Source organism: Planctomycetota bacterium (genome assembly GCA_033763975.1).
Taxonomy (GTDB): domain Bacteria; phylum Planctomycetota; class Phycisphaerae; order Phycisphaerales; family UBA1924; genus RI-211.
The window spans coordinates 1-57,039 of sequence record JANRJM010000019.1 but is presented as its reverse complement, the minus strand read 5'-3'; the positions used below and the strand labels follow the sequence as shown (position 1 = coordinate 57,039).

General features: G+C 71.0%; 52 protein-coding genes and 2 tRNA genes (1 of these 54 only partly in view). 22 read left to right on the top strand and 32 right to left on the bottom strand.

The genetic code is table 11. The annotated features are described in order from the left end of the window. The 5 genes in view from ribH to SFY69_13700 are tightly spaced (at most 57 nt apart) and all read right to left on the bottom strand, a layout consistent with a single transcriptional unit that may run on beyond the window. Positions 1-446, bottom strand: the 5' portion of a protein-coding gene (gene ribH / locus SFY69_13720; protein MDX2133099.1) for a 6,7-dimethyl-8-ribityllumazine synthase. 64 nt of this gene lie to the left of the window's left edge; the window shows 446 of its 510 coding nt (coding positions 1-446); it begins with the start codon at positions 444-446; the stop codon falls past the left edge of the window. Between the two features lie 57 nt (positions 447-503). After that, the gene (locus SFY69_13715; GenBank protein MDX2133098.1) at positions 504-1,358 is read right to left on the bottom strand and encodes an ABC transporter permease; all 855 of its coding nucleotides are present in this window, start codon (positions 1,356-1,358) and stop codon (positions 504-506) included. Between the two features lie 3 nt (positions 1,359-1,361). Then, complete coding sequence (locus tag SFY69_13710; protein ID MDX2133097.1) at positions 1,362-1,712, bottom strand: STAS domain-containing protein; 351 nt, start codon at positions 1,710-1,712, stop codon at positions 1,362-1,364. 7 nt (positions 1,713-1,719) lie between these two features. Next, positions 1,720-2,178, bottom strand: a complete 459-nt coding sequence (locus tag SFY69_13705; GenBank protein MDX2133096.1) for an ATP-binding protein — start codon at positions 2,176-2,178, stop codon at positions 1,720-1,722. Beyond that, the gene (locus SFY69_13700; protein ID MDX2133095.1) at positions 2,175-2,510 is read right to left on the bottom strand and encodes a HEAT repeat domain-containing protein; all 336 of its coding nucleotides are present in this window, start codon (positions 2,508-2,510) and stop codon (positions 2,175-2,177) included. The genes SFY69_13705 and SFY69_13700 overlap by 4 nt, the downstream gene beginning before the upstream one ends. 97 nt (positions 2,511-2,607) lie before the next feature. Here SFY69_13700 and guaA point away from each other — a divergent pair, with 97 nt between their 5' ends. Together guaA and SFY69_13690 are read left to right on the top strand one after the other, a co-directional pair. Then, positions 2,608-4,224, top strand: coding sequence for a glutamine-hydrolyzing GMP synthase (gene guaA, locus SFY69_13695; GenBank protein MDX2133094.1), 1,617 nt, complete (start codon positions 2,608-2,610; stop codon positions 4,222-4,224). A 13-nt stretch (positions 4,225-4,237) separates the two neighbouring features. Further along, positions 4,238-4,978, top strand: a complete 741-nt coding sequence (locus tag SFY69_13690; GenBank protein ID MDX2133093.1) for a GNAT family protein — start codon at positions 4,238-4,240, stop codon at positions 4,976-4,978. Here SFY69_13690 and SFY69_13685 read toward each other — a convergent pair. The 5 genes from SFY69_13685 to SFY69_13665 all read right to left on the bottom strand — a co-directional run bounded on the left by SFY69_13685 (position 4,872) and on the right by SFY69_13665 (position 11,196). Then, positions 4,872-6,707, bottom strand: a complete 1,836-nt coding sequence (locus SFY69_13685; GenBank protein ID MDX2133092.1) for an alpha-L-fucosidase — start codon at positions 6,705-6,707, stop codon at positions 4,872-4,874. The two genes, SFY69_13690 and SFY69_13685, sit on opposite strands and share 107 nt — an antisense overlap. A 36-nt stretch (positions 6,708-6,743) precedes the next feature. Beyond that, entirely contained in the window at positions 6,744-8,063 is a 1,320-nt protein-coding gene (locus SFY69_13680) for a Gfo/Idh/MocA family oxidoreductase (GenBank protein MDX2133091.1), read from the bottom strand. Between the two features lie 67 nt (positions 8,064-8,130). After that, complete coding sequence (locus tag SFY69_13675) at positions 8,131-9,264, bottom strand: SUMF1/EgtB/PvdO family nonheme iron enzyme (protein ID MDX2133090.1); 1,134 nt, start codon at positions 9,262-9,264, stop codon at positions 8,131-8,133. Positions 9,265-9,331: 67 nt separating this feature from the next. Further along, positions 9,332-10,336: a Gfo/Idh/MocA family oxidoreductase gene (locus tag SFY69_13670; protein ID MDX2133089.1), complete on the bottom strand. Its 1,005-nt coding sequence runs from the start codon at positions 10,334-10,336 to the stop codon at positions 9,332-9,334. Continuing rightward, the gene (locus SFY69_13665; protein ID MDX2133088.1) at positions 10,333-11,196 is read right to left on the bottom strand and encodes a sugar phosphate isomerase/epimerase family protein; all 864 of its coding nucleotides are present in this window, start codon (positions 11,194-11,196) and stop codon (positions 10,333-10,335) included. Before SFY69_13665 ends, SFY69_13670 begins: the two co-directional genes overlap by 4 nt. A 227-nt stretch (positions 11,197-11,423) precedes the next feature. Here SFY69_13665 and SFY69_13660 point away from each other — a divergent pair. Further along, positions 11,424-11,497, top strand: a tRNA-Met gene (locus SFY69_13660). A gap of 273 nt (positions 11,498-11,770) precedes the next feature. Here the strand turns inward: SFY69_13660 and SFY69_13655 are convergent. Continuing rightward, on the bottom strand, positions 11,771-12,880 hold the full coding sequence (locus SFY69_13655) for a DUF3466 family protein (protein MDX2133087.1): 1,110 nt from the start codon (positions 12,878-12,880) through the stop codon (positions 11,771-11,773). A 1,157-nt stretch (positions 12,881-14,037) separates the two neighbouring features. Between SFY69_13655 and SFY69_13650 the strand changes: the two genes are divergently transcribed. Next, complete coding sequence (locus SFY69_13650) at positions 14,038-14,898, top strand: SMI1/KNR4 family protein (protein ID MDX2133086.1); 861 nt, start codon at positions 14,038-14,040, stop codon at positions 14,896-14,898. A 172-nt stretch (positions 14,899-15,070) separates the two neighbouring features. Here SFY69_13650 and SFY69_13645 read toward each other — a convergent pair whose 3' ends face one another. From SFY69_13645 to SFY69_13610, 8 genes are all read right to left on the bottom strand, one after another. Further along, on the bottom strand, positions 15,071-15,562 hold the full coding sequence (locus tag SFY69_13645; GenBank protein ID MDX2133085.1) for a class I SAM-dependent methyltransferase: 492 nt from the start codon (positions 15,560-15,562) through the stop codon (positions 15,071-15,073). A gap of 217 nt (positions 15,563-15,779) precedes the next feature. Beyond that, the gene (locus SFY69_13640; protein ID MDX2133084.1) at positions 15,780-16,229 is read right to left on the bottom strand and encodes a hypothetical protein; all 450 of its coding nucleotides are present in this window, start codon (positions 16,227-16,229) and stop codon (positions 15,780-15,782) included. A 63-nt stretch (positions 16,230-16,292) separates the two neighbouring features. Further along, a complete protein-coding gene (locus SFY69_13635; protein ID MDX2133083.1) occupies positions 16,293-18,935 on the bottom strand; it encodes a PAS domain S-box protein in 2,643 nt (880 codons plus the stop codon). Between the two features lie 192 nt (positions 18,936-19,127). Next, positions 19,128-20,450 carry a metal ABC transporter permease gene (locus SFY69_13630; GenBank protein MDX2133082.1) on the bottom strand — a complete coding sequence of 441 codons (1,323 nt, stop codon included), beginning with the start codon at positions 20,448-20,450 and terminating at the stop codon, positions 19,128-19,130. Further along, positions 20,447-21,835: an iron chelate uptake ABC transporter family permease subunit gene (locus SFY69_13625; protein ID MDX2133081.1), complete on the bottom strand. Its 1,389-nt coding sequence runs from the start codon at positions 21,833-21,835 to the stop codon at positions 20,447-20,449. Before SFY69_13625 ends, SFY69_13630 begins: the two co-directional genes overlap by 4 nt. After that, the gene (locus SFY69_13620) at positions 21,835-22,665 is read right to left on the bottom strand and encodes a metal ABC transporter ATP-binding protein (protein MDX2133080.1); all 831 of its coding nucleotides are present in this window, start codon (positions 22,663-22,665) and stop codon (positions 21,835-21,837) included. Before SFY69_13620 ends, SFY69_13625 begins: the two co-directional genes overlap by 1 nt. A 14-nt stretch (positions 22,666-22,679) precedes the next feature. Continuing rightward, on the bottom strand, positions 22,680-23,660 hold the full coding sequence (locus SFY69_13615; GenBank protein MDX2133079.1) for a zinc ABC transporter substrate-binding protein: 981 nt from the start codon (positions 23,658-23,660) through the stop codon (positions 22,680-22,682). Between the two features lie 192 nt (positions 23,661-23,852). Further along, complete coding sequence (locus SFY69_13610) at positions 23,853-24,554, bottom strand: metal-dependent transcriptional regulator (GenBank protein MDX2133078.1); 702 nt, start codon at positions 24,552-24,554, stop codon at positions 23,853-23,855. A 45-nt stretch (positions 24,555-24,599) separates the two neighbouring features. Here SFY69_13610 and SFY69_13605 point away from each other — a divergent pair, with 45 nt between their 5' ends. Further along, a complete protein-coding gene (locus SFY69_13605; protein MDX2133077.1) occupies positions 24,600-25,676 on the top strand; it encodes a hypothetical protein in 1,077 nt (358 codons plus the stop codon). Positions 25,677-25,681: 5 nt separating this feature from the next. On the opposite strand, the gene ruvA is transcribed toward SFY69_13605, so the two are convergent. Beyond that, positions 25,682-26,341 (bottom strand): Holliday junction branch migration protein RuvA, encoded by a 660-nt coding sequence (gene ruvA / locus SFY69_13600; protein MDX2133076.1) that lies wholly within the window; start codon positions 26,339-26,341, stop codon positions 25,682-25,684. 134 nt (positions 26,342-26,475) lie between these two features. Here ruvA and SFY69_13595 point away from each other — a divergent pair, with 134 nt between their 5' ends. The 3 genes from SFY69_13595 to dut all read left to right on the top strand — a co-directional run bounded on the left by SFY69_13595 (position 26,476) and on the right by dut (position 28,945). Next, positions 26,476-28,089, top strand: a complete 1,614-nt coding sequence (locus SFY69_13595; protein MDX2133075.1) for a polysaccharide biosynthesis protein — start codon at positions 26,476-26,478, stop codon at positions 28,087-28,089. Between the two features lie 86 nt (positions 28,090-28,175). Further along, positions 28,176-28,496, top strand: a complete 321-nt coding sequence (locus tag SFY69_13590; GenBank protein MDX2133074.1) for a hypothetical protein — start codon at positions 28,176-28,178, stop codon at positions 28,494-28,496. Continuing rightward, positions 28,493-28,945 (top strand): dUTP diphosphatase, encoded by a 453-nt coding sequence (dut, locus tag SFY69_13585; GenBank protein ID MDX2133073.1) that lies wholly within the window; start codon positions 28,493-28,495, stop codon positions 28,943-28,945. The genes SFY69_13590 and dut overlap by 4 nt, the downstream gene beginning before the upstream one ends. A gap of 87 nt (positions 28,946-29,032) precedes the next feature. Here dut and SFY69_13580 read toward each other — a convergent pair whose 3' ends face one another. From SFY69_13580 to folP, 5 genes are all read right to left on the bottom strand, one after another. Further along, the gene (locus SFY69_13580) at positions 29,033-30,409 is read right to left on the bottom strand and encodes a S1 RNA-binding domain-containing protein (protein MDX2133072.1); all 1,377 of its coding nucleotides are present in this window, start codon (positions 30,407-30,409) and stop codon (positions 29,033-29,035) included. Between the two features lie 175 nt (positions 30,410-30,584). Beyond that, complete coding sequence (locus SFY69_13575; GenBank protein ID MDX2133071.1) at positions 30,585-31,331, bottom strand: hypothetical protein; 747 nt, start codon at positions 31,329-31,331, stop codon at positions 30,585-30,587. A gap of 187 nt (positions 31,332-31,518) precedes the next feature. Next, entirely contained in the window at positions 31,519-32,607 is a 1,089-nt protein-coding gene (locus SFY69_13570; protein MDX2133070.1) for a Gfo/Idh/MocA family oxidoreductase, read from the bottom strand. Positions 32,608-32,665: 58 nt separating this feature from the next. Then, entirely contained in the window at positions 32,666-33,001 is a 336-nt protein-coding gene (gene trxA / locus SFY69_13565; GenBank protein MDX2133069.1) for a thioredoxin, read from the bottom strand. 94 nt (positions 33,002-33,095) lie between these two features. Further along, entirely contained in the window at positions 33,096-34,016 is a 921-nt protein-coding gene (gene folP / locus SFY69_13560) for a dihydropteroate synthase (protein MDX2133068.1), read from the bottom strand. Between the two features lie 26 nt (positions 34,017-34,042). Between folP and SFY69_13555 the strand changes: the two genes are divergently transcribed. Further along, positions 34,043-35,173 carry a hypothetical protein gene (locus tag SFY69_13555; protein ID MDX2133067.1) on the top strand — a complete coding sequence of 377 codons (1,131 nt, stop codon included), beginning with the start codon at positions 34,043-34,045 and terminating at the stop codon, positions 35,171-35,173. Here the strand turns inward: SFY69_13555 and ribD are convergent. The 3 genes from ribD to SFY69_13540 all read right to left on the bottom strand — a co-directional run bounded on the left by ribD (position 35,125) and on the right by SFY69_13540 (position 37,545). After that, positions 35,125-36,318 carry a bifunctional diaminohydroxyphosphoribosylaminopyrimidine deaminase/5-amino-6-(5-phosphoribosylamino)uracil reductase RibD gene (gene ribD / locus SFY69_13550; protein MDX2133066.1) on the bottom strand — a complete coding sequence of 398 codons (1,194 nt, stop codon included), beginning with the start codon at positions 36,316-36,318 and terminating at the stop codon, positions 35,125-35,127. The two genes, SFY69_13555 and ribD, sit on opposite strands and share 49 nt — an antisense overlap. Then, positions 36,315-37,334 (bottom strand): hypothetical protein, encoded by a 1,020-nt coding sequence (locus SFY69_13545; protein MDX2133065.1) that lies wholly within the window; start codon positions 37,332-37,334, stop codon positions 36,315-36,317. The genes ribD and SFY69_13545 overlap by 4 nt, the downstream gene beginning before the upstream one ends. A 127-nt stretch (positions 37,335-37,461) precedes the next feature. After that, positions 37,462-37,545: transfer RNA gene (locus SFY69_13540), tRNA-Leu, on the bottom strand. A 140-nt stretch (positions 37,546-37,685) separates the two neighbouring features. Here SFY69_13540 and SFY69_13535 point away from each other — a divergent pair. From SFY69_13535 to SFY69_13505, 7 genes are all read left to right on the top strand, one after another. Next, positions 37,686-38,576 carry an enoyl-CoA hydratase-related protein gene (locus SFY69_13535; GenBank protein MDX2133064.1) on the top strand — a complete coding sequence of 297 codons (891 nt, stop codon included), beginning with the start codon at positions 37,686-37,688 and terminating at the stop codon, positions 38,574-38,576. A gap of 31 nt (positions 38,577-38,607) precedes the next feature. Beyond that, entirely contained in the window at positions 38,608-40,608 is a 2,001-nt protein-coding gene (locus SFY69_13530; protein MDX2133063.1) for an acyl-CoA dehydrogenase family protein, read from the top strand. An 8-nt stretch (positions 40,609-40,616) separates the two neighbouring features. After that, on the top strand, positions 40,617-41,492 hold the full coding sequence (locus SFY69_13525) for a PP2C family protein-serine/threonine phosphatase (GenBank protein MDX2133062.1): 876 nt from the start codon (positions 40,617-40,619) through the stop codon (positions 41,490-41,492). 47 nt (positions 41,493-41,539) lie between these two features. Further along, the gene (gene pdhA / locus SFY69_13520; protein MDX2133061.1) at positions 41,540-42,658 is read left to right on the top strand and encodes a pyruvate dehydrogenase (acetyl-transferring) E1 component subunit alpha; all 1,119 of its coding nucleotides are present in this window, start codon (positions 41,540-41,542) and stop codon (positions 42,656-42,658) included. 91 nt (positions 42,659-42,749) lie between these two features. Then, positions 42,750-43,118: a four helix bundle protein gene (locus SFY69_13515; protein MDX2133060.1), complete on the top strand. Its 369-nt coding sequence runs from the start codon at positions 42,750-42,752 to the stop codon at positions 43,116-43,118. 144 nt (positions 43,119-43,262) lie between these two features. Next, complete coding sequence (locus SFY69_13510) at positions 43,263-44,261, top strand: alpha-ketoacid dehydrogenase subunit beta (GenBank protein ID MDX2133059.1); 999 nt, start codon at positions 43,263-43,265, stop codon at positions 44,259-44,261. A gap of 10 nt (positions 44,262-44,271) precedes the next feature. Continuing rightward, the gene (locus SFY69_13505; protein MDX2133058.1) at positions 44,272-44,631 is read left to right on the top strand and encodes a hypothetical protein; all 360 of its coding nucleotides are present in this window, start codon (positions 44,272-44,274) and stop codon (positions 44,629-44,631) included. Here the strand turns inward: SFY69_13505 and SFY69_13500 are convergent. Further along, on the bottom strand, positions 44,628-45,446 hold the full coding sequence (locus SFY69_13500) for a GNAT family N-acetyltransferase (GenBank protein ID MDX2133057.1): 819 nt from the start codon (positions 45,444-45,446) through the stop codon (positions 44,628-44,630). The genes SFY69_13505 and SFY69_13500 overlap by 4 nt on opposite strands. Before the next feature lie 125 nt (positions 45,447-45,571). On the opposite strand from SFY69_13500, the gene SFY69_13495 reads away from it, so the two are divergent. Then, positions 45,572-46,981 (top strand): dihydrolipoamide acetyltransferase family protein, encoded by a 1,410-nt coding sequence (locus SFY69_13495; GenBank protein ID MDX2133056.1) that lies wholly within the window; start codon positions 45,572-45,574, stop codon positions 46,979-46,981. 54 nt (positions 46,982-47,035) lie between these two features. Here the strand turns inward: SFY69_13495 and SFY69_13490 are convergent, their stop codons facing one another. Both SFY69_13490 and SFY69_13485 read right to left on the bottom strand, forming a co-directional pair. Then, positions 47,036-47,761 (bottom strand): hypothetical protein, encoded by a 726-nt coding sequence (locus SFY69_13490; GenBank protein ID MDX2133055.1) that lies wholly within the window; start codon positions 47,759-47,761, stop codon positions 47,036-47,038. A 24-nt stretch (positions 47,762-47,785) separates the two neighbouring features. Beyond that, positions 47,786-48,754 (bottom strand): MBL fold metallo-hydrolase, encoded by a 969-nt coding sequence (locus SFY69_13485; protein MDX2133054.1) that lies wholly within the window; start codon positions 48,752-48,754, stop codon positions 47,786-47,788. A 27-nt stretch (positions 48,755-48,781) separates the two neighbouring features. On the opposite strand from SFY69_13485, the gene SFY69_13480 reads away from it, so the two are divergent. Genes SFY69_13480 through SFY69_13470 form a run of 3 tightly spaced genes read left to right on the top strand, consistent with a single transcriptional unit; the run spans position 48,782 to position 52,975 of the window. Then, positions 48,782-49,621 carry a glycosyltransferase family 2 protein gene (locus SFY69_13480; protein MDX2133053.1) on the top strand — a complete coding sequence of 280 codons (840 nt, stop codon included), beginning with the start codon at positions 48,782-48,784 and terminating at the stop codon, positions 49,619-49,621. A 10-nt stretch (positions 49,622-49,631) separates the two neighbouring features. After that, a complete protein-coding gene (locus SFY69_13475; protein MDX2133052.1) occupies positions 49,632-51,695 on the top strand; it encodes a tetratricopeptide repeat protein in 2,064 nt (687 codons plus the stop codon). Continuing rightward, positions 51,692-52,975 (top strand): hypothetical protein, encoded by a 1,284-nt coding sequence (locus SFY69_13470; protein ID MDX2133051.1) that lies wholly within the window; start codon positions 51,692-51,694, stop codon positions 52,973-52,975. Before SFY69_13475 ends, SFY69_13470 begins: the two co-directional genes overlap by 4 nt. Here the strand turns inward: SFY69_13470 and queG are convergent. Then, the gene (gene queG, locus SFY69_13465; GenBank protein ID MDX2133050.1) at positions 52,917-53,975 is read right to left on the bottom strand and encodes a tRNA epoxyqueuosine(34) reductase QueG; all 1,059 of its coding nucleotides are present in this window, start codon (positions 53,973-53,975) and stop codon (positions 52,917-52,919) included. The two genes, SFY69_13470 and queG, sit on opposite strands and share 59 nt — an antisense overlap. Positions 53,976-54,158: 183 nt before the next feature. On the opposite strand from queG, the gene rpsO reads away from it, so the two are divergent. Further along, positions 54,159-54,428, top strand: coding sequence for a 30S ribosomal protein S15 (rpsO, locus tag SFY69_13460; GenBank protein MDX2133049.1), 270 nt, complete (start codon positions 54,159-54,161; stop codon positions 54,426-54,428). 256 nt (positions 54,429-54,684) lie between these two features. After that, a complete protein-coding gene (gene pnp / locus SFY69_13455) occupies positions 54,685-56,880 on the top strand; it encodes a polyribonucleotide nucleotidyltransferase (protein MDX2133048.1) in 2,196 nt (731 codons plus the stop codon). Positions 56,881-57,039 lie beyond the last annotated feature (159 nt).

The following is a 57,039-nucleotide window of genomic DNA, read 5'->3' as shown; positions in this document are numbered from 1 at the left end:
AGCGCGCGCAGCGTGCGCATGGTGTCGAGGAGCGCCTCCATGGATTCGGCGCCCTTGTTGCCCAGGCGTCCGCCCGCGCGGGCGCGGGCCTGCGCGGCGGTGTTGACGGTGAGCACGCCCAGCGAGACGGGCACGCCCGTGCGGAGCATGATGTCCAGCAGCGCGCCGGTGACGGCGTCGGCCAGCACGCGGTCGTGGATCGTCTCGCCCTTGATGATGCAGCCCAGGGCCAGCACGCCCTCGGTGTGCTCGAGCGAGGCGGCGGCGAGGCAGAGCACGGGGATCTCAAAGGCGCCCGGCGCCTCGACGACGCGCAGCGCCCAGCGATCATCAGCGCGGGCGTCGAAGGCGGCCCGTGCGCCGTCGAGCAGGCGATCGGTCACCGCCGCGTTGTAGCGGCTGACCACGACCACGACCTCCGGAACTTGCGGCACGCGTTTCGCCATGCGAGGGCGATGGTAGCGAGACATCGGCGGGGTCAGGGGCGCGGGCCGGGCCCGGGCTCAGAAGAGTTTCAGGGCGTAGAAGACCGCGGTGAACGCCAGGTCGGCGATGACGATCGCGACGACGCACTGGACGACGGTGCCCGTGGTGGCACGCCCGACGCCGGCGGCCCCGCCCGTGACCCGCAGGCCGTTCGCGCAGGCGATGACGCCGATGAGGAGCCCGAAGACGGCGCCCTTGCTGGTGCCGGTCATGAAGTCCACGACCTTGGCCTGGGTGAGCATGTTGTTGATGAAGGTGGTGGCGGGGATCTCGAGGACGGCGACGGAGATCGCCAGGGCGGAGAGGATCGAGACCACGCTGGCCAGCACCGCGAGGACGGTCATGCTGAGCACAGAGGCGATGACGCGGGGCACCACGAGGAAGCGCACGGGGTCGAGGGCGTGGGCCTCTAGGGCTTCGACTTCCTCGCCGACGACCATGGTGCCGATCTCGGCGGCGATGGAGGCGCCCGCGAACCCGGTGAGCACGATCGCGCCGATGAGGGGCCCCAGCTCGCGCAGCACGGCGACGGCGATGATGTTCGCGACCAGTTCCTTCTGCCCGAACTGGTCGAGCGGAGGCGAGAGCTGGAAGGCGAGGATGAGCCCCACCGCCGACGACACGAGCGCGACGATGAAGACCGACCTCGCGCCGATGCGCACCATCTGCGTGATGATCGCCGGACGCCCGATGCGCACGCGGCGGCGGGTGACGGAGCGCACCGCCCAGAGCATGGCCTCGGCGAGCAGGAAGACGCACGCGCCGATCTGGTCGAGCGCGGTGAGGACGCGGGCGCCCAGGAAGGCCAGGGGCGCGAGGAACGGCTTTCGCCAGAAGGGCGCGGGCGCGGGGCTGGGCGGAGGCGTCGCCATGCGTCACCCCTGGAGCGCGGCGTCAACGTCGGACGCGATACGGAAGACGGTGTGCAGGCGCGCGATCTCGAAGATCGCGCGGACACGCTCGGTGAGCCCGCTCAGGACGAGGGGCGTGCCGGACTTCTTGGAGATCTGGAGGGCCTCGACGAGCGTGGCGAGGCCGGGGGTGGCCATGTAGGGCACGCCGGAGAGGTCGGCGACGACGCGGGTGGGCCGCTGGTCGAAGGCCTGGCGCAGGTAGGTGCGGTACTCGGGCGCTTCGTGGTAGGCGATGTCGCCTTTGGCGGACACGACCACGGCGCCGGTGGCGTGGCGAGAGAGGGAGACGGCGATGGTCGGTCGGTCGGACATGGGTCCCTCACGGGCAGGCGGCGCGGGCCGGTGCGCTCGGCTGACGGATCTTCACCAGGGTCAGCCGCATCCCCGCGGCGCCTCGACGCTCGTACGCGACGTCGTCCATCACTTCACGGATGATGTGCACGCCCAGCCCGCCGGGGCGGATGTCGGCGAGATCGCGCCCGCGGATGGTGCTGGGGTCGACCTGCCGGGCCTCGTCCTCGATGACGATGCGCACGCCCTCGCCCCGGGCGACGTCGCGGAAGGGCATCACCGCGACGACGATCGGGCGGTCGGTGCGCCCGGCGTACCCGTGGCGGATGATGTTCGTGACGGCCTCGTCGACCGCGAGGGCGATCTGCGAGCACTGCGTCTCGGTGAAGTCGAGCTGGCGCGACATCGAGATCATGAGTTCGCGCAGTGCGCACAGGTAGCGGGGGTTGCTCACCATCTCTACGCGCAGGTCGGGGCGTTCGCTCACGGTGCACTCATCCCGTCCGGGCGTCCCCCCGCGACGCGCTCGGCCCACGCACGGACGGCGGGCTCGCGCTCGAATGACGGGGCCGCGGGATCGTACCCGAGACGCGTCCCGGTCAGCGACTCGAGCGTGCGGATGGCCAGGAGGCGGGTGGCGGGGTCGTCGCTGTCGAGCATGCGGACCAGGTCGGGGATGGCCTTGTCGTCGCGGGCGGCGTAGGCCTCGATGATGGCGGCGTTGCGGGCCGCCGGGTCGGGCGAGTTGAAGTCGGGGCGCACGCTCGCGGCGCAGCCGGGCACCAGCACCCACAGAAGGACGGCACGCGGGATCGTCACGTCCTCAGTCTACGCGTGCGGCCGAACGCCGCCCTCAACCGACAGGCGGCGACGGACTATGGTTCCGGCTCGCCTTGGAGGATGCCGGTCGGCGCCCATGAGCAGCACCCCACAGCCCGCAGTCGTTCATCCGCCCTCACCCGCCCCGGGCCTCGCCGCGCGCGATGACACGCGCGAGATCGTGCCCGTCCTGGACTTTGGCGGTCAGACGGCCCAACTGATCGCCCGGCGCGTGCGCGAGGCGGGCGTCTTCTCGCTGCTGGTACGCCCGGACATCACGCCCGGCGAACTGCGCGCGCTGCGTCCCAAGGGCATCATCCTGTCGGGCGGGCCCGCCAGCGTCTACGACGCGGGCGCCCCGACGTGCGACGCGGCGATCTTCGATCTCGGCGTGCCGGTGCTGGGCGTGTGCTACGGGCTGCAGTTGGCGGCCAAGGCCTTCGGCGCGGACGTTGCGGCGTCGGACCGGCGCGAGTTCGGGCGCGCCCACCTCTCGCTGGGCACGCGCGATCCGCTGTTCAACGGCGTGCCGGACCGCACGACGGTGTGGATGTCGCACGGCGACCAGGTGCGCGACGACGTCGGCGCGTTCGTGGTGCTTGCCTCGACGCCCACGTGCCCCCTCGCCGCGGTGCGGAGCGCCGTCGGCGGGCGCTTGTTCTATGGCGTGCAGTTCCACCCGGAGGTGACGCACACGCCGCACGGCGTGGACCTGCTGCGGAACTTTCTCTACGAGGTGTGCGGGTGCACGGGCAGTTGGCGGATGAGCGACTTCGCGGAGCGGGCCGCGGCGCAGGTCCGCTCGAGCGTGGGCGACGCGCACGTCATCTGCGGGCTGTCGGGGGGCGTGGACTCGGCGGTGACGGCGGCGCTGCTGCACAAGGCGATCGGCGATCGCCTGCACTGCGTGTTCGTGGACACGGGGCTGCTGCGCAAGGGCGAGCGGGCGCTGGTGGAGACCACGTTCCGCGATCACTTCCGGATCGATCTGCGGGTGGCCGACGCGGGCGAGGCGTTCCTGGCGGACCTCGCGGGGGTGACAGACCCGCAGGAGAAGCGCCGTCGGATCGGGCACCGGTTCATCGAGGTCTTCAAGGCGCAGGCGACGCGGATCCCCGGGGCCACGTGCCTCGCGCAGGGCACGCTCTACCCGGACGTCATCGAGAGCGGGCACGGGCACGCCGGCACGGCCGCGGGCATCAAGCTGCACCATAACGTCGGCGGGCTGCCGGCGGAGCTTGGGTTCACGCTCGTGGAGCCCCTGCGGGAACTCTTCAAGGACGAGGTGCGCAAGCTCGGCAGCGTGCTGGGCCTGCCGGATCAGCTCGTGTGGCGCCACCCGTTCCCCGGCCCGGGGCTCGCGGTGCGCGTGCTGGGCGAGGTGACGCGTGAACGCCTCGAGGTGCTTCGGCCGGCGGACGAGATTTTGCTGGAAGAGATCGTCGCGGCGGACCTGTACCGCAAGACGAGCCAGGTCTTCGCGGTGCTGCTGCCCGTGCAGAGCGTGGGCGTGATGGGCGACGGGCGCACGTACGAGAACACCATCGCGGTGCGGGCGGTGGAGACCGAGGACTTCATGACCGCCGACTGGTCGCGCATCCCGTACGACGTGCTGGCGAGGATCAGCAGCCGCATCATCAACGAGGTGCGCGGGGTGAACCGGGTGGTGTACGACATCAGCAGCAAGCCCCCCGCGACGATCGAGTGGGAGTGATCCGGTGGCGCGCATGCCCCGTTCGACGCGCCCGGCTCGCGACGCCGCGCCCACGCGGCCGGCGCCCAAGGGGCCGGCCCCGGCGGTCCGTGGCCTCGCCCGTGCCGCGTGTGTCGGCGAACTCACGTTTCTCCGCCTGCCCACCGGCGCCGACCGAGACGAATGGGTCAAACTGCGCGAAATCAGCGAGCGGCACCTGCTGCCATGGGATCCGACGCCCCCGGGCATGGACGAGCCGCCCCCGGCCGACATTCTGTTCGGGAAACTGCTCTCCACGTGCGACACCGAGCACAGCCGGCGGTATCTCATCTGCGCGAAGGACAGCGGCGGCATCGTGGGGCAGGTGAGCCTGAACCAGGTCTTCCGGGGCCCGTTCCAGAACGCGGTCGCGGGGTACTGGATCGGCGCGCCGTTCACCCGGCGCGGGTACATGGCCGACGCGCTCCGGACGGTGCTGGCGCACGCGTTCCAGGACCTGCGCCTGCACCGCGTCGAGGCGAACATCATCCCGCAGAACGTCGCGTCGATCGCGCTGGTGCGGGCGGCGGGGTTCCGTCTCGAGGGGCTGTCGCTGCGGTACCTCCGCATCAACGGCGCGTGGCGCGACCACGAACGCTGGGCGATGACCATCGAGGACTGGAACGCGCTCAGCGCACCGGGAACGGCTCGTGCACCTCGCCGGGCGCCCACGTCAGGCGCACCGCGCGGAGGTTCATCAGCGCGCCGCGGAACTCGCCCCCCGGACGGACGGTGATCGTCGTCGGGCCGCCGTCCTCGAGCAGGATCGATTCGGTGCGCACGACGGTGAACGTGCCCCACGCGCCGGTGCTCGGCACGACGCCCGTGAACGAGGTGCCCCCGAGCTCGACGACGAACTCGGAGCCCGCGAACTCGGGCGTGCACGACACTTCGATCGAGACCCAGTACTGCCCGGGCTGGGCGTCGAACGTCCACGACGCGGCGTCCTCGGGGTTCGTCCAGAAGCCGAGCGACCCGCCGTACTTGCTCTCGTAGCGCAGGTGCGAGCCGGTGATGTCGGCGTCCTCGGGGCGCAGGTCGATCACGCCCTCGGCGTCGGCCCGGGGCAGCACGACCGTCACCTCGGGCTCGCCCGCGATGGGCAGGCGCACAACGCGGACGGGCATCGGCGCCGGCGCGTCGGGGGGCGTCGCGGGCAGTTCGATCACGAGGTCGTCATCCACCCGGCGCACGGGGAGGGCGGCCTCGCTGCCAAGAAGCGTCGCGTCGCCCGCGGGCGCGTTGCTGAGCCCGGGGACGCGGAGCAGGCCGCCTTCGGGCCAGTCGAAGACGTGCAGGTACAGCACGCCGGGCTTGGCGGTGCAGCGTCCCCACGAGAGTTTCTTGAACGGCCCCGCGCTCGTGGCGTAGATGGACTCGGCGTGCACGTCCATCCATCGCGCGATGTCGGCCATGCGCGAGAGGGATGCCTCGGGGATGAGCCCGTCGGCCGTGGGCCCGACGTTCAGCAGGTAGTTCCCGCCCTTGCTCGCGACGTCGACCAGCGTGCGGATGAGTTCGGCGGACGACTTCCAGTTCTGGTCGTCGCTGCGGTACCCCCACGTGTCGTTCATCGTCATGCACGATTCCCAGTCGACGCCCGGGAGCCCTGTCCGCGGCACCTCCTGCTCGGGCGTGCCGAAGTCACCCGCCCACTCGCCGGCCCGGTTGAGCCCGGCCATGTCGTTGCGACCCTTGTCGACGCGGTTGTTCACGAGTATCGAGGGCTGCAGCGATCGCACGAACGCGTCGAGGTCCTTGCCGCGCTCGCTGGTCCAGGTGCTCTCCCACTCGCCGTCGAACCAGAGCACGCCGACCTGCCCGTAGTTCGTCAGCAGTTCGCGGAGCTGGCCCTTCATGTAGCCGACGTAGCGGTCGAGGTCGGCGCCGTCGGCCGAGCGGGACTCCCACCCGCGCCGGGGGAGGTAGTCCGGGTGATGCCAGTCCATGATCGAGTAGTAGAACCCGAGGCGCACGCCCTCGCGTTCGCACGCGGCGGCGAGTTCCTTGAGCACGTCGCGCTTGAAGGGCGTCGCGCCGATGTCCCAGTCGGTGCCCGCGCTGTCGAAGAGCGCGAACCCGTCGTGGTGCTTGGTGGTGATGACGATGTACTTCATCCCCGCGCGCTTGGCCGCACGCACCCAGGCGTCGGCGTCGAAGAGCACCGGGTTGAAGCGGTCGCGCAGGGGCTCGTAGGCCTCGACGGGGATCTTCGCGTTGGTGAGGATCCACTCGCCCGTGCCGCCGGCGCGCGTGCCCCCCCACTGCCCGGCGGGGATCGCGTACAGCCCCCAGTGGATGAACATGCCGAAGCGCGCCTCGCGCCACCATTCCATCCGCGCATCGCGTGCGGCGGGGGACTCGGCGGGCGGGGACGCCTGCGCCCGCGCCGGCTCCGGGGGCGCGGCCAGCACGCTCAGCAGGCCCGCGACGACGCACGCACGCACGACTTCGGCTGACTTCATGGCCCAAGCGTACCGGCGCGCGGGCGGACGCGTGGGCTACACCAGACGCGTCCGGCCCGGGACGGGCACCTCGGGCGTGGGCCAGTCGCCCCACACGAGTTCCCGCGGCGTGAGGTCTTCCTTGGATTCCAGCGCCTGCTGCCACGACACCGTCTGCCCGGTGTAGGCGCTCATCCGCGCCATGATCGACATGAGCGTCGAGTAGGCCGAGCGTTCGGCGTCGTTGATGGGCGTGCCGGCGCGGATCGACGCGAAGAGTTCGTTGTGCTCAACCTGGTACATGTCGCGGTCGGTGGGCCCGGCGTACTTCCAGATCGTGCCGCCCGCGCGGTCGGTGAGGTGGTACGTCGGCGCCCAGCCGTTGACGACCGCCATGCCCTTGGTGCCCCAGACGTAGTCGGTGTTGTCGGACGGGCAGCGGTCGATCTGGCGGCAGTCGTGGTGCGTGCGCATGCCGCCCTCGTACTCGTAGGTCGCGGAGAAGTGGTCGAAGACGTTGCCGTGCTCCGGGCCGCTGCGGGCGGCGCGCCCGCCCAGGCAGATCACGCGCTGGGGCCAGCGGTCGCCGGTGGCCCAGGCGAGGCGGTCGATGCTGTGGCACGCCTGCTCGACGATGTGGTCGCCGCTGATCCACGTGAAGTGCCACCAGTTGCGGAACTGGAACTCCAGGTCGCTCCACTCGGGCTTGCGTGGGTTCTTGGAGAGCGTGCCGGTGTGATACGTGGTCTGCACGCTGACGAGGTCGCCCAGGGCGCCGGCGTTGATCTGCTCGAACGTCGCGCGCATGCCGTCGTTGTACCGCCAGCAGAACCCCACGACCAGCGACAGCCCCCGGCGCTTCGCTTCCGCGGCGCTCTCGAGCACCGATCGCACGCCGGGCGAATCGACGGCCATGGGCTTCTCGGCGAAGACGTGCTTTCCGGCCTTCACCGCCGCGGCGAGGTGCGCGGGGCGGAACACCGGGTGCGTGCACAGCAGCACGACGTCGACACCCGAGTCGATGACCTTCTGGTAGGCGTCGAAGCCGACAAACCGGCGTGCGTCGGGCACGTCGAGGCGCTCCGCCGGCACGCTCGAGCCGATGCCGCCCAGGCACGAGGCGATGCGATCCGGAAAGATGTCGCCCACGGCGTGGAGCACGCTGTCGCTGTCGGCGCGCAGGGCCTGCACCGCGGCGCCCGTGCCGCGCCCCCCGCAGCCGACCAGGCCGATCTTGAGCTTCGCGCGGGCGGGCGTGGGCGAGGCGTGCAGCAGCGCGGGCGAGAGCGCCACCGCGCCGGCGATCTTCATGACGTCGCGGCGTGACCATCCGGCCTCGCGCCCCGTGCCGTTCGACTGTGCTTCGTGGTGCCGCATGGTGATCTCGCTCCCTCGCGCCGCATGGCGTGCTGTGCCTCTGGCGTGACGCCGCATGCTACTTCACCTACGGGCGTTCCGCCCCGGGCTTCACAGGCACGGACGGCTTCGCAGGCAGGGCGGGCTTCGCGGGCAGGGCGGGCTTCGCGGGCAGGGCGGGCTTCGCGGGCAGGGCGGGCTTCGCGGGCAGGGCGGGCTTCGCGGGCAGGCCGGGCTTCGGGGGAAGGCCGGGCTTCGGGGGAAGGCCGGGCTTCGGGGGAAGGCCGGGAACCTCGGGGTTGTCGTTGGGCGGCGAGGCCGCGGGCATGTCGCAGACGATCCGGAACCCGACGAACGGCCCGTCCGAAAGCCACCACGCGCTCTTGGGGATCTGCGGGTCCGAGGCGTTCCAGGAGGGCTGCTGCGTCTGGCGGGCCGAGGGCGCGAGCGCCGGCGCCTCGTCGCGGTACGACCCGCCCTTGGTCACGGGCTGGCCGTCGCGCCCGACGACCCACTCCGCAACGTTGCCCTGCATGTCGAGCAGCCCCCAGGCGTTGGGCTTCTTGCCCGAGCGCGGGTGGGGCGTGCCGTCAGAGTTCGCCGCGAACCACGCGTGCTCGCCCAGTGTCGTCGGATCGGGAGGGCCCGACTCGACAACGCCCGCGCGGCAGGCGTGCTCCCACTCGGCTTCCGTGGGCAGCCGGTACGACTTGCCGGTCTTCTTCGACAGCCACACGCAGAACTCGCTCGCGTTCTTGTACGACATGCTGATCGCGGCGTAGCCCTCGTGCCCGAAACCCCGATCCGGCGGCAGGTACGGCTTGCTCGGGCGCGTGACCGCGTCGACCGTGCCCAGCCCGGCCTCTTCGTCGAGGCGGTACACGTACACGTCGAAGGCTTCCCAGCCGACCTCGGTGCGGCTCATCCAGAAGGCCTTGACCGTGCCGTCGGCCGACGCCGGGATCGGGACCATCTCGATGCGGAACGCCGCCGCCGGGACGGGCTCGAAAAAGGGCGACGGCCGCGGGGTGTTCTCGGACTGGGCGGGCGCCTGCGGGGCGGGAGGCTCGTGGATCGGTGCGGCCGCGCCGGGGACAGAGAAAAGCGAGGCGGCGACGAGCGTCACCCCGGCGCCCGTCCGCCCGCCTCGCCTACTCCCACGCCCGGTTGGGCTCGCTTCCCAGAACAGGTCGCGTACCCGTCGGTTCTGCTGCTGCCTCACGCCATCCTCCTCGACAGAATACCTCAATGTGCGATCGGGGGCAACGGAAATTCAACCGAGTCTGAACCTAGAGGGCAAACCCCGCCCCGCGGCGCAGGCTTTCCCGCTTCGCGTGGATCATCGTGGTGACCGCGACGGAGTCTTCCAGGGTCGGGTGCTCGGGCACGGGGCGCCCTTCGCGCCGTGCCTGCACGCAGGCCACGAAGTGGGCCATCTGCAGTTCGTACCCGGAGCCCGCGGGGAGGTCCGGGCTGGTGGTCTGGCCATCGGACGTGACGGCCACCGTCGGCGTTCGCGAGAGATCGAACTCGATGGTGGCGCGCTCGAACTCCGCCCCGTACCGCATGCGGAACCCGCGGCCGGACGAGGGCATCCACCCGCCCTCGGCGAGGACCACCATGGCCGTGTCGTCGTAGCGGTACATCGCGGCGACGTGGTCGTGCGTGCCGACGCACACGACCTCGCGCGGGCGACCGAGCAGGTGCAGCACGAAGTCGGCGTCGTGCACGTGCAGGTCGAAGATCGCCCCGCCGCAGCGGGATTCGTCGCGGTAAAAGTCCGACCATTCCGGGCGGCTTCCGAGTCGCGCCAGGCGCAACGCGCGCAGCGCGCCGAACCGCCCGTCGCGCACGACCTCGCGCAGCAGGGGCCAGCCGGGCCAGAATCGCATGCACATGGCCGGGATGGCCAGGCGCCGCGCGCGGTCACGCTCTTCGATCAGCGCCGCGATCTGCTCGGCGTGCAGCGCGACGGGCTTCTCGACCAGCACGTCCAGCCCGGCGCGCAGCGCCCGCGTCGCCAGGTCGACGTGCGTGTCGGTGGGCGTCGCGATTACCGCGGCGTCGACCAGCCCGGACGCGAACAGGTCGTCGGGCCGCTCGAACGCGACGGCCTCGCCCGCGTCGAACGCGCCCCCGGTGTTCAGGTTGCCCGCGACGCTCCCCGACCCGCGCCGGCGCTCGCCCTGGTGGTCGCACGTCGCGGCGAGACGAGCACCGGGCACGGTGCCGACCGCCCGCGCGTGCGTCTGCCCCATGAAGCCCATGCCGACGACGCCGATCCGGATGCTCACGAACCGCCCTCCGACGCCACGGCGCGGGCCGTCTGTCGCAGCACCTCGGCCGCGCGGCGCACGTCCTCGACGCGGGTCTCGCCGGCCTCGCGTTCGATGATGACCGACCCCTCGAATCCTCGCAGCACGTGCGCGAACTCACGCCAATCGACCTGCCCGGCGCCGACGGGCACCTCGGTCCCCCACTCCCCGGGCGTAGTCGCCACGGTCGCGTCCTTTGCGTGCACCTGGCGCGCGTGCGACCGGAGCATGCGCAGCGCGTCGATCGGATCGCCCATCCCGTACAGGATCATGTTCGCCGGATCAAAGTTGACCCCGACCTGCCAGCGCGTGGGCAGCGACGCGTTCACGGACTGCAGCACGTCGATCAGCGTTTCGGCCGTCTCCTGGCCCGTCTCGAGCGCCAGACGCACGCCGCGCGACGCGAAGAGCTGGGCGAGTTGGCGGACTCGGTCGACCATCGTGCGGCGTTCGGGGGTGAGATCGTGCGGGAGAAAGCCCGCGTGGAAGGTCACGAGCGAGAGCCCCAATCGCTGGGCCAGGGCGGCGTTGGCCTCGGTCGCGCGGAAGTTGTCGCCCCAGAGGGCGTCCTGGCGGACGCCGCCGGTGCGCCGGATGCTCTCGAGGGTTGAGTAGTCCTCGCCGTGCATGGCGATCATGCCCGAGACGACGATGATGCCGGCGTCGCGGAGCGCGCGGACGGTGGCGTCCTCGTCCCACTGCCCGGACCGGATCGGGTCAAGAGCGAGCTGCACGCGCGCAAGCCCGCAGGCCCGCACGGCCTCGCACAGGTCCGCCGGCGACCCCGGTCGCAGCGACCACGAGCACACGCCCAGACGCTCAGTGAACGCGGCGTTCATGTGCCGCGCCCCGGGCTCGTTCCGATGCGCGTCGGGCCGCCCGCCGCGCCGACCGACCTGCCTCCGCGTGCGTTCCGCATCCCGGCAGCCTAGCGGGATCACCCGCCCGCGGCCATACCGGGTGGATCGGGGCAAAGAGCAAAGCGGGCGGCGAACGCGGGACTTGCGTCGCTGTCGTGTGCGCCGCCTTGACTCCGCGTGGGGGAGCCGCTAGGGTCCGGCCAGACTGCGGGGTAGAGCAGCCTGGTAGCTCGTCGGGCTCATAACCCGGAGGTCGTAGGTTCAAATCCTACCCCCGCTATTCGCATAACCCCCGGGTCGCAAGACCTGGGGGTTGTCGTTTTGTTGACGTTGATCGTGGTCCGGTCGGCGCGAGGCGCGGTGCGAGTTCTCAGCGTCTTCGGAGAGCAGCGACCATGCCTCGCCAACTCGAACACAGGTACCGCGCCGGGGTTTGCGACGCGTTCTCCGGAGTTCGTGCCCGATGCGGCGCTCACCGAGTAGTTCCCGCTTCCCAGCATCGGGCCGCCCGAGACGGCCATCTGCGAGATGCCGCCGCACTCGGCGCGACCGCCTATTCGGTGGTCGCCTGCGTCTCGCGGACTGTCGCGGCTGCCGACCGACGCCGACGAACCGCGCCGCTCAGGCCCAGGACAGCCAGAAGAACCGATGATGAGGGCGCGGGAACCAGGGTACTGACGTCAAGCATGAACGCGTGCGCGTAGCCGTTCCCGCCGGGGCCGTTGTAGTAGCCCGTTCCAACGATCAGGCCGTTGTTGTTGATGTCGATGGTACGTGAGCTTGAGCTTCCGAGGACCCAATCGGCTCCCATCGCCGGATTGGTGGTGTTCAGCCAGGCAGCAAGATCGATGGCGGTGTGGGCGGCGTCATTGAGCCAGAGGGTTGGCCAGACCTCCGGGCCTGTGGAGCGTCTGGAATACCCGACAACAAACCCGGCATCGTTTATGCCGAACGCTTCGCTGTAGTCGCCGCCGAGAGTCCCAAGATCCACCATAGTACCGCCGGCGCCGGGCGTGCCGGAGTACAGGAAGGCGTGATACTCGGTGTCGCCGGTCAGGGCCGAGGTGCCCGCCGTTTGCCCCGCGTTGTTGATCGCGTAACCAACGCTGTTCATTCCTCCCAAGGTACCCAGGTCCGCCATCGAGCCTCCTGCGCCGGGTACTCCAGAGTACACAAACGCGCGACCGGCGGCGTCGCCGGTCAAGCCAGCCTGACCGACAATTTGCCCAGCATTGCTGATATCCCAAGCGACGCTGTATGTTCCGCCGAGGGTACCCAAGTCCGCCATCGAACCGCCCGAGCCGGGAACGCCGTTGTACAAGAAGGCGTGATTGAACAAATCGCCGGTGGTTTGAGAGGTGCCAACAACGCTTCCGGAATCGTTGATGCCATAGGCGCCACTGCTTGTTCCACCAAGCGTGCCCAAGTTGGCCAGCGATCCGCCCGAGCCGGGTACGCCGCTGTAGACGACTGCTTGGCCGAACGAAAGGCCCGCAACTTGCCCGCCATTGTTGATGGCTCGCGCATCAACACTCCCCAAGTTGACCATCACTCCGCCAGAACCGGGAACACCAGAGAAACGAAATGCACCGTCAGCAAAGCCGGTATCGGAAACGCCCGTGGCTTGGTTCGCGTCGTTGATCGCGCTGGCGTAGCTGTGCAAGCCCCCAAGCGTACCGAGGTTCCAGATGTCCCCACCATCGGCATGCGCAATGCCGGCCCCCACCCAAAGGGCCACAGCAGCAGCGGTCAGCGATTGGACGTCCAACCAGTCAAACCGCGCCGCGCACTTCCATTTCGCCCCCCCCCCGAGTCGAACACCGTGTCATCGCGCGGACAGGGAGAGTTTGAGAGCTCAAGTTCGACCCCTTCCTTCCCATTCCGCGAAGTTGCCCACACCGGGCAGGACCTGTCCTCACAACCACGGGCTTGACTGGTGCATCTGATCGGATGCGAGGCGAGCCGTCGGTCCGAGGGTGGGCGGCCCAGGGCACCCGGCTATGAGAGTTGGTATTCATCTGCGATTGGCCCTTCCAGACTGCGGTTTCCTGCGGTCAAGTCCGGTTTGGCTCGACAATCCCCAGAGGAGTTAGCCTGGCCCCATTACCGCGCTGTGCAGAGTGAGTATACACCGCCATCGCCTCAGGTGCACGCGCACTTCGGAGGCTTTGCGGGCCTCCGGGGTCGCGCGGGGTCGGTTCAATCCTGCAAAGTCCGGATGGAAGCGACAGCGGCCCCGTCTTCAACTCGGGGCGCAGGGAGGCTGGCCGCGGCCGGCCCATGGCACCTGTCGCGGACCGACGAGCCGTAGGTACGCCTCGTGGACCATGGCGGTGGCCGAGAGGTGTGGGCGTTTTGTTGCCCCGCCAAATGTGATTCGGCGGCGCGGCGGAGCTGGTCATAGGCCAGGGGAAGCCGGCGGCCGGACCCCCGGCATCGCACCGAGGCACGTGCGTGCAGGCGATCGCCCTTGGCGCAGCGTCAACGAAAGGGGCTCCCACGAGTAACCCGCGGCGGCCGATTGAACCTGCCGGGCGTCCGCGCCCTCGCTTCGTGTCTCCGGGGCTTTGGGAAGAGGTTCGTCACACCGCCTCTCGTCCTCTACTTTTGGAAATGACGAACCCCCGTGTCGCAAGACGCGGGGGTTGTCGTTTTCAGTCTCGCTCGGTCACCGGGTGACATCCGCACACGACGGCAGCATTCGTCGTCGCCGGAGACGCTTTGAAACTGGGTCGTGGGGAGATCAACATCCGGTGGCACTCTGCGCGCCGCGTGGCTGCAGAGTGAAACGGGAGGAATACCCCGCTAGAGTGATTGGCAATGGCGAAGTCCAGATCACCGGCCGAGGTTCTCGCGAAGCTTCGCCCCGAAGAGACGGATACCCCGGCGACGCAAGCCGCGATCAAGGACGCGGAACGCGTGCTCGGCGTGAGGCTGCCGGAGGAACTGAGATCGCTGCTGCTCGTCCGAAACGGCGCGAGGTTACGGCTCAACCGGTTCACGTTGAAGAAGAAACCACCGGCACAGTCCTTCGCGCGGAAGAGCTATCACATACGTTCGATCCCCGGCGTTGGTGGTGGCTCCGGCGATGATATCGTGGAGCTGCGGGGCGTCGCCGCTGACGAATGGGGGCTTGCGGAAAGGCTCGTGCCGCTCTTCGGCGACGGGCACTGGTGGTGCTGCCTGGACTACCGCGTAAGCGGCCCGAACGGGGAACCCTCGATTACCCACGTTGAGCCGGGCGAGACCTCCGCGGATGAACCGCTCGAGATTCCGATCGCGGGCTCGTTCGCCGATCTCGTGGCGGGACTGTCCAGGGATCCGGAGAGCCTGACACCCGCGCTGATAGCGCTGGACGAAGGGGCCCCGACTCGTCAACATCTCGAAGCGGTTCTCGATGGCCTGGGGTACAAGAAGTGGTCGTGGCCGGGCTCTTCGCAGCGCACGCCGCCTCCGGCGTGGGAAACCCAGAAGTATTCGAGTTTCGTGAATGGGTGCGACGCTCGAATCGAGCTGTGGACGAACCGCCTCTATGACATCTCTCAACTGCTCACCGTCGAACGCCCGGAGAAGCATCCGATGCTCCGCGTCTCCGTCTCGCCGAAGGATGAGGAGGCATGCCTGCGAGAGCTGCTCGACGCCCTGGGCACGGGCGCGGTGCTGCTCCACGGGCTTGAGTAGCGGCGTGCCCGGCGGCGTCGACGAAGGCCGCTTGAGCGAAGCGAAGGTCTCTGCGAAACGACGGCTTCGGCGGAGCGATGTCCGCCTCAGAAGTTTCACTGCAGCCCGACACTTCCGATCACCTCGGTGTAGTCGCCTCCGTTGAAGGCCTTTGTGTGCTCTCCGAGGAACATTACCGTACCCCTGCGTTGAGGATCCATGCGCCGGCACGGCCGAGTTCTCGCAGAGGGATCGATGCCCGTGCGCCGATCTGCGCGAAGCCGAACGTGGCGTCGGCGAACTCCAGCCGACGGCCGGCATCCTGGACCACGAACGTCGCATTCGATGCCAGGCTTCGCGCCGCCGCCTGGTGTCGCGCCGCCGCGATGCCGTCGGGGTGCACGTCGACGCCGGTCACCGCCGCGCCTGTCCGCTCGGCGATCCGGAGGGTGGGGCCGCCCGAGCCGCACGCGATGTCGAGCAGGTGGTGCTGCGCCCCGACCGCACACCACTGGATGAAGCGGTCCTGCTCGGCGGCGGTCATCCAACTGTTCTGCCCGATGTCCTCGCCCCACGTCGCCCGGCGGATCTCGCGGTACACGTCCTTGTCAAAGCGGGTGTAGGTCGCGTCGTAGAACGGGACCGCGGCCTGCTGGTTCGCGTCGGGGCTGCGTGGCGCGGACATGCGGAACCTCCGAAGCGGACTTCACGAGCACACGCCGCGTGAGCGATCGAAACCTCGTGCGCGGCCGGCGGCACGCGCTCGGCGCGTGCGTTCCCGAGCCGTGGACTTGTGTCGTGCGCCGCGGGCGGGCGGTCGTAAGACCGGTGTCCCGGCACCGCGGCCGTGCGGCCGGCCCACACACGCACGAGACGACGCGAGAACACGCTTCCGCGGTCCCTCAGACGCTCTTGCCGAGGATCAGCATCGCGCCCATCGCGGCCTGCGCGAACGAGAATCCCGACTGCACGACCAGCAGCACGCTGACCGCCGCCCATGATCGCAGGCGGCGGCGCAGCCAGAGATCAGGGACCACCACGGCCGCCGCCCACACGAGCATCATCAGCGTGATGAGCACGTCCTCGGATGTGACGCCGAAGATCGCCAGGATCAGAAGGGGGAACAAGGTAATGCCCCCGAACAGCATGAACGCCTCGGAACTGCGGTCAAAGAGCGACTGCGTGGCCAGGATGCCCAGCAGCGGCCACGGCGCCATGACGGCGAGCGACGCGGCGCACAGCGCGATGACCCGCCACGGGCCGGTGATCTTCGACGGTGGCGGCGGGCCCTGGGCATCGATGCCGACTGCGGGCGTGACAGAGGGCGGGTTGGCATGGCCTGGCTCGTGCACCGATCACCTCGCTTCGGGAGCAGCGTACTCCCGTCGCCGGTGGCAACCGGCCGGGTGCGCGGCTCAGGCCGCCCGGCGCCCGAAGGTCGCCCGACGCAGCGAGAGCAGACAGACTTCAACGAGGCGTTGGCTGTCGATGGGCTTGGCGGCGTACGCGTCGCACCCCGCGTCGTAGCACTTCGCCGCGTCGCCCTGCATGGCGTGGGCCGTGAGCGCGACCACGGGCCTGGTCCACCCTTTTCGCCGCAGCGCGCGGGCGAGTTCGTACCCGTCCATCTCGGGCATCTGCATGTCGGTGAGGACGAGGTCGAACGCCGGGGGCTCGGTGAGCGGCTGGCCCGGGTCGTCGGCGATCGTCAACATCGAGAGCGCGACGCGTCCGTTGTCCGCCACGCGCACGTCCGCGCCGGCCTTGCGCAGGTGGAACGCGATGAGCCGCTGGTTGTCGGGCCCGTCTTCCACCAGCAGCACGCGCACCCCCTGCAGCGCCGCCGCCCCGACCGTGGGCGTCGCCGCGGTCTCGGCGGTCGGGGTCTGCGGGCGCCGCAGCATCTCGGGCCCCTCCATCGGCACGTCCGAGACATCGCCGGTCGCAACCGTCGCGGTGAACGTGCTTCCGGCGCCCACGCAACTCGTGACGGTCACGTCGCCCCCGAGCATCGTGGCGAGCGTGCGGCTGATGCGCAGCCCCAGCCCCGTCCCGCCGAAACGCCGCGTGGTGGAGGTATCCGCCTGCTGGAACGAGTCGAACAGGCGTTCGACCTGCTCGGGCGACATCCCGATGCCGGTGTCGATGATCTCGATGCGCAGACGCGGCGATGCCTCGGGCGCGAACGACATCGCGACCGTGACCGAGCCGGTCTCGGTGAACTTCAGCGCGTTGCCCACCAGGTTCACCAGGATCTGGCGCAGGCGCAGCGGGTCGGTGCGGATGCGCGCCGGCAGGGGCGTGTCCTGGCGGATGCGCAGTTCGACGCCCTTCGCCCGCGCCTTGAAGGCCATGAGCGACTCCACTTCGAGCACGATCTGTCGCGCGTCGACGGGCACCACCTCGACCGTCATCTTTCCCGCCTCGATCTTCGACAGGTCCAGGATGTCGTTGATGATGGACAGCAGGTGCTCGCCGTTGCGCCGGATCGTCTCGATGCAGTCCAGCCGCCCGGGCGGCGCCAAACTCCGATCGCCCATTTCCGCCAGCAGGTCCGCGTACCCCAGGATCGCGGTCATGGGCGTGCGGATCTCGTGGCTCATGTTCGCCAGGAACTCGCTCTTGGCGCGGCTCGCGAGCTCGGCCTCGCCTTGCGCCAGGCGGAACGCCTCCGCCGCGTTCTTGAACGCCGTGATGTCCACGTGCACGCCCACCGCGCGCACCGCCCGCCCGTCCTCGTCCCGGGCCGTCACGCGCCCGACGTCGAGCACCCAGGTCCACGTCCCGTCCTTGCGCCGCAGGCGATGCTCGCAGCGGTACTCGGGCACGCGGCCGGCGAGGTGGTCGCCCAGCGCCCTTGCCACGCTCTCGCGGTCGTCGGGGTGGACGAGCTTGCCCCACTCGCGCACGTGCGACGACCACTCGCCCGGCTCGTAGCCCAGCATCGTCTGGGCGATGTCGTTGAACTGCACGCGCCCCGTGCGGACGTCCCAGTCCCAGATCCCCAGGTTGGCCGCGCGCGTCGTGACTTCCAGACGGTCGGCCTGCGCCTGCAGGTCCGCCTCCTGCTGCACGGCCTTGGTGATGTCCCGCGTGAAGATCAGTATCCCGCCGACCGAGCCGTCGGCCTGACGCCACGGGCGCAGGTCCCACTCCAGCCATTGCACTCGCCCGTCGGCCCGCACCAGCGCGTCACGCTCCTGCGCAAGCGACTCGCCCTGCAGGCACCGCTCGAACTGCGCGCGCCAGCGCTCCGGCAGCTCCGGGAACACCTCGTAGTGCCCGCGACCGGCCAGGTTCTCGCCCGCGGGCAGCCCGTACACCTTTACCCACTGCGCCGAGTGCGCGATGTACCGCATCCGGTTGTCCAGCATCGCCACCGCCGCGGGCGCCTGCTCGATGAACATCCGGAACCGCCGCTCGCTCGCCGCGAGTTCCTGCTCCACGGCGCGGCGGTCCGTCACATCCATCTCGATCGCCATGAAGCCCGAGAGGGCGCCGGACTCGTCGCGCAGCGGCTGGATCTCGATGTCGAGCACGTACTCGCGCCCATCCTTCGCGCGGTTCACCAGCTCCTCGCGGCATCCCTCGCCCCGGTCGAGCGCCGCGCGAATGCGTGCCACAGCCGCCGCGTCGGTGCGGTCGCACTGCAGCATGTGCCCGGGCACCTTCCCGCGCACCTCGTCGATCGTGTACCCGGTGATGCGCGTGAACCCCTCATTCACCCACTCGATGCGCCGCTGCGCGTCGGTGATGATCACGGCGCTCTTCGTACGCTCGGCGATGAGCGACAGACGCCGAAGGTCGTGCACCATCTCCCGCATCGAGGCTTCCGCCGCGGCGGCCCGCCCCGACCACCGGCGCGCCGTCGCGACGCATCGCCACACGACAATCGGGCCGGCGAGCAGCGTGAGGATCGTCACGTCCAGCAGCGTGACGTGCCACTCGTGCGGCGTGCGTGACGTCGCTCGCAACACCAGCATCGCGCCGACTTCGGCGAGCACCATCACGCCGAGCACCTCGGCCACGAGCCGCCAGACTTGTTCGCGTCGCCTCACGCACTTCGTCCCGAGGCTCCCGGGCGCCCGCCCGCACCGCCACGGCGGCCGCGCGTCGTCCACAGGAGGCGTTCCACTATCGGCCCGGGGCACGCCGTGCTGTGGCGCGGCGGTCGGACTCGCGCCTCGGCGAGCGCGCGGTTCTGCGCGCAGACGGACCGGCGACAGATAACCGGCCCGCGAAACACCCGGTCAGTGCCCGAGGTTGGGGGGCTCCGACACCGCCGGGATCACCCGTCCGTGCGGGTCTGCGCGGGCATCCGAGCCCGGCTGCACCGGCGCGTGCTCCAGGCGCTCGGCGCTCAGGTGCACGTGATCCGGCGCGACGCCCGCTTCGGCGACGAGGTAGCACTCCCACAGGCGGTGCCGCCGCACGACGTTCGCCGCGGCGCTCAGCCCGCGCCCGGTCAGTTCGACCTCGGCCGCGTGCAGGGTCACCAGGCCGTCCCGCGCGGCGCGAGCGAGCACGGCGTCGAGCGGGCGCCCGAGCGGGAGGGGCGACAGCGCCGCCAGCGCGACCCGCGTGCGCCCACCCTCGCGCGCACGGAACAGCACGCCCAGCACGTCATCGACGCCTACCGAGCCGGCGAGCGCGCGGCGCCGGAGCCACTTCGCCGCCAGCCCGTGCCGGGGCGACGCGACGATCGCGCCCGCGAGGATCATGCCCGAGACGACCGCCATCGAGCCCGCGGCGTTGACGCTGTCCTTGCCGAAGAGCGCCGGCACGCCCGACGCCGCGACGTACCCCAGCACGCCCCCCGCGACCGCGAACCCGGCGCTCCACAGGATCTGCGCGCGCAGCCGATCGGTCACCATCCGCGCCGACGCCGCCGGGCACACGAGCATCGCGATGACCAGGATCGATCCGACGGCCTCGAACGACGCGACGGTGGCGATCGCGACGAAGATCATGAGCGCGTAGTGCAGCAGTTCGGCGCTGAACCCCTGCACCGTCGCGAGCCCGGGGTCGAACGCCGCCAGGCGCAGTTCCTTGAACAGCAGCGTGACGAACGCCGCCGTCGCCAGGCACGCAACGACGAGCACGACGACCTGGCGCGGGGCGGCGTTGATCGCCTCGGTGAGCCCGACCTCGCCCCAGCGCGCCGGCGCGCCATACCACGCGAGGGTCTCGAGCTGCCCGTGCAGCACGCAATCGGCGTCGAGATCCACCGCGCGGGCGGCGTGCTCGACCAGCAGCACGCCCAGCGCGAACAGCACGCTGAAGACCACGCCCATCGCCGCGCCCGGCTCGACCCGCCCCAGTCGCTTCACCAGTTCCACGAGCGCGACGGTCACCACCCCCGCCGCCGCCGCCCCGACGAACATCGCCACCGGGCTGCGCGTGGCCGACACGATGAACGCGATGACGAGCCCGGGCAGCACGCTGTGGCTGATCGCGTCGCCCATCAGGCTCAGGCGCCGGAGCACCAGGAAGTTGCCCAGCAGCCCGCACGTGAGCGCCGCGAGCACGCCCGCCAGCAAGGGAAAAAGATCGGCGCCGGGCGAGAGCGTCACGCGTGCGCCCTCCCAGGCGCCGGCGGCTGCGGCGACGAACCCGTCACAGCGCCGCCCGAATCGCTCCCCGATCGGACGCCCGCACCCTCCGCGAGCTGCGCTTCGAGCGCCTCCACCACCTCGTCGGGCAGCACGTGCTCTACCTGGTCCGCCGACCAGTCCACGTGGCTGGGCGCGACGTCCGCGTGGCTGATGAGATACTGCGCCCACAGGCGGTGGTTGCGGCTCACGCGCGCCCCGCGAGACCGTCCGGCGTCCGTCAGGCGCAGCCCGCCCTCATCGGTGGTCGCCAGGCCCCGCGCCCGCAGCGTCCAGAGGACCGCGCGCCCGAACCACGCGGGCCAGCCCCGTTCCGCGCCCACGCCCGCGACGTCGCGCGCGCTGAGCCCGGCGCCGCGTCCGTCGCGCCGGTCGTGCGCCACCTCCAGCAGGTGGTCCGTCGCGATGCCCAGCCGCGTGCGCACGCGGCGCACCGCCGAGGCGACGAACCCGCGGGCGGGCGCGCCCATCAGGCTCACGCCGAAGATCACGCCGCTGGTGAGCACGATCACCGCGCCCGCTGGCTTGCGGGGCAGGAGCGCCGAGAGCACCGACCCCAGGTACCCGCTCGTCGCCCCGATCACGCCCGCGAGCACCACGAGCAGCCACAGGCGCTGCGTCCAGAATCGCGCCGACACCGCCGGGATGATGAGCATGGCGACAACCAGGATGAGGCCCACGGCCTGCAGCCCCGCGACCGTGACCAGCACCACGAGCGCCATCATCAGCAGGTCGATCAGCGACACCGGCCACCCGCCGACCTTGGCGAACGCATCGTCGAAGCAGACGAGTGTGAACTCCTTGAGCAGCGCCGCCGACGCCGCCACCGCGCCGATCGCCAGCCCGCCCATGAGCCAGGCGTCCGACACGCGCATGGCGGCGGTCTGCCCGTAGATGAACGTGTTGAGGCCCGCGGCGCCGCTCGACGCGTTCTTCTGGATGTAACTGAGGCCCACGACCCCCGCGCCGAAGAACACGCTGAGCACGACGCCGATCGCCGCGTCTTCGCGCAGGCGCGTGTGGCGCAGCATCGCCTGGATGCACACGACGCCGAGCACGCCCGTCGCCGTGGCGCCCAGCAGCAGCACCGGGAGCGAGCGGCCCTCGCCCCCGAAGGCGGAGACGATGAGAAAGGCGAGCGTGATGCCCGGCAGCGTGGCGTGGCTGAGCGCGTCGGTCGTGAGCGATCGCTTGCGCAGGAGCGCGAACACCCCCACCACGCCCGCCGCCAGCCCGAGCAGCGTGGTGCCGATGATGACCGTGTTGGTGTTGAAGCCCGCGCGGAGGAGGAGCGTGTCGAGCACGCGGTCGAATGTCGGCCAGTCGGCGGGCGCGGGCGCGAGCATCAGCGGTCTCCCGACGCCGCCCGCGCGAGGGCCTCGGACGCCTCGGAGAGCAGCGTCAGCCGCCCGCCGTAGGTCTTCTGCAGGTTCTCGCGCGTGAAGACCTGCGAGACCGGGCCCGACGCCACCACGCGCATGTTGAGCAGGATGACGTGGTCGAAGTACTCGGCGACGGTCTGCAGGTCGTGGTGCACCACGATGACCGTCTTGCCGCCGGCGCGCATCGCGCGGAGCACTTCGAGGATCGCGCGCTCGGTCGCGGCGTCGACGCCCGCGAACGGCTCGTCCATGAAGTACAGGTCCGCCTCCTGCGCCAGGGCCCGCGCCAGGAACACCCGCTGCTGCTGCCCCCCGGAGAGCTGGCTGATCTGGCGGTCCGCCAAGTGCGCGATGCCGACGCGCTCCAGGTGTGCGCGGGCCGCGTCCAGGTGGCGCCTCGTCACCGGGCGGAACCAGCCGATGCTGCGGTACCGCCCCATGCACACCACGTCGAGGGCCGAGACGGGAAAGTCCCAGTCCACGCTCTCGCGCTGCGGCACGTAGCCGATGCGCCCGCGCACCCGCGCGTAGTCCTCGCCCCAGAACGCCACCTGCCCCGACGCACGGGGCACCAGCCCCAGGCACGCGCGGATCAGCGTGCTCTTGCCCGCGCCGTTGGGGCCCACGATGGCGATGAGGTTCCCCGGCGGCGCGTCGTAGTCCACGTCCCACAGCACCGGCTTGCGGTCGTACGCGACCGTCACCGCGTGCACCGAGAGCGGGCTCTGCGCCGAGTGCTCCGGACGCCGGAACACGCCCGGTGCTGCGGACGCCTGCTGCGCGTTGCCTTCCATGGCGCGTGTCCTTCCTACTTGCCCAGCCTGCCCTGCATGCCGCCCTCGGGCGCCTCGCCCCCCAGCGCTCGCGCGATCACCGTGACGTTGTGGTCGATCATGCCGATGTACGTGCCCTCGTACGTGCCCTCGTCGCCCATGGCGTCGCTGAAGAGGCGCCCGCCGATGGCGACGTCGTGCCCCTTCGCCCTCGCCCCGGCGATGAGCGCCTCGACGTTGCGCGACGACACGGTGGACTCGACGAAGACCGCGCCGATCCTTCGGTCGACCAGCAGGCTCACGAGGCGCTCGATGTCCTGCACGCCCGCCTCCGACTCGGTCGAGAGGCCCTGGATGCCGACGACCTCGAACCCGTACCGGCGCCCGAAGTAGTTGAACGCGTCGTGGGCCGTCACGAGCACCCGCCGGCCCTCGGGCACGCTGCCCAGCACGCGCTGGGCGTACGCGTCGAGCTCGGCGACCCGGGCGAGGTACGCGTCCGCGCGGGCCCGGTACCCGGCCTCGCCCGCGGGGTCGAACTCGACGAGCGTGTCACGGACGACTTCCACCGCCTTCGCCCAGGCGCGGGGGTCCATCCACACGTGCGGGTCCGGGTGCCCTTCCATGGCCTCGGGCTCGAGCAGGTACTGCTCGTCGAGCAGTTCGGTGACGGCGTGCACCTTCTTGCCCGACGACGCGGCCCGGACGAGCGTGTCGGTCATGCGTCCTTCCAGCAGCAGCCCGTTGTAGAAGATCACGTCCGCAGCGAGCAGCCGCTCGACGTCGCTGCGCGTGGGCTTGTACAGATGCGGGTCGACGCCCGCGCCCATCAGGCCCGCGACCGTAGCGCGATCGCCCGCGACCTCGCGGACGACGTCCGCGACCATGCCCACCGTCGCGACCGCCGCGTATGTCTCTCGCGGCGTCGGGGGCTCTGGCGATTTCGGCGCCGGCCGATCGCAGCCGGTTGCGCCCGCGACGAAGCAGATCGCCGGGGCGAGCAGCATCGCGAGCATGATGAATCCGCCCGCATGGCGGAACGCCCCCGGCCTGCCAGGCGTCTGTCGCGGGCGACGCCTCCGTCCGCCGCGCCACCCGCGATCTCCGGCGATCGCCGCCGTCCGTGCCAGCACCGCGCGCATATGCCGCCTCCCGGGCCCGATGGGGCCCCGGCAATGGTACGGGGTGAAGTTCGAGCAGTCAAACACTCATCGCGGCAGCGTCGAACTCGTGCCCCGGCGCTGGGGAACCTCGCGCCGGAGCAGGATCTTGTCGGCCGCGCCGAACGACATCGCGACCTCGCGTCCGGCGCGGGGTCGCACGCGGAGCGACTCGGCCTCGGGCACGACGTCGACGACGATGACGTGCGCGCCGGGCGTGAGCCCGTGCCGGGCCGCGAACTCCAGGAACGCCGACTCGTCGTCGCGCACGCGCGACACCACGCCCCGCTCGCCCTTGGCGAGGGTGCGCAGCGGCATCTCGGCGGGCGCGGCGATGCGTCCTCGCGCGTCGGGGATGGGGTCGCCGTGCGGGTCCATCTCCGGGTGCCCCAGGAAGGCGTCGAGCCGGTCGAGGAGTTTGCGCGACATGGCGTGCTCGAGGCGCTCGGCCTCTTCGTGCACCTCCGACCAGTTGAACCGCAGCACGTTCACGAGGAACACCTCGATGAGCCGGTGACGCCGGATGACGTCGAGGGCCAGGCGCGTCCCCTTGGTCGTCAGCCGGATCCCGCCGTACCGCTCGGCGGTCGCGAGCTCGGCGTCGCGCAGCTTGTGGATCATCGAGGTGACCGTGCCCTTGGTGACGCCCAGGGCGGCGCTCAATCGCACGACGGTGGCCTCGCCCGCGGCAGATTCTCGCTGCTGAAAGTAGATGGCCTTGATGTAGTCCTCGACGGTGGCGCTGGGCATGGCCGGATGGTAGTGAACCGGCCATGCGTCTGATAGGCTGCGCTCATGCGGAACACCCTCTTCGTCGTGAGCCTGCTCGCCGGCGCCGGCATCGTGCACGCCCAGTGCGCGGAGAACCGCACGCTGCCGGTAGACCCGGTGGAACTCGTTCGCGGGCGCGAGGTGCCCGGCAAGCCCGAGCTCATGGTCGAGCGCGAGGGCACGGGCTATCTGTTCGCGACGCCCCAGAACAAGGCCGCGTTCGAGAAGGCGCCCGCGCGGTACGAGGTCGCGGACGGCGGGGCGTGCGGCAGCATGGGCCCGCTCTCCGGGCTCGGCGACGCGCGCCGGTACGCGGTGCACGCGGGGCGGATCTACTTCTTTGCGTCCGACGGGTGCAAGGCGACGTTCCTGAAGGACCCGACGCGTTGCATCGAGACCGCCGACGCGGCCCCTACGCCAACCCCCGAGGAGCAGGCGGCGGGGCTGGCGATCGTGGACCGGTTCGTCGCGTGGGCTGGAGGGGCCGACGCCGTGCGGGGCGTCACCGGGTATCGCCAGACGATCCGAACCTCGCAGAAGAGCGGCGACAAAGCGTACGACGTGCGGGACATCTTCGCGGCCGAGTTCCCCGGGCGGTTCGCGCAGCGCAACTCGTGGGACGACTCGTGGTGGACGACGATCGCAACGCCCGAGGGGAGCGTGGAGGTGACGGCGACGGAACGCAAGCCGTTCGCGAGCGCGCGGGCGGGTGCATTCCGTCGCAACGCGGCGCACACGCCGATGGTGATCCTGAAGGCCCGGTTCGAGCCCGGGTTCGTGGCAAAGCCCGACGGCGCGGGGGTGGTGAACGAGACCCCGGTGGACTACGTGCTGGTGCACATCGCCGGCGCCACGACGCGCCTGGCCATCGGCGCAGACGGGCGTCCGGCGCAGCTCTCGTTCCGCGGGCGCGACGGCACCGCGTTGGCGGGCGAGATGGTCCGCACCTTCACCGGGCACACCACCGTCGCGGGCGTGACGCTCCCCACCGCCTGGGTGCTCACGAGCGAGGACGTCCTCAAGAATCCCCGTGAGGTGACGATCACCGAGATCGAGATCAACCCGGCGTTCGAGCCGGGGACGTTCGCGCTGATGCCCTGAGCCGCCTACCGCGCCTTGGCGGCGAAGACCTCGTCGAGCACACGCTCCACGCTGTCGAGCGGGGCCTCCCGCCGCGCCGCCCGCTCGCACGCGCGGCGGACGAGCGTCTCCGAATCCGCGCGGCTTTCGCCCAGGGCCATCAGGGCCTCGATCGCGTCGGCCAGGATCGGATTCGCGGAGGGTTCGCCCGTGCCCGCCGCCGCACGCTCGAGCACCTCGCGCTCGCCCTCGCCCAGGAACGCCTCGACCTTGCCCGAGAGTTCGGCGATGACGGTCTCGGCCAGTCGCTTGCCGATCTCCGGGAGCGCGGTCAGGGCCCGGGCGTCCTTGGCGGCGATCGCGCCGGCGACGGCCGCCGGGGGCGAGGCGAGGGCGCGCATGGCCTTGCGGGGGCCGATGCCCTTGACGGTGGTGAACAGTTCGAAGAAGCGTCGTTCGTCGGTCGAGCCGAACCCGAGCAGGCGGGGCACGAAGGTCGCCCCCTGGTTCGGGCTCTCGAAGAGCTGGAGCGTGACGAGGGTCACGCGCTGCCCGACGCGTTCGGCGAGTCGTTCGGCGAGATACCCGGGGAGCATCACCTCGTAGGCGAGGTCGCCGCCGGTCATGGCGATGACGGCGTTCTGTCCGTCGAGCCGCTCGAGTTGGCCGCTCAGCCGCGTGATCATGGGTGCACCGTAGGGGGCGGTCGGGGTTCACCCCGGGGAGCTTCGATCTCTGGCCTGTGTGAGTATCGGCCTCCCCCCCGGCGAACCGATAACCCCGGTGCCGCGACCGCGGCAAGCAGAGAGGAATCCCCGTGATGGAGCCCGCCCGCGTTGTTTCCCGCGTCGATCCGCTCTGGCGGTGCGCGGTCGTTATCGGAACCCCGGAGACCATCGGCGCGGTGCTCGCGCAGTTGCGTCGGCAGCCGGATGGGCCCGCGCCGGCGGGGTGCGTGCTCGCGGAGGGCGCCGACGCGGCGCCGGGGGTGATCGACGGCGTGCCGGTGTGGGGCGACATCGACGACCTGCCCCGCCTGCACGCCCAGCACCGGGTGTCGGCGGCGATCGTGAGCCTGCCCGCGGGCATGCCGGCGCCGACCCTGCGGACACGGGCGCGGTTGCGCCAACTGAGCATCCCCGAGCGCTTTGTGCCGCCGCTGGCCGACCTGCTGACGAGCCCCGGCGGGGCGCCCGCGCCGCTGGCGGGCCAGCCGGCGGGGCTCGACCTGATGGAACTGGTCGGGCGCACGCCGTACGGCATCGACCGTCGCGCGGTGGCGCGGGTGATCGAGGGCAAGCGGGTGCTGGTGACGGGCGCGGGCGGGTCGATCGGTTCGGAGATCTGCCGCATCGCGGCGACGTTCCGCCCGGCGGAGCTCGTGCTGATGGAGCGGTCGGAGAACGCGCTGTTCGAGATCGACCGTCAGCTCGCGCGCCGCTTTCCGAGCATCGTGCGCCGGGCGCTGCTGCACGATGTGGTCGACGCCGACCAGACGCTGCGGCACCTCGTGCAGACCAAGCCGCACGTGATCTTCCACGCGGCGGCGCACAAGCACGTCCCGCTGATGGAAGACCACCCGGCGCATGCGCTGACGAACAACCTGTTCGGGACAAAGTCCGTGGCCGACGCGGCCCTCGCGACGGGGTGCGAGCGGTTCGTGATGATCTCGTCGGACAAGGCGGTGAACCCGACGAGCGTGATGGGCGCGACCAAGCGCCTGGCCGAGATGTACGTGCAGGGGATGAACCGCACGGCGCGCGACCGCAGCGCGGGGCGGACGAGCTTCACGATGGTGCGCTTCGGCAACGTGCTGGGCAGCGCGTGCAGCGTGCTGCCGATCTGGGGGGCGCAGCTCGCCGAGGGCGGGCCGATCACGGTGACCGATCCGAAGATGACGCGGTACTTCATGACGATCACCGAGGCGGCGACGCTCGTGATCCAGGCCGCGGCGATCGACGCGCACGACGAGACGACCAGCGCGCCGCCGACGATCTTCGTGCTGGACATGGGCGAGCCGATCCGGATCCTGGACTTGGCGCGCCGGTTTGTGATGCTGCACGGGTTCGATGCGCGCCTGCCGGGCGCCGACGCGGACGCGCCGGCGGGGCTGCGTCTTTCCGGCCGGGCGATCGACGTGGTGTTCACGGGCGCCCGACCGGGCGAGAAGGTGCACGAAGAGTTGGCGTACGACGCGGAGTCGCTGGTGCCGACGCCCTTCCCGGGCATCCTGGCGCTGGCGGCGTCCGGGCGCGAATCGTTCGACCTGACGGCGATGGTGGCGGAGCTGTCGGGTGTGCGGACGAGCCCGGAACGGGCCCGCGTGGTGGAGGCGATCGCGCGGCACGTGCCGGAAATGCGGCGTCCGGAAGTGCGGACAGTTACCGAACACCAGGCGAACAAAGTCTCGACACCGGCGGTCGTCGCGGCGTAGAAACTTTGTGTAATCTTACCGATACTCTGAGGGGTGAGAACGGCGTTGAGTTCCCCTCATTCCGCGCACGACGAGCAGGACGGCTCATGAACGATCGCACCCGGATCATCGAGGAAGCGCACGCGGCGCGTGAGCAGGCGCGCCGGTTGCTGCGCGTGCTGCTGGAGAGCGTCGAGGCCGCCAAGAACGCCCCGCACGACGCCGATCTGTACCGGCGCGTGAGCGGGGCTTCGAGCCTGGAGAACGCGGCGGCGGCGACGCGCCGGACCATCGACGCGTACGACCGGCTGCTGCGGGACGTGGAAACCGAGGTCGAGGTGGTGAGCGCGGGCGACATCGAGCACGCGCCGCGCATCATGGTCGGCCCGATGACCCTCGCCGCCCTCTACGCGGCGCGCACCGCGTGAAGCCTGTGCTCGGCGTGCGTCGGCTGGATCCGCGCGCGGGCGTGCCCGCGTATCAGACGCCCGGCGCCGCGGGGATGGACCTGGCCGCGTGCCTCCCGACGTCGGCGTCTGAGTTACTGCTCGCGCCCGGGGCCATCGTGGTGGTGCCGACAGGGCTCGCGCTGGCGATTCCCGAGGGGTACGAGGGGCAGGTGCGTCCGCGGTCGGGGCTGGCGACCAAGCACGGGGTGACGGTCGCGAACGCGCCGGGGACGATCGACAGCGACTACCGGGGTGAACTGAAGGTCGCGCTCGTCAACCTCGGGCGCGATGCGTTCGCCGTCACGCACGGGATGCGCGTGGCCCAACTGGTCATCGCGCCGGTCACGCGCTGCGACGTACGCGAGACGGACGACCTGGGCAGCACGCAGCGCGGCGACGGCGGGTTCGGCTCGACGGGCGTGCGGTAGGCGCGGCCTTTCCCGGGATTGGCCCGCGGACGCCCGGCGCAGGGTCGGCGCGACGGTGCGAGGGCTGGACGCCAGGCCCAGGCGGGATCAGCCGAAGCGGCCGAGGTCGCCCAGACCACCCTTGAACTGCATCTGCTTGGCCTTCTCGCGCATGCGTCGCAGCGCGGGGGTTTCCTTCTGGATCTCTTCGATGGAACGTCCGGGCGCGTTCTTGCGGTCCTTGCCGCCGCGACCCCCGCCGCCCCCACCACCCCCGCCCCCACCTCCGCCGCCGCCGCCGCCGATCTGGAGTTCGGGGAGGGGCTTCAAGGCCTTGATGGAGAGGCTGACGCGCCGGTTGTCCTTGTCGATCTTGAGGACCTTGGCGCGGACGATCTCGTCGGGCTTCACGACCTCGTCGACCTTGCCGACGCGGCGGTGGTCGAGCTCGGAGATGTGGACGAGCCCCTCGACGCCCGGGCCGATCTCGACGAAGGCGCCGAACTCGGCGATGCGGACGACGCGCCCGGTGACCTCGCCGCCCTCGACGACCTCGTTGAGGGCGGTGGCGAAGGGGTCGGACTGCGTCTGCTTGAGGCCCAGGCTGAGGCGTTTGGCTTCCCAGTCGAGCTTCAGGATGCGGACGGTGACCTGCTGGCCTTCCTTGACGTGCTTCTCGACGTTCTTGGCGCCGAAGTTCACGCGGTCGTAGGAGAGGTCGGAGATGTGGATGAGGCCGTCGACGCCGCCGAGGTCGACGAACGCGCCGAAGTCCATGATCTTGCGGACGACGCCGGTGATCGTCTGGCCCTCGTGGAGGGATTCCTTGAGCTTCTCGCCCTGCTCGGCGCGCTCGCGGACGAGGACGTCACGGCGCGAGAGGACGATGTTGCCGCGCCCGGTGCGCTCGACGCGCATGACGGTGCAGGCCATCTTCTCGCCCACGAACACGGAGAGGTCCTTCACGTGGTCGAGCGACACCTGCCCGGCGGGCATGAACGCGTGGTGCCCGGCGACCTCGAGTTCGAGGCCGACCTGCTTGGTCTCCTTCGTCGCAACGCCCGTGACGCGCCCTTCGACGACCTGCCCGGGCTCGAGCAGCTCCCAGTCGGCCTTCTGGATGGCGCCGGGGCGCGAGCAGATGAACACGTTCTCGCTGGTCTCGAACTTGTCGACGACCACCTCGAGCTCGCTGTCCTTGACGGGCATCTGGTCTTCGGGGAACTGCATCCGCGGGACGATGCCCAGTTCCTTGGGCCCGAACTCCACGAAGATGTCGGACGGGCCGACGGCCACGACCTTGCCCCGCCGGTGCTCGCGCCCGGCGTTCACCACCCGCGGGCCCCGGATCGCCTGGGGCTTGTTCTTCGCGGGGCCCTCGGCGGCCTTGGCCTGCTCGAGTTCCCGCATCGCCGCCTCGATCTCGGCGTGCATCTCGGCGGTGATGACGGGGTTGGAGGACGCGGTCTGCTGTTCGGAGTTCATGAGTTCCCAAGCTTCGAGGCCGGCCAACGGGTGAACAGACCCCGGCGGGCCAAGGCCTCGCGCTGCGCCGGGAAGGGGAGTGTACACCAATCCCGGCGGTCGCCCACAAATTCACGCCCGGGGGGCGGCCTATGGGACGCGCTCGCCCCCATAAGCCGGCCGATCCGGCGTGGTCTCAGGGGAGCTTCTGGTCCTTGAGCTCGATGACGACGGGCATGAGCGTCAGGTCTTTGTGCACGAACAGGCGGAGTTTCTGGCCCTTTGCCGGGACATCGATGCCGAAGATCGCCTCTTCGTCGCCGTAGGAGACGGAGTAGCCCTGCGGCTGAGCGTCGTCGGCGGCGGGCACGATGGATTCGATCAGGTCCTTGGCGTCGGCGGGGCGGACGTGGAACGACGCGGTGCCGTCACCCGCCTCGTAGCGGTACTCGGCCTTCACGCCCTTGAGCAGCGGGTGGGTGAAGGCGGTCCAGGACGTGGCCGGCGCGACGTCGTGGGGCTCGAGCCCGTAGCTGACGCGGGCCCTGGCCTCGAGCGAGACGCTGCAGGTCTTGGCGGCGCGCGACGCGGGGAGCAGTTTCAGCGTGATGCGGTTGGAATCGCCGAAGCTGCCGGTGGTGAGCCACTCGAGCTTGTCCCAGAAGTTCGGCTCGACCTTCGAGAGATCGGCGCCGGTGTCGTCGGTCGCGACGACTTTCTCGGGCTGCACGAGGTCGAGGATCTTCGCGCCCTCGGGGAGCACCGCCGCGAACTCGAGGTACAGGCCCGGGCGGTCGCCGATGGTGATGCCGTCGTCGGCCGTGACGACGTCGAGGTGTCGCAGTTCGCGGACGGACTGCAGGTCGAGGCGGAGCGGCTCGACCGGCGCGGGCGAGGCAGCGCCGAGCAGAGCCGCGGCGCACAGCAGGAGGGTGGTGTTCATGCGCGGGACCATACCGCGCCGGGACGCGGCGTGCGCGAGCGCAATGACAATGCGATGATGAAACTGCCCGGGGTAGCAGGGAGCGCAAGGAGCCCTCCGGCTCGCGGGCTCGAGACTTTCTCCCGGGCCTCGCTCGCGCGTCGGGCTCGTACAGCGCGGCGTGTTCGCAGTGGCGCCGGCCGAGGCGTTACATCGTGCGCCGGATGGCCTCGACGATGCGCTGGGCGGTGCGGACGTTGGCGAAGCCGGCCTCGGCGTCGATCGACGGACGCCGGGAGAAGCGGACGGCCTCGATGAACTCGGCGAGCTCGGAGACGATCGGCTCGGCGTCGTCGACCTGCAGCTCTTCGATGTTCACGAGCTGGTCCCACTTCAGCGTCGTGAGGTCGTGCCCGTGCGCGAGCTGCTCGCGCACCTCGCGCATCTGGATCTCGTTCGCGAGGCGCCGGATCATGTTGCCCTTCTTGGCGCCGTAGTCGATCTTGATGTACGCGTTCTCGCCCGTGATGCGCGTCACGCGCTCGGTCTTGAGCGCGAGGCGGCTGGCCGTCACGTTCGCGACGCACCGCCCGTGGGGCGTGTTGAACTCCAGCCACGCGTTGCAGAGGTCCTCGTGCTGCGTCACGACGCTGACGCCCGCGGCCCGGATGAAGTCGGGCTCGCGCCCGCCCATCATCATCAGCACCACGTCGATGTCGTGGATCATCATGTCCATCACGACGCCCACGTCCACGCTGCGGAACGTCATCGGGCTGACGCGCACGACCTGCATGAAGCGCGGGACGATCGCCTGCCCCAGGCTCGCGGCCTTCTGCATGGCGCGCATCACCGGGTTGAACCGCTCGATGTGCCCCACCATCAGGCACGCACCCGTCGACTCGGCCAGTTCCTTCAGCCGCCGGGCGGTGTCCACGTCGCCCGCCAGGGGCTTCTCGATCAGGCAGGCGACCCCGGCCTTCATGAGCGGCTCGGCGGCTTCCCAGTGGTAGATCGTGGGCGTCGCGATGCTCACCGCGTCGACGCCCAGGTCGAGCAACTGATCCACGCGTTCGAGCGCCCGGCACCCGAACCGCTCGGCGAGGTCCTGGCGGCGCTCGGCGTTGGCGTCTACCACGCCGACGAGCGTGCAGTTGGCCAGGTCTTTCGCGTAGACGCGGGCATGGTGGCGCCCCATGCGCCCGACCCCCACCACGCCGCAGCGGACGGGACGCCCCTCGAACCGATCGGTCGGTGACGCGACCTCGACCGGCGTGGAGGCGGGAGCGCTGGTGTGCATGCGGAGCGGCTCCGGCGGACCCGGCGTAAAGACGATCGGGACCGCAGGCTGACGATTCTCAGACGGCGCCGGCCTCGGCGAGGGCCGCGACCAGCTCGTCCTTCTTCTTGAATCCCACGAACTTCTTGGCGACCTGCCCGCCCTTGAAGACGAGCACGGTGGGGATGGCGGTGATGCCGTACTTCATCGCGACCGTGCGGTTGGCGTCGACGTCGACCTTGCCGACCTTCGCCTTGCCGGCGAGGTCGGTGGCGACGGCGTCGATGATCGGGGCGAGGTTGCGGCAGGGCATGCACCACTCCGCCCAGAAGTCGACCAGCACCGGCTGCGACGACCCGAGAACTTCGGCGTCGAAGTTCGCGTCGGTGAACTCCTTCACGTTGTCGCTGGCCATGTTCATTCCCCGTGCGGAGGCTCGCGGGCGGCCTCGTGGTGGTGTTCGGTTCAGATGGTCCGCGGCGAGGCCGCCGACGGACGTGCAATGCGCATTATACGCCCGCGCCGCTTCCCGCGGGGGCGTGCGGGGCACCGGCCTCGCGCCATGCGCGGAAGATCGCCGCGTGCGGGGCGACGTCGTGCACCCGGAACACCTTCGCCCCGGCCGCCAGGTGCGCCAGGCTCAGCGCCAGGGTCCCGGCCAGACGCTCGTCGGGCGTCGAATCTCGCCCCAGCGACACGCGCCCTACGAAGCTCTTGCGGCTGAGGGCTGAGAGCAGCGGGACGCCCGGCGGAAGGCAGGTCCCGCCCGCGCGCAGCAGCGCCAGGTTCTGCTCCACGGTCTTCCCGAAACCCAGACCCGGATCTCCCATGACGCACGCGGGCGCGACGCCGTGTGCGATCGCTCGCGCGAGGGCGGCCTCGAGGTACGCCCGAACGGCGTGCACGACATCGCCCGCCAGCACAGGCCGCTCGTAGCGGTCGGAGTACACGTCCTCGCGCGGCGGGCGCGCGCGGTGCATGAGAATCACGCCACAGCCCGCGCGGGCCACCAGCGGGAGCATGTCGGGGTCGTCGGCGCCGGCGGAGACGTCGTTGACGGTGTCGGCCCCGGCGTCGAGAGCCGCCCGCGCGACGGGGGCGCGCGTGGTGTCGATCGTGATGGGCACGCGTCCGGCGTCGCCGGCGAGGGCGCGGATCGCGCGCACCACCGGCACGACGCGCCGGATCTGCTCATCCACCGGCACCGACGCCGCCCCGGGACGCGTGGATTCGCCTCCGAGGTCGATCGCGTCGGCGCCGTCGGCGAGCATCCGGGCGGCGTGATCTCGGGCGGCGATCGGGTCGTCGTGTCGCCCGCCGTCGGCGAAACTGTCGGGCGTCGCGTTCAGGATCCCCAGCAGGCGCGGGCGGTCGAGCACGAGGGTGCGGGACGGCGAGAGGCGCCATTCGGGGACTGGTGAACTGGGCACGCCCGATGGTACGGGTACCCTGAGCCATGGCCCGACCGAGCCCGATCCTCGCCACGCCGCCCGCGCCCGCGCTGGTTCTTCGCTACGGCGGGGACGACGGCGCGGACGTGGCGGCGGCGTGGGACGCCGTCGAGATCGAGTACGCGTGGCTGCGCAAGCACGCGGTGGTGCTCGACTGCCCGCAGCGGGGCGTGGTGGAGGTGCGCGGGGGCGACCGGCTCGAGTTCCTGAACCGGATGCTGACGCAGGAGCTCGCGGGGGTCTCGACCGGGGACGTGCGCCGGAGTTTCTGGCTGAACAAGAAGGGGCGCGTCGACGCCGACCTGCGCGTGCTGGTGCGCGAGGACCGGGTGCTGCTGGAGGTCGATGTGCTCGCGGCACGCCGCGTGGTCGAGACGCTGTCGCACTACGTCATCGCCGAGGACGTGACGATCACGGATGTCTCGGATGCGACGCACCGCATGAGCGTGCACGGCCCGGAGGCGGCGCGCGTGCTGGGCGAGGCCGACCTGCTCCCGGATCGCTGCGCGGAGGTGCCGATCGGTGGGGTGAACGTGCTGGTGTTCCGCGAGGACACGACCGGCGACCCGGGGTTCGAGATGATCGCGCCGGTCGCCGGTGCGCCCGCGGCGTACGCGGCGCTGCTCGCGTCTTCCGCCGGACGTCCCCGTGCCGCGGGGTGGCACGCGTGGAACATCGCGCGCATCGAGGGCGGGACGCCGGTGTACAACATCGACTTCGGGCCCGAGAGCCTGCCCGCGGAGACCGGCGTGCTGGGCGATCGCGTGTCGTTCACGAAGGGGTGCTATCTGGGGCAGGAGGTCGTCGCGCGGATGCACGCGCGCAAGGCGCTGAAGCAGGCGCTGGTCTCGATCGTGTTCGAGCGGGTGCTCGCCGGCGAGGACGAGCCGCCGGTGCTGGCCGAGTCGGGCGCCACGCTCGCGCCCGAGGCCTCGCCCGCCGAGGTCGTGGGCGCGGTGTCGAGTTCGTGCCTGTCGCCGATGCGCTCGGCCGAGCCGATCGCGCTGGCCTCGGTGAAGGCGGCGTACGCATCGCCCGGCACGGTGCTGATCGCGGGCGGCGAGGCGCGCCCGATGCGGGGCGTCGTTCAGGACGGGCTCGTGCGGTGGTCGCGCGGCGGGACGTCCCGGCGGTAGGTGAGTTCGACGTCGCCCCCCACCACCTTCGATCGCCACAGCGTGAGGCGCCGGGCGGCGCTGAGCGACTCGGCGACGCGCCCCACCGCGACGGCGCGGGCGAGTTCGTCGCCCAGCAGCAGCGGCGCGATGTACACGACCGCCTCGTCGACGAGGTCGGCGTCGATGAGGCCCCCGACGAGGCCGGGGCCGGCCTCGACGAGCACGGTGGAGACGTTCATTTCGCGCCGCAGGGCGGCGAGCGCGTCGCGCAGGTCGATGCCGCGCCCGTTGGCCGACGCGCGGACGCCGATGAGTCGCACGCCGGCGTCCTGAAGGTCGCCCCGGACGCGGGCGGCGATGGACGCGGTGAGCAGCTCGCGATCGCACAGGATGCAGGTGGGCGTCTCGCGGGCCGTGCGGACGAGCGCGCTGTGCGCCGGGATGTCGAGGTCGGTGTCGGCGACGACGCGGACGGGCCGGCGCACGACCGTCACGTTGCGCGGCGTGAGCTGCGGATCGTCGGCGATCACAGTGCCGCTGCCGGTGAGGATGGCGTCGACGCGGGTGCGCAAGGCGTGGACGCGCCGGCGGGCGCGCTCGCCGGAGATCCACTTGCTCTCGCCGCTGCGGGTGGCGACGCGCCCGTCGATGGTCTGCGCCCACTTGGCGATGACCCAGGGCTGGTCGGTGGTCGTGCGCTTGATGAACGGCTCGGCGAGCCCGCTCGCGAGCGGGCTATCGGTGCAGAGGCGCACGGTGACGCCCGCGTCGCGGAGCAGGGCCGCCCCGCCCCCCTTCTGCGGATGCGGGTCGGAGCGCGCGTAGACCACCTCTGCGATGCCGGCGTCGAGCACGAGCCCGGTGCAGGGCGGGTTGCGTCCCGGGGCGGCGCAGGGCTCGAGGGTGACGTAGAGCGTCGCGCCGCGGAGGTCGTGCCCGTTCCCGCGGGCGGCGTCGATCGCGGCGCGCTCGGCGTGCACGCCCCCGAACCGCCGGTGGTGCCCGATGCCGAGCACAACGCCGTCGCGCACGAGCACCGCCCCCACCATCGGGTTGGGCTCGACACGTCCGAACCCGCGCAGCCCCGCGCGGGCGGCGAGTTCGAGGAAGCGCCGGTTGTTCGGGCGCGGGTCGTTCGGCCGCGGGTGGGGAGGCGTGCTCACGCGATCCTCACGAGTTGGGCACGCTCGTCGCCGGTCATGAGGTCGCCGACATCCGAGAGCCACCGGTGCGCGTCCTGGCGATAGCCCGCGGTGGGGCGCAGTTCGACGCCGCGTGCGCGGGCGCGCTCGCCCCAGAACGCGTTGAACCGGCGCATCGCGAGTTCGCGGGTGTACTTCGCGACCATCGACGCGAGCGCGACGGGCAGGTGCGCCCGCTCGCCCTCGGTGAGGAACGAGACGCCCGCCCGGCGCGTGCCGCATTCCACGACGTAACGGCTGCGCGCCGGGCCTTCTTCGATGACCGTCACGGTGCAGCCGGGGACGACCGCCGCCAGCACGCCGGCGTAGCTGGTGCGCCCGCCGAGCCGGTCGCAGACGATGCCCAGTCGCCGGGGCGAGCCGTCGGCGTCGACGCACTCGGCGCAGGTCTCCCAGACGGTGCGGAGGAGGCGACCGATGGCGGCGATGGTCGCCTCGCCCTTGTTGCCCGTGCTGCGCACGACGCCGTTGAACCCGGGCTCCCACGTGACGTCGGCGCGCAGCGAGAGCGCGGCGCACCCGGCGCCGCCGAGCGCGCGCTCGACGGTCGCCGCGGCGATGTCCGCCTCGCCCCGCGAGAGCGCCCCGGGCACGGGCAGCGCGTCCACCCGGTAGCACCCTGGCGAGTTCGTGCACACGCCCAGCGCGTCGAACAGGTCGGCGTCGGTCTGCGGGATCACCCGCCCCGTCGCGCGGAGGAACGCGAGCACGCCTCGCTCCAGGTGCACGAGCGGGTGCGTGGTGGTGACGGCGTTAGAGAGCTTGAGTTCCTTGGAGTCCGCGATCGGCACGCGGCCCAGGCGGTCGGTGGCGCCCCCGCGTCCGGGCTCGCGGCAGACGCCGGCCTTCAGCAGTTTCCACATGTCAGGCACCGGCCCGTCGTGCCCGGGCGCACGGAGCACGGCGAGCCCGACGCACAGCGGGCCCAGCAGCGGGCCGTACCCGGCCTCGTCGATTCCCGCCAGCACGGTTCCCATCGGGGCGAGTGTACCGGCGAAGGCCCGAGAACCGGGGGGCAGGCCGCCGACAGGCCGCGGCGCGGGCCGTGGGGGTCGGGCACTCCAAAAACAACAGCGGCCCGCCCCGGACGGGACGGGCCGCGAATGCGGCTGAGAGGACTTGAACCTCCACGGGTGTGACCCCACTAGAACCTGAATCTAGCGCGTCTGCCAATTCCGCCACAGCCGCGGGGAATCGGTCTCATCGTACGCCCGCGCGAGCGCCCAGGCCACGAACACGTGTCGGTTCGGTTTGGTCCGCACGCTCCGAGGCTCTACCATGCGACGCCGGGCTTCGGGGCGATGACCGGCCAATGGGGTATTGATGCAGTGACGCCGACGCTACCGGTGCAGATCGAGCGGAGCGGCCCTCTCGCCGGGGTCGCGGTGCTGTCGCTCGAGCAGGCCGGACGCCCCGTGGTGGTGCTGGACCTGGCGCTCATCCGGGCGATCGAGGCGGCGGTGCACGCGCTGCCGGGCGACCTGCGCGGGCTGGTGCTGGCGTCGAACGCGGAGCGGGCGTTCATCGCGGGGGCCGACCTGACGGCGATCCGCGATCTCGATGATGAGGCGCTGCATCGGTACCTGGCGTACGGGTCGAAGGTATTCGGGATGTTGAGCGCGCTCCCGTATCCGACCGCCGCCGCGATTCATGGGGCCGCCCTGGGGGGCGGGCTCGAGATCGCGATGCACTGCGACGGGCTCATCGGCGCGCCCGCGGCGAAGGCGTACCCGGTCGGGCTTCCCGAGGCGGGGCTGTCGATCTGCCCGGGCTGGGGCGGGACGAACCTGCTGCCGGCGCGCCTGGACCCGGCCGAAGCGATCCGGCGGACCGCGAGCGGGAAGCCCCTGACGTTCGACGAAGCGCGCGAGGCGGGTGTGTTCGACGACGTCGCCGAGTCGGCGTCGTCGCTGCGCGAGACGGCGTGCCGCTGGGTGCTCGCCCGGCAGACGGGGGCGCGGGCGCGCGACGGCGCGCCGCTGCGCTGGATCGGGCGGGCGGACCGTGCGCCGGCGGCGCTGAGCGCGATGGAGCGGGTGCGCGACGAGATCGGCGGGACCGACTCGGGGCGTGCGGTGGCGCACGCGGTCGACGCCGGGCTGGCGCAGGGCTGGCAGGCGGCGCTGGAGGTCGAGCGGCGGGAGCTCGTCCGACTCCGCTCGACGCCCGCGGGCAGGCAGGCGATCAACGCGTTCTTCGAGAAATCCGCGAAGAAGTAGTTCACCGGACGTTCGCTCGAAAGGAAGACCCATGGCCGACCTCAAGAACCTCAAGGGCATCAAGGAAGCGGACCGCAAGCTGCTCGAGGAAGCCGAGGAATGGCTCGGGGCAGAGCCCACCAAGATGGGCGCGGTGAAGAACCTCTTCTGGGGCAAGCTCAAGGAGGACTTCTACTTTCCGTACCCCGCGATGGACGCGCGCGAGCAGGCCGAGTGCGACCAGTTGCTCGCCCGCCTCGACGAGTATCTGCGGAACGAGCACCCGTCGATCCTGATCGACCAGGAGCAGGAGATCCCCGACTGGGTCGTGCGGCGCCTGTTCGACCTGGGCGTGCTGGGGATGACGATCTCGAAGGAGTACGGCGGGCTGGGCATGGGCATCACCAGCTACAACCGCGTGCTCGAGCGGATCGGGATGTACTGCGGGTCGACGGCGGTCATGGTGTCGGCGCACCAGTCGATCGGCTGCAAGGCCGTCATGCTCTTCGGCAACGAGGAACAGAAGAAGAAGTGGCTCCCGCACCTGGCGAAGGACTGGCTGAGCGCGTTCTGCCTGAGCGAGCCCAACGTCGGGTGCGACGCGGGCGGGCAGGAGACGTACTTCGAGCGTGACGGCGACTACTACCTGATCACGGGCGAGAAGAAGTGGGCGACGTCGGGGGCGCTCTCGAGCCTGTTCACGGTCATGTGCCGCGAGAAGCGTGCCGACGGCAAGGGGAAGATCTCCGCGATCGTCGTGCACCCGTGGATGCAGGGCGTGGAGGTCTTCCAGAAGAACCGCAGCAAGTGCGGCATCCGGGGGACGTGGCAGGCGCGCATCCGCTTCCACGGCGTGCGCGTGCACAAGAGCCACCTGCTCGGGCAGGAAGGGCGGGGCTTGCAGATGGCGCTCTCGTGCCTGAACTACGGGCGCTGCACGCTCTCGGCGGGCATGCTGGGCGGGGCGCGCCGGGCGCGTGACCAGGCGACGAAGTGGGCGATGACGCGCTTCCAGTTCGGGGCGCCCCTGGCCGACAAGGAGCTCGTGCGTCGGAACATCGCGCGCATGAGCGCGTACGACTATGCGATGGACAGCGTGCTGTACATGACGACGGGCATGCTGGACCGCAAGGACGAGGACCACCAGGTCGAGACGGCGTTGTGCAAGGTCTTCTGCTCCGAGATGGGCTGGCGCGTGACGAACGACGCCATGCAGATCATGGGCGGCGAAGGCTACATGACCGAGAACGAGATCGAGCGCATCTTCCGCGACTCGCGCATCAACCTGATCGTCGAGGGCGCCAACGAGGTGATGCAGTCGTACATCTTCGGGTACGGGGGCAAGGCCCTGGCCGAGCAGATGCTGGGCGTGAAGCAGACACTGCTGAAGGACCCCGACGAGTCGCTGGGAACGTTCCTGGCCCGTGCGGCGAAGGCGACGTTCAACATGCGCCTCATGTCGATCGCGGTGCCGCTGGGGCTGGAGGTGTACTTCGGGATCCGCCGGAGCGCCCCGCGGATCGACAAGGTGCTGCCCGAGCTGCGTCCTGTGGCGGACCGCCTGTGCAACCTCGTGCGCGAGCACAGCTACCAGTTCAAGGTGATGAGCAAGAAGTACGACGTGGCGATGCTGGACCGCCAGGCGGTGCAGGCGCGCGTGGCGGACGTGGCGATCTTCCTGCACGCGTGGGCGTGCACGCTGGCGAAGCTCGACGCGGACATGCGGGCGCACGCGGGCAACGGCGCGGGGGACCAGGAGTTCCAGCGCGACAAGGCCGCGGCGCTGCACTTCTTTGACCTCGCGGAGGTCGAGATCTACACGCGGTTCCGCGAGATGTACGAGAACGCGGACGCGACGATGCTGAAGGCCGCGGACGTGGCGATGGCGCACAACGCCGCCCTGCCCAACGCGCAGTTCTCGATCCCCGAGCGCAGCCCGGTGGCGAAGGGGACGGGGCGAGCGCTCAAGCAAGAGGGCATCAAGCAGTTCCCGGGCGGCCCGTGGACCGGCCCGGTGCCCGACGACGCCCGCACGCCGACGCCGTCGGCCTGAGAACCCTGTTGACCGCCGACATCCACCAACTCCAGTGCCTCGAAGTGTGGGGCGGCAACGACGAGAGTTCGCGCGGCGTCCGCATGTACGGGCTCGACGCGTGGCTGCTCTCGCGTCCCAGCGGCGGGGACGCCTCGGGCGGGGACATTCATTACGTCTCGTCGTGCTCGTCGGGCATGATCACGCGGATGCTGCTGGCCGACGTCGCGGGGCACGGCACGACGGTGTCCGACGTCGCGCTGCGCCTGCGCACGCTGATGCGCCGCAACGTGCAGCGGCGCGACCAGGACGTCCTCATCGGCGCGATCAACGCGGAGTTCGCCGCGATCTCGGACGACGGACGCTTCGCGACGGCCCTCATCGCGACGCACTGGGCCCCCACCGGCGAGGTGGACGTCACCCTCGCCGGGCACCCGCCCCCGATGATCCGGCGTGGCGGCGGGGCGTGGACGGCGCTCGAGCCCGAGGTCTCCGCCCCGCACGCGGCCCCGGGCAACATCCCGCTGGGCGTCATCGACACGGCGACCTACCGCTCGACGCGGGTGCGGCTGGGCGACGGCGACACGGCGCTCTTCTACACCGACGGCATCGTCGAGGCCAGGTCGCCGCAGGGCGAGATGCTGGGCTACGACGGGCTGGCGCGTCTGCTGGCGTCCGAGCCCCTGGAGCCGGCGGAGACGTTCGTCGAGCGGCTGTACGCGCGGGTGCAGGCGTTCGCGGGGCGGGCCGAGCCCGAGGACGACAGCACGCTGCTGCTGGTGCGGCGGAACCGCGCGAGCCTGACGCGGGGGCTGGCGGCCCGGGTGCTGCGGACGCCCCTCAACTGGGTGCGAGAGAAGCTGGAGCGGCCGGGCTTGCCCCGTGCGTCGGCGCGTCCCGCGTGACGACCGGGGGCGGACGGGTGAATAGCCCCGCCGCCTACGCTTGGCCCATGCCGATGCGAACCGTGTACGAGGGCAAGGTCGAGTACCTCCAGATCCTGGACGAGCGGGGCGTGCTCGACGAGAAACTGGCGAAGGACACGCTGCGCGACGAGGACGTCGTGGAGCTGTACCAGTACATGTGCAGGTGCCGCGCCGTGGACGAGACGGCGTTCAAGCTGCAGCGCGCCAAGCGCATGGGGACGTACCCGCAGAACAAGGGGCAGGAGGCGGCGGCGATCGGGTCGGGCTTCGCCGCGAAGCGCGGCGTGGACTGGCTGGTGCCGTGCTACCGCGAGAACGCGGCGCTCTGGATGCACGGGCTGCCGATGCACTACGTGTTCATGTACTGGATGGGCGACGAGCGCGGGAGCCAGATCCCGCAGGGCGTGAACGTGCTGCCGCTGTGCGTGCCGATCGGGACGCACATGCTGCACGCGACGGGGATGGCCTGGGCGTTCAAGATGCGCAAGGAGCCCCGGGTGGCGCTGACGTACTTCGGCGACGGGGCGACAAGCGAGGGCGACTTCCACGAGGCGATGAACTTCGCGAGCACGTTCCAGGTGCCGTGCGTGTTCATCTGCCAGAACAACCAGTGGGCGATCAGCGTGCCGCGCGAGCAGCAGATGAACTCGGCGACGGTGGCGCAGAAGGCGCTGGCGTACGACATGCCGTGCATCCAGGTGGACGGGAACGACCTGTTCGCGATGTACAAGGCGACGCGGGACTTTGTGGAGCGGGCGCGGTCGGGGGGCGGGCCGGCGTTCATCGAGGCGGTCACGTACCGCCTGGCCGACCACACGACGGCGGACGACGCGCGCCGGTACCGCGACGCGGCGGAGGTCGACGCGTGGATCGCCAAGGACCCGCTCATCCGCCTGAAGAAGTACCTGACGGGCAAGGGGCTGTGGAACGAGGCGAAGCAGGCGGAGCTGGACGAGATGTCGAAGCAGACGGCGGCGGACGTGGCGAAGGCCGCCGAGAGCATCGAGGCTCCCACGAGCGACGACATGTTCCTCACCACGTTCGCGACGATGACGCCCGAGCTGGACGTGCAGCGCCGGACGCTCCGCACGCACGGGCTGGGGCAGCATCCGGAGCAGGCGGGGCTGCGTCAAATGGCCAAATAGCACAGATGCAAATGGTCAAGTCAGCGCGGCACAGAGGACCACACCGTACTAATACTCGGGCGGTAGGCGAACTCAGACGTTGGGGGCGTTGATGGGACGGCTACGCGAAGAACTTCTCGAACGCGTCGAGTCGTTCTCGCACCGGGTGGCCGACATCGCCGATGCCTTGGAGGGCATGGGCAAGAGCCGCCGGGTCGTCGATCAGCTGTATGGGTCGGGAACATCGGTCGGAGCGAACACGTTCGAGACCACCGAGGCGATGAGCCGCGCGGATTTCTGTCGAGGCGTGAGCGTGATTCTGAAGGAGCTTGCTGAGGTTCGGTACTGGGTCCGGTTCGTGGGCAGGCGAGGTTGGATCGCCACGGACAGACTCACGGATGTTGAGCAGGAAGCACACGAGCTGCGGCTCATCTTCGGCGCGATTCTGGCCCGCACTCGTCGAGAAGCCACCAACAGATAGGTTTGCGGCACGGCCCACGTGCGGTCCGCGCTCCGCCGCGTGTACAGACGCTCTCTCCACTGTCCCTTGTCGCCCGGTTCGTACGGTTCCCTCGCTTTGCACCTTTGCATCTTTGCGATCTGGCCATTTCGATCGGAGATTCTCATGCCTCGCACCGAGCAGATGATCAAGCAGGGCCTCACCCTCGTCGACGCCATCAACGAGGCGCTGTACCAGGAGATGGAGCGCGACGCGCGCGTCGTGTGCCTGGGCGAGGACGTGGGCCTCAACGGCGGCGTCTTCCGCGTCACCGAAGGGCTCCAGAAGGTCTTCGGGCCCGATCGCGTGATCGACACCCCCCTGGCCGAGTCGGGCATCATGGGCACGGCGATCGGGCTGGCCATGGCCGGGATGCGCCCGGTGCCCGAGATCCAGTTCGAGGGGTTCCTGGGCCCGGCGTTCGACCAGCTCGTGAACCACGCGGCCCGGTACCGCAACCGCTCGCGCGGGGCCGTGACGGTGCCGATGACGGTGCGCGTGCCCTGGGGCGGGGGCATCCACGCGCCGGAGCTGCACAGCGACTCGCCCGAGGCGATCTACGCGCACACGCCCGGGCTCAAGGTGGTCATCCCCAGCACGCCCACCGACGCCAAGGGGCTGCTGCTCTCGGCGATCCGCGACCCCGACCCGGTGGTGTTCTTCGAGCCCAAGCGCGTGTACCGCTCGCACCGCGAGTTCGTGCCCGAGGAGGAGTACACGATCCCCATCGGCGAGGCGAAGGTCGTGGCCGAAGGGACGGACCTGACGATCGTCACGTGGGGCGCGTGCCTGCACACGTGCAACGAGGCGCTCGACCACTTCCCCGAGGACGTGTCGGTGGAACTGATCGACCTGCGGACGATCTCGCCCTTCGACGCCGACACGGTGGTGCGGAGCGTCGAGAAGACCGGGCGGTGCGTGGTCGTGCACGAGGCGCCCAAGACGGCGGGCTTCGGCGGCGAGATCGCCTCGGTCGTGCAGGAGCGCTGCTTCCTGCACCTCAAGGCGCCCGTGCAGCGCGTCGCGGGGTTCGACGTCATGATGCCCTACTACAAGCTCGAGCAGCACTACCTGCCCGACGCCAAGCGCGTGGAAGAGGCGGTCATGCAGTGCCTCGCGTACTAGGGCGCCGCGCGTGACCTTCCACGACCTGCTCGTCCGAGGCTGGGTGTTCGTCGCCTGCATCCTCCCCTGCATGGCGGCGTTCAGCGCGTGGCGCGCGCACCGGCGTGACGTTCCCTGGGCGGCGATCTGGCTGCTCGGCGCGCTCGCGGCGGCGGGCGTCGGCGCCATCGTCGCGACGTCGAACGACCTGCCCATCGGGCGGTACATCACGGCGCAGCGCCGCGCCGAGGTCACGCGCTCGTGGGAGGCGCTCTCGCCGGGCGAACGCACGCGCATCCGGCTGCTGCGGGGCGGCGCGGGATTCGCCGCGTGCGCGCTGGGCATCGGCGCGACGCACGCCGCGTGGCGCGTCACGCGCCGGGCTCGCTAGCCGGCGACCGGCGTCAGCCCCTCGCCGGGCCTCACCAGCGCCACCTTGGTGTACGCCAACTGGAAGCCCATCCGCCGGACGTTGCGCTCGGTGCCCGCGCCGGGCAGCGAGCCGATGCACGCGATGAGGCACCCCCGCCGGGCGGCTTCGTTCAATCGCCACGCGAGCAGCGCCTGCTGGATGCCCCGGCGCCGATACTCCGCCAGGACGCTGAGCCCGAAGAGCCCGGCCGAGGGCGGGGTTGCCTCCATCGCGCCCGCGCCCACGAGGCGCCCGTCGAGCCACGCCCCGACGCCGATCGTCCGCTCGTGACGCAGCGCCCGCGCGCACGACTCGAGGAACTCCTCGGCGATGGGCTGGCCCGGGGGCATGAACCCCGACACCGCGACCATCGTGTGCGCACGCACCTCGTCGTCGCGGCGCACGTCCACCGCGCGGATCTCGAGGCCGGCGGGCGTCTCGACCAGCGGGCGGGCGGGCGACGCGGGGTCAAGCTCGCGGAAGAAGCACATCTCGAACTGGCGCACGACGAACCCGCGCGACGCCAGCCCACGGGCCAGCGTCTCGTCGGCGAAGGGGCACACCTCGATGCGGGGCTCGACCCCGTGCGACTCGTGGAACGCGATCAGTTCGTCGATCTCGGCGTCGGACACCCGCGCGCCCAGCCCCAGGCCCACGGCGGAGTTGTACCACGTGCCCGGCGCGCCCCGGGCGACCGTGCCCCCGGCGAGCGCGCGAGACTCGGGCGCCACGGCGGCCAGCCCGGCGGCCTGGCGCTGCTCCTCGATCAGCGCGATGTCTCGCAGCGAGCGCACGGGGACAGTGTACCGGTCGGCCGACCGGCGCACGCCAACGCTCACTCCCACTTGGGGCCCCGGGGCACTAGACTACGTGCTTGTCCCGCCCCGCCCCGCGTCGGCGGCTTTTTACGAGGTTCATCATGGCGCATGCGGCTTCGAAAGACCCGAACGTGTTCCTGCTCCCGGACCTGGGCGAAGGCCTCGCCGAGGCCGAGCTGATCAAGTGGCGCGTCGAGGTCGGGCAGACCGTCAACGAGCTCGACGTGCTCGCCGAGATGGAGACCGACAAGGCGCTCGTCGAGGTCACCAGCCCACGCGCCGGCACCATCGCGGGCCTGCACGGCGAGCCGGGCTCGATCATCAAGGTCGGCGCGCCGTTCGTGAACTACGAGCCCGCCGCGGGCGCCGCCTCTGAGAAGCCCCCGGAGAAGGCCGCCAAGCCCGCGTCGCGCGGCAGCGCCAACGGGTCGCACGCGGACGCGGCGCCCCGGGCCGACGTCGTGACCGATCCCCCCGAGCGGACCGCCGACGACGGAACGGTCGTCGGGATGATGAACGCCCCGAGCGGGAAGGCCCTCGCCACGCCCGTCGTGCGGCGTTTGGCGCGCGACCTGGGCGTCGACATCGATCGCGTCCCGGGCTCGGGCATCGGCGGGCGCGTGCTGGAGAAGGACGTCCGAGCCGCGGCGGGCCAGGGCGCACCGGCGCGCACGACCGCCGCCCCGACGTCAGCGCCGGCTGCTTCGCCCGCGCCCAGCCGCGCGAGCGTGCCGCAGAGCGAGCGTGCCGCGCCCGAACGTGCGGCCCCGGCGGCCAGCGCCGGGCCCGACGAGGTGACGCGCATCCCGTTCCGGGGCGTGCGGCGCACGATCGCGAACCGCCTGCGCGAGTCGATGGACCGGTGCGTGCACTTCACGGTGATGGACGAGGCCGACGCCACGCCCCTCGACGGGCTGCGGCGCAAGCTCGCCGGCGCGAGCGGCGAGAAGGTGTCGTTCCTGCCGTTCGTCGCATCGGCGGTGTGCCGCGTGCTGAGCGACGCCCGCTTCCGGGCGCTCAACGCGACGGTGGACGAGAAGCCCGAGGACGAGCAGTACGCCGCGTCGATCATGCAGCACCGCAGCGTGCACCTGGGCATCGCGACCGACACCGACACGGGCCTCATGGTGCCGGTGGTGCGCGACGCCGACCGCATGGGCGTGCTGGAGATCGCCCGGGCCGTGACGGCGGTGGCCGAGAGCGCCCGCAACCGGACGGCCTCGCGCGAGCAGCTCAGCGGGAGCACGTTCACGATCAGCAACGTGGGCAGCCACGCCGGGCGCTTCGCGACCCCCGTCATCAACTACCCGGAGGCGGGCATCCTCGCCGTCGGTCGCGCGAAGGAGGGCATGGTCGTCAGCAAGGGCTCGTTCCGCGTCGGGCTGCTGCTGCCCCTCAGCCTGGCGTGCGACCATCGCGTGGTGGACGGCGCGACGGCGGCGCTCGCGCTGGCCGAGATCATCGCGCTGCTGCAGAAGCCCGAGGACTTGCTGACGCCCGCGCGCGGGTAGTCACGCTCCGCGGGACACTCTCGCCCCGCGCCGCGCCCTAGTGCATCCGCGCGGTCACGAGCCCTTGGAGTACTCGGACCCGCGACCCACCGCCCGCGCGTGCCCGTGCCGCGCCTTGTTTTGCGTGGTCGGCGTGAGGTGGAACGTCGCGACGCAGCGCCCGACGCGGCGTTCCTTCGCCGCGAGGCGCGCGAGCACGTTGTCCTTCTTGCGCTTCTTGGCGAGCGCCTGGGGGAGCAGCGCCTGCTGGACGATCTCGAGATCGACGGTGAGATTGAACTCGGCGCCCGAGGCGATGAGTTTCTCGATGTCGTCGCGCGGGGTGACGCGGTAGAGCGCGGGCCCGAAGCAGGGGCGGAGGAACTTGTACGTCAGTTCCTTGCACACGATGCTGTACCCCCCGCCGGTGCGGGCGAAGATGTACATGCCCCCGGCGATCTCGCTGTTGGCGAGGAGAGCGGCGCCGGCCATCGCGTTGTACCAGTTGCGGTTGAAGCGGCGGAAGGGGAGTTCGGCGGCAAAGGTCGTGTCGTCGACCCGCTTCATGCGGATCCCGCTCTTGAACGCGTAGGGCAGCCAGATGAGCGAGCACACGCGGTGCCAGAAGTGGTTGCGAGAGGAGAGCCGCGCGATGTACGCCTCCACGCGGTCCATGAGCGACATGGTCGTCGTGGGCGCGGGTCGCTGCACGGCCTGCTCGTCCGCCGCCTCGCGCGCCATCGCCGCCGCATCGGGCGCGGGCGAAGCGGTCGGGCTGATGGCGTCGGTGGCGTCGGGCACGTGGATCCTCTCGGACGCCCGAGTTTAGGTCCCGTCGGCGGCGTCCGGAATCAGATCAAACCACCCGCCCGCGTTCGCCCGCACGCGAACGCACGGGGTGACGGGGTCGTGATCGAGCACGAGGAGCCAGTTTCCCCGGGCCGCCTCGTCGAGGAACCACCCGCGCGTCACCATGCTGGTGTAGGGCTCCACGTCGTAGGCGAGGCTGTACGCCGCGCCGACGTGACGCGTCGTGGGCATCACGTCGGGCGTAAACACCACGGTGCGGCCCTGCGCGTCCGTGAAGCGCACCGCCTGCTGCCCCCACGTGTGCCCGGGCGTCAGGAACACGGATACCCCGGGCAGGATCTCTGTCTCGCGCATCGCGACCGGCGTTGGCGGGCGCTCGGCGCGCCCGGGGGTGTAGCCGGTCGCGAACGGGCGGGGCGAATCGACGGTGACGATCTGATCGCGCACGGGCTCCAGGTGGTCGCGGAAGTACGTCCGCGTCATCACGCTGCGGTTGGCCAGTGCGTCCTCCCACTCCCGCGCCTGCGCGTAGACCCGGGCACGCGGGAACGTCCGCACCACCCCGATGACGCCCGCGGCCCCCGGGCCCGTCCACTCGGGCGTCTCGCCCGGGCGAGCCAGACGGGTCAGCCCGCCGGCGTGGTCGAAGTGCAGGTGCGAGACGACGACCGCGTCGATCTGCTCGGGCTCGGTCTGGGCCTCGCGCAGGGCGTCGGTGATCGACCGGTTCTCGAGCGCGAAGATGTCGCGGTTCTTGTCGTCCATCTTGTCGCCGGTGCCGGTCTCGATCAGCACCCGGCGCGTCGCGTCGCCCTCACGCCGCCAGAGCAGCAGGCAGTTGTGCTGCACGTCCATGCGGCCACGGTCGTCGACCGGCAGGGACCGGCTCCAGACCGTCCGGGGCACAAGCCCGAACATCGACCCCGCGTCCAGACGGAACGCACCCGCCCGGAGCAACTTCCACTCGTATCGCGCATCGCTCATGGGCGCGAGCATAGCCTGCGGCCCCAGATGGATCGCGCCGCCCGCACCCCGCCGCCCGCCCCCCGCCCCGACGTGCCCGTCCGCTCGCTGGCGATCGTGCTGCCGTGCCGGAACGAGGCCGACGCCGTCGCCGATGTCGTCGACGGCGCCCTGCGCTGGGGCGGCGCGTCGGCGCCGGTGCTCGAGGTGGTGCTCGTCGACGACGCGAGCACCGATCGCACCGGGGGGATCGCCGACGACCTGGCGCGGCGCGACGCGCGCGTCCGCGTGGTGCACAACGCGCGCTCGCGCGGGTACGGCGGGGCGCTGCGGGCGGGCTTCGCCGCCACCACCGCCGACTGGGTCTTCTACACCGACGGCGACGGGCAGTTCGACCTCGCCGAACTCCCGGGATTCCTCGCTCATCTGGTCGACGCGGACGTCGTGATCGGGCGCCGGGCACGCCGCGCCGAAGGGCCGGTGCGCCGGCTGAACGCGTGGGGGTGGACGCTGGCGGTGAACGCGGCGTTCGGGCTGCGCGTGCGCGACGTGGACTGCGCGTTCAAGGTGTTTCCGGGCGCGTTCTTGCGGGCGCTGCCGCTGGTGTCGGACGGCGCCCTGATCTCCGCGGAACTGCTGGCGCGAAGCCGGCGCGCGGGGCTGCGCGTGGTGCAGCGCGACGTCTCGCACCACCCCCGGCGCGCCGGGCGCGCCACGGGCGCGAACCTGCGGGTCATCGCCCGCGCCTTCCGTGAGCTTGTGTCGCTGCGTGCGACGATCCGGGGCGGGGCGTCCGGGCGGGGGGCGAGCGTGCCCCCGGAGCCCGAGCGCCCCACGCCGCCCGGGGCGAACGATCCCCCGCGTTCTCGGTCGACGCCGCCCGAGTAGAGTGAACCCCGTGCAGCCGCTTTCCAACAGCCCGACACACCCGCCGGCCGCCGGCACATGGCGGCTCGCGCCCGCCGCGGTGGCGCTGTTCATCGGCACGCTGCTGGTGCTGTCGCCCGCGCTGCGGAACTCCTGGACGGGGTGGGACGACACGGCGTACGTGCTGAACAACCCGCTGATGCACGCCCCCGACGCCCTCGCCCGTATCTGGACGACCCGCGACACCGAGCAGTTCTACCCGCTCACGTTCACGTCGTACTACGTGCAGCACGCGATTTTCGGGGCCGCCCCCGCGGGGTATCACGCCGTCAACCTCGTGCTCCACGCGTTGAACGCCGTGCTCTGCCTGGCGCTGGCCCGCGCACTGGGGCTGGGCAGGTGGGCGGCGTTGTTCGCGGCGGCGCTCTTCGCCATCCACCCGACGCAGGTCATGTCGGTCGCGTGGATCGCCGAGCACAAGAACACCCTGTGCGGCACATTCGCGTTCGCCTCCGCGCTCGCCTGGGTGCGCTCAGCGCGATCCACCCGCGTCGCGCTCTGGTACGCCGTCTCGCTCCTCGCGTTCGTGCTGGCGATGCTCGCCAAGACCGCCGTCATCGGGCTGCCCTTCGCGCTCGTGCTCCTCGACACGTTCGTGCTTCGCACCACCTGGGGCGGACGCATCGCCCGCATCGTGCCCATGCTCATCGCCGCGGTCGCGCTGGGCGTCATCACCTACCTCTTCGAGCAGAAGTTCGTCGATCGCCAGAGCCCGGACTGGATCCCCTCCCTCGCCCAGCGGCTCCAGATCGCCGGCGCCGCCCCGTGGGCGTATCTCTGGCACCTCGCGTGGCCCTGGAGACTCTCGCCCGCGTACGGCCCGTGGGGCGTCGACGCCGCCCGCCTGCTGTGGTGGCTGCCCCTCGGGGTCAGCGCGCTCGCCGGCGTCGCGCTGCTCGTGGGGCATGGGCGCGGGCGTGTGTCGGGGTGGTGGGTATGGGGCGCGGGTCACTTCCTGCTGCTGCTGGGCCCGACGCTCGGGATCATCGCGTTCGGCAACCTCGCGGTGACGCCCGTCTCGGACCACTTCCTATACCTCGCGTCGTTCGGGCTGTTCCTGCCCGCGGCCCGCGCGGGGGAACACCTCGCCGCGCGACTGAACCCGACGCCGATCGCCGCCGGCGCGGCACTCGCCCTGGTCGCGTGCGGGTTGCTCTCGTTCCGCGACACGCGGGTCTATCGCGACGCGGTCTCGATGTGGACGCGGGGCGTGGAGGTCGCGCCGAACAACTACACGGCTCACTTGGCGCTGGCGGAAGGGCTGTCAAAGTCCGGGCGTGTGCGTGAGGCGCTGCCCCACTACCAGCGGGCCGTCGAGCTCCGCCCGAACTGGCCCGACGCGTGGCTGTTCCTGGGCGCGACGTCGCGCGACGCGGGCGACATCGAGACCGCGGCCCGCGCGTTCGGCCGGGCGTTCGAGCTGTCGCCGGCGAACGTCGAGGCCGCGGTCGGGCTGGCGTCGGTGCTCGAACTGCAGGGGGAGATCGAGCGCGCGCTGGCGCTGTTCGAGGGGGCGGTGGCGCGGGAACCGCGTCACCTCGAGGCCCGCCTGGGGCTGGCGAAGATGTACCTGGGGTACGCCCGGTACTCCGACGCCCTGTCGCAGTTCGAGGCGGCCCGCGCGCTGCGTCCGGATCTATCGTGGACGCACCTGGGGGTCGCGACGAGCCTGCGCGGGCTGCGGCGGCACGCCGACGCGATCGCGAGCCTGCGCGAGGGCCTGCGCCGCGTGCCGGACGACGTCGCGGTGCTGAACATGCTCGCACGCCTGCTCTCGACCGCGCCGGACGACAGCGCCCGCAACGGCCCGGAGGGCGTCGAGCTCGCCTCGCGTGCGGTAGAGATCGGGGGCGGACATCCGCACCTGCTCGACACGCTCGCGGCGGCGCTGGCCGAATCGGGGCGGGCGGCGGACGCGTCGCGCGTGTCGTCAGAGGCCGCCGCGCTGCACGCACGCTACAACACCCCGGAGGCGGCGGCCCAGAGCCGTGAACTCGCGGCTCGGTACGCGCAAGGGGAGAGACTCCGCGAATGACCCGCGCCCCCGCACCACATCCCGCCGACGGCGCCCGCAACGCGTCAACGCCCGCGCCCAACGCCGGCGCGCCCCTGGCGGGCGCGCGCATCGCGGAGTGGACGCGCATCGCGGGCTATGCCGCGTTCCTCGCCTGCTCGTGGACGTGGTGCATCGGGATGTACCTGCCGGTGATCCTGCGGCGCGACTTCGGCCCGTGGGCGTTCGCGATCTTCGCGATCCCCAACTGCCTGGGGGCCGCGGCGATGGGCGTGATGCTCTGGCGGCGCGGCTCCAGCGAACGCCTGCTCTCGCGCCACGCGCTCGCCGCCCGCGTCTTCTCGCTCGTCACGCTCATCTTCCAGGTGTGGTTCTTCGTCTCGCTCCTGCGCTGGGCATCGGTCGATCGCCTCTACCTCGCGGGCGGGGTCGGCCTCGGGGTCGTCGCCGGGCTTCTGGCCGTCGGCGGGAAGCCGAGCCTGCGCCGCGCGGCGTCGGCGATTCTCTGGAGCGTGTCGCTGGTGCTGGTGCTGTCGTGGCTCAACGCCCCCGCCCCCGCGAGGCCGCCCGCGCCGCTCCCGGCGCCGACCGAGGGCGTGCTCGACCTGCTCGTGCTGGCGCCGATCAGCCTGTTCGGGTTCGCGCTGTCCCCGTACCTGGATCTCACGTTCCACGCCGCGCGCCAGTCACTGCCGGGTCGCGCCGGCACGCAGGCGTTTCTGTACGGGTTCCTGCTGCTGTTCCCGTGCATGCTCGCGCTGACGTGGGCGTACACGCCCGCGCTGCTCGGCGCCGATCCCGTGCACCCCGAGCGCGGCCTGCCGGCGCTGGTGGGCGCCCACATCGGGGCCCAGCTCGCGTTCACCGCGGTGCTGCACCTGCGCAGCGCCGCCGCCGGCCCGCCACCGGCCGGCGCCGCGATCGCGTGGGGCGCGGTCGCGCTGGCCGTCGTGCTCGCCCTGGCGGGCTTCCTTGTCCCGGCGGGCTGGACGTACTCGAAACTCTCGCTCTTCGAGCTCGTCTACCGGGTGTTCATGGGCTTCTACTCGCTCGTCGCGCCGGCGTACGTGCTGCTCGCCGTGGTGGGCGGGGGCGTGATGCGTCCCGCCCCCGACAAACGCACGTGGCTGGTGTTCGCGGGCGCGATCGCGATCGCGTCGCCCCTCTTCTGGATGGGGTTCGTCGAACGCGAGACGCCCTACCTGCTCGTGGGCCTCGGGGTGGTGCTGCTCGCCAAGGCGTTCATCCGCCGGGCGGAGAGCCCGCAAGCCGATCGAGCACGGCCCGCGCGGTCTGCGTGACCATCTCTTCCTCGCCCGTGCCCGCCGCGATCGCCGCGATGCGCTCGCGCAGCGCCCGCGAGAGATCGTCCTCGGGCCCACGCGCCACCACGTTCCCCGCCGCGATCAGCGCGTTGCGCTTCATGATCGCCAGCGACGCGCGCTTCATCGCCGATGACCGGAACGCCTCGCGCCGCGCCGACTCGTCCCACCCCAGCACCGCCAGCAGATCAAGCCCGCGCCGGTCCGAGCGGTACGCGCTGTGCACGGCGTCGTCGCCCTGCCCGGCCCGCGCCGAGTTGTGCGGGCACACCTCCTGGCACACGTCGCACCCGAAGATCCAGTCGCCGATCCCGGCGTGCAAGTCCGGCGGCACGAGCCCGCGCCGCTCGATCGTCAGGTACGAGATGCACCGCGACGCGTCGACGCTGTACGCCGTGATCGCCCCCGTCGGGCACGCCTCGATGCAGCGCGTGCACGTCCCGCAGTGATCGTCCATGGGGCGGGACGCGGGCTCGAGCTCCAGGTTCGTCGCCATCACGCCCAGCAGCAGGTAGCTCCCCCCCTGCGGATGGATCACCATGGTGTTGCGCCCGATCCAACCGAGCCCCGCCAGGAACGCCAGTTCACGCTCCGGCAGCGGCGCCGTATCGACGCACGTGCGGAAGTCTGACCCCGGGAAGCGGACCCGCATCCGGTCGGCCACGCGGTGCAGGCGCTGCTTCATGACCTCGTGGTAGTTCTTCCCCCGCGCGTACCGGGCGATTCGACCCTGGCCCCGCTGGGGCGCGTCGGCGCCGCCTCGGGCGGCGTAACGATCCCCCACCACCACGAACGCCCGGGTGCCCTCCATCACCCGCCCGGGATCCAAGCGCACCTGCAACTCCTCGGCCAGGTAGGACATGCTCCCGTGCTTGCCGGACGCGAGCCACTCGCGAACATGGGCGGCCCACCGGCTGGGCTGCACCGGGGCGACGCCGGCCAGGGAGAATCCCTCGTCGGCGCAGGCCCGGAGAACCACGTCGGCGCGTTCTCGTGGAGAACTTGTCGGTTGCTGCGATCCGGCTCCCCCGAGGGGGCCCAGCGTTGGTCGAGGGGGCCTCACGACGACGAGACTGTAGCGGCGGGTCCTTGGTGGTGGAACGTGCCGCGCCCCGGGCCTATCATGGATGTTTAACGAAACACTGTCGAGACGGAACCAACCATGGCATTGATCGCCGAAGACCGCGCCCAGATCGTCAAGTCCGCCGCCCGTCATCCGACGGACACGGGCTCACCCGAAGTGCAGATCTCGATGCTGACCGCGCGCATCAACGAGATCGCCGAGCACCTGCGCTCGCACGCCAAGGATAATCACTCCCGGCGCGGGCTCCTGATGATGGTCGGGCGGCGCAACCGCCTGCTGAAGTACCTCGCGAAGACAGATCCGAACGCATACCAGGCGCTCATCGCCCGACTCGGGCTTCGCAAGTAATCGTTCCCGCCCCGGCGCGGCACACCGCCCCGGGGCGGCTTGGTTTTTGGGGCACCCCGGCGCCCCCACATCGAGCGGAGCGGCAGTGGGCACGGTGCAGTCAGGACGGCCTGCCTGCATCATGCCTTCTGCCTCTCGCAGATTCCTTGTGGGACGCCGGGGATCACACTCGGCCAAGGGCGTGGGTGCGGACCGAACTCCGGTCGCGCCCGCGCCGGGTTCTCGTTCAGAGGGCCACGTCTAAGGAATCGTACACATGGCAGTAGCGCAGAATCCCGACCAGGGCCTGATCCGGGTCGAACGCGACATCGGCGGGCGGATCCTCTCGCTCGAGACCGGCGTCATCGCCAAGCAGGCCGGCGCCGCCGTGCTCGCCAACTACGGCGGGAGCACGGTCCTCGCGACGGTCGTCCGCGCCGGCCCGCGCGAGGGCATCGACTTCTTCCCCCTCACGGTCGACTATCGCGAGAAGACCCCCGCGGCGGGCAAGTTCCCCGGGGGCTTCAAGAAGCGTGAGGGCCCGCCCAGCGAGAAGGAAGTTCTCACGATGCGGATGATCGACCGCCCGATCAGGCCGCTCTTCCCCGACGGGTTCATCGACGAGGTCCAGATCCAGGTCTTCGTGCTGAGCCACGACCAGGAGAACGACACCGACGTGCTCGCCGGCACAGCGGCGTCCGCGGCGCTCGCCATCTCCGACATCCCATTCGAAGGGCCCCTCGCCACGGTCCGCGTCGGACGCCTGCACACCGACGACGGCCCGCGCCTGGTCGTGAACCCGACGGTGTCCCAGCTCGAGTACAGCGACATGGACGTCGTGCTCGCCGGGCACAAGGACGGGCTGAACATGATCGAGGTCGGGGCGGCCGAGGTCGACGAGGCCGGCGTGCTCGAGGCCCTGCAGTTCGGCGAGGCCCACATCAAGGACATCCTGGGCCTCATCAACGACCTCGCGTCGAAGTGCGCCAAGCCCAAGAAGGACGGCGCCAGCTACCTGCCCAGCCCCGAGATCATGGCCAAGGTCACGCAGGTCGCCGAGGCCGAGCTCACCAAGGCCCGCCAGATCAAGGGCAAGAAGGAGCGGTCCGAGGCGGTCGACAAGCTCCGCTCCGCCGTGCTCGACGAGCACTTCAAGATCGTCGGCGACGGCACCGTCGCGCAGCACGAGGCCAGCAAGAAGGCGCGCGTCATGGCCAAGGAGGCGTTCAAGCGCCTCGAGGAGAAGGTCACCCGGCGCCTCATCGTGCAGCAGCGCGTGCGCGCGGACGGGCGCGCTCCCACCGAGATCCGCCCCATCGGCGGGAAGGTCGGCATCCTCCAGCGCACGCACGGCTCGGCCCTCTTCCAGCGCGGCGAGACCCAGTCCATCTGCACCGTCACCCTCGGCACCGGCAAGGACGAGCAGATCATCGACGGGCTCATCCCCGAGTACAGCAAGAAGTTCACCCTCCACTACAACTTCCCGCCCTTCTCGACCGGCGAGGTCAAGCGCATCGCCGCCCCCGGGCGGCGCGAGATCGGGCACGGCGCCCTCGCCGAGCGCTCGCTCCTGGCCATCATGCCCCCGGCCGACAAGTTCCCCTACACCATCCGCGTCGTCAGCGACATCACCGAGTCCAACGGGTCGTCGTCCATGGCCTCGGTCTGCGGCGGGTGCCTCGCCCTCATGGACGCGGGCGTCCCCATCGGCGCCACCTGCGCGGGCATCTCCGTCGGGCGCTTCGCCGACGACAACGACCAGAACGAGATCTTCGTCACCGACATCATCGGCGAGGAAGATTTCTTCGGCGACATGGACTTCAAGGTCGCCGGAACGCGCGCCGGCATCACCGGCATCCAGCTCGACCTCAAGACGCGCGGGCTCACGATCAACCAGATCCGCACCATTCTCGACCAGGCGCGCCTCGGCCGCCTCGACATCATCGAGACCATGGAGCAGATCATCGCGGCCCCGCGCGAGAACATCTCGCCCCTCGCCCCGCGCCTCATCACCCTGCACATCGACCCCGAGAAGATCGGCAAGCTCATCGGGCCCGGCGGCAAGACCATCCGCTCCATCCAGGAGCGCTGGAACGTCACCATCGACGTCGACGACGACGGGACCGTGCAGCTCGCCGGCTTCAACGCCGAGACCATCGAGGGCGCCCGCGCCGAGATCGAGGCCCTCTGCGAGGAGATCAAGGTCGGCACCGTCTACACCGGCAAGGTCGTCTCCATGAAGGACTTCGGCGCCTTCATCGAGCTCGCCCCCGGCACCGACGGCATGTGCCACATCTCCGAACTCGCCGACGGCTACGTCAAGAGCGTGTCAGACGTCGTGAAGCTCGGCGACGTGGTGAAGGTGAAGGTCATCAACGTCGACGAGCAGGGTCGCATCAAGCTCTCGCGCAAGGCCGTGCTGCAGGAAGAGGCCAAGACCAAGAAGGCGCCCGAGGCCCCGGCCAAGGCCTGAGTTCGACCTTTGCCGCAGCGGGCTATGGACTTCCCCGCTGCGATTCGCTGGACAAATCCGCGGGCCGCCATGCTCACAGCTGCACCCCCGTGTCCCCTTGGACACGGGTTTTTCATTTGCCCACCCACAGTTTCCCCTTGACACATCGCGGGGGGGGGG

Bases quoted from the DNA above. Each gene is read 5' to 3' on its own strand.
- SFY69_13715 (MDX2133098.1), bottom strand. From the start codon at position 1,358: ATGGCGACGCCTCCGCCCAGCCCCGCGCCCGCGCCCTTCTGGCGAAAG.
- SFY69_13710 (MDX2133097.1), bottom strand. From the start codon at position 1,712: ATGTCCGACCGACCGACCATCGCCGTCTCCCTCTCTCGCCACGCCACC.
- guaA (MDX2133094.1), top strand. From the start codon at position 2,608: ATGAGCAGCACCCCACAGCCCGCAGTCGTTCATCCGCCCTCACCCGCC.
- SFY69_13690 (MDX2133093.1), top strand. From the start codon at position 4,238: ATGCCCCGTTCGACGCGCCCGGCTCGCGACGCCGCGCCCACGCGGCCG.
- SFY69_13685 (MDX2133092.1), bottom strand. From the start codon at position 6,707: ATGAAGTCAGCCGAAGTCGTGCGTGCGTGCGTCGTCGCGGGCCTGCTG.
- SFY69_13680 (MDX2133091.1), bottom strand. From the start codon at position 8,063: ATGCGGCACCACGAAGCACAGTCGAACGGCACGGGGCGCGAGGCCGGA.
- SFY69_13665 (MDX2133088.1), bottom strand. From the start codon at position 11,196: ATGAACGCCGCGTTCACTGAGCGTCTGGGCGTGTGCTCGTGGTCGCTG.
- SFY69_13650 (MDX2133086.1), top strand. From the start codon at position 14,038: ATGGCGAAGTCCAGATCACCGGCCGAGGTTCTCGCGAAGCTTCGCCCC.
- SFY69_13645 (MDX2133085.1), bottom strand. From the start codon at position 15,562: ATGTCCGCGCCACGCAGCCCCGACGCGAACCAGCAGGCCGCGGTCCCG.
- SFY69_13625 (MDX2133081.1), bottom strand. From the start codon at position 21,835: ATGCTCGCGCCCGCGCCCGCCGACTGGCCGACATTCGACCGCGTGCTC.
- SFY69_13620 (MDX2133080.1), bottom strand. From the start codon at position 22,665: ATGGAAGGCAACGCGCAGCAGGCGTCCGCAGCACCGGGCGTGTTCCGG.
- SFY69_13615 (MDX2133079.1), bottom strand. From the start codon at position 23,660: ATGCTCGCGATGCTGCTCGCCCCGGCGATCTGCTTCGTCGCGGGCGCA.
- SFY69_13610 (MDX2133078.1), bottom strand. From the start codon at position 24,554: ATGCCCAGCGCCACCGTCGAGGACTACATCAAGGCCATCTACTTTCAG.
- SFY69_13605 (MDX2133077.1), top strand. From the start codon at position 24,600: ATGCGGAACACCCTCTTCGTCGTGAGCCTGCTCGCCGGCGCCGGCATC.
- ruvA (MDX2133076.1), bottom strand. From the start codon at position 26,341: ATGATCACGCGGCTGAGCGGCCAACTCGAGCGGCTCGACGGACAGAAC.
- SFY69_13595 (MDX2133075.1), top strand. From the start codon at position 26,476: ATGGAGCCCGCCCGCGTTGTTTCCCGCGTCGATCCGCTCTGGCGGTGC.
- SFY69_13590 (MDX2133074.1), top strand. From the start codon at position 28,176: ATGAACGATCGCACCCGGATCATCGAGGAAGCGCACGCGGCGCGTGAG.
- SFY69_13580 (MDX2133072.1), bottom strand. From the start codon at position 30,409: ATGAACTCCGAACAGCAGACCGCGTCCTCCAACCCCGTCATCACCGCC.
- SFY69_13575 (MDX2133071.1), bottom strand. From the start codon at position 31,331: ATGAACACCACCCTCCTGCTGTGCGCCGCGGCTCTGCTCGGCGCTGCC.
- SFY69_13570 (MDX2133070.1), bottom strand. From the start codon at position 32,607: ATGCACACCAGCGCTCCCGCCTCCACGCCGGTCGAGGTCGCGTCACCG.
- trxA (MDX2133069.1), bottom strand. From the start codon at position 33,001: ATGGCCAGCGACAACGTGAAGGAGTTCACCGACGCGAACTTCGACGCC.
- SFY69_13555 (MDX2133067.1), top strand. From the start codon at position 34,043: ATGGCCCGACCGAGCCCGATCCTCGCCACGCCGCCCGCGCCCGCGCTG.
- SFY69_13545 (MDX2133065.1), bottom strand. From the start codon at position 37,334: ATGGGAACCGTGCTGGCGGGAATCGACGAGGCCGGGTACGGCCCGCTG.
- SFY69_13530 (MDX2133063.1), top strand. From the start codon at position 38,608: ATGGCCGACCTCAAGAACCTCAAGGGCATCAAGGAAGCGGACCGCAAG.
- pdhA (MDX2133061.1), top strand. From the start codon at position 41,540: ATGCCGATGCGAACCGTGTACGAGGGCAAGGTCGAGTACCTCCAGATC.
- SFY69_13515 (MDX2133060.1), top strand. From the start codon at position 42,750: ATGGGACGGCTACGCGAAGAACTTCTCGAACGCGTCGAGTCGTTCTCG.
- SFY69_13510 (MDX2133059.1), top strand. From the start codon at position 43,263: ATGCCTCGCACCGAGCAGATGATCAAGCAGGGCCTCACCCTCGTCGAC.
- SFY69_13495 (MDX2133056.1), top strand. From the start codon at position 45,572: ATGGCGCATGCGGCTTCGAAAGACCCGAACGTGTTCCTGCTCCCGGAC.
- SFY69_13485 (MDX2133054.1), bottom strand. From the start codon at position 48,754: ATGAGCGATGCGCGATACGAGTGGAAGTTGCTCCGGGCGGGTGCGTTC.
- SFY69_13480 (MDX2133053.1), top strand. From the start codon at position 48,782: ATGGATCGCGCCGCCCGCACCCCGCCGCCCGCCCCCCGCCCCGACGTG.
- SFY69_13470 (MDX2133051.1), top strand. From the start codon at position 51,692: ATGACCCGCGCCCCCGCACCACATCCCGCCGACGGCGCCCGCAACGCG.
- rpsO (MDX2133049.1), top strand. From the start codon at position 54,159: ATGGCATTGATCGCCGAAGACCGCGCCCAGATCGTCAAGTCCGCCGCC.
- pnp (MDX2133048.1), top strand. From the start codon at position 54,685: ATGGCAGTAGCGCAGAATCCCGACCAGGGCCTGATCCGGGTCGAACGC.